Consider the following 57,671-nt stretch of genomic DNA (forward strand, 5'->3'; position numbering starts at 1 on the left):
GCCCCAGCTCTCCGCGTTCTTCAGGTGGAAGTGGACCATCTGGCGCGTGTACCGCTCCCGGTCGCGCAGCTCGTACGAATCCTCGGCTGCGTCCTGGAGGGCTTGGAGCGCCATCCTGTTGTCGGCCTCCAGCAGCTCGAAGCGGTGCGGCCGGCCCTTCTCCATCGCCCGTACCCATTCGGAGTGGCCGACCCCGACGAGCAGGTCCTCGCCGACCTCCGAGCGCAGGAAGTCCAGGTCTTCCGGGCCCTGCACCTTGTTGCCGACCACCCGGAGCGTCACGCCGAAGTCCCGCGCGTACTCCTTGTACTGGCGGTACACCGACACTCCCTTCCGGGTCGGCTCGGCGACCAGGAACGTCATGTCGAACCGGGTGAACATCCCCGAGGCGAACGAGTCGGACCCGGCCGTCATGTCGACCACGACGTACTCGTCCTGGCCGTCGACCATGTGGTTGAGGCAGAGCTCCACCGCACCTACCTTGGAGTGGTAACAGGCCACCCCGAGGTCCGCCTCCGCGAAGGCGCCGGTGGCCATCAACCGGATATCACCGTCGTCGAGCCGGACGGTGCGCGCGCAGGCGTCGTAGACGGGATTGTCCTCGCGGACACGCAGCAGACGCGAACCCTCGCCGGGGGGCGTCGTCTTGATCATCGTCTCGGCGGAGGCGATGCGCGGGTTGCTGCCCCGCAGGTATTCCTTGATCAGCGGCAGCTCGGCACCCATCGAGGGAAGCGCTGCCGCCTCCCGCTCGTCGAGACCGAGGGCGGCTCCAAGGTGCTGGTTGATGTCGGCGTCCACGGCGATGACATGGGCTTCGTTGGCGGCGAGGTGGCGGATGAAGAGAGAGGACAGCGTGGTCTTGCCGCTGCCGCCCTTCCCTACGAAAGCGATCTTCATGTTCACCTAGGGTAGTCGCATCATCGCGGAAAGTCATCGCGCTTCGTGAAGAACAACACGTGGGGGTGGCGAGGGTGTATGGGGCGCGTAGCCTCGCTACTTATGAGTACGACTGCCTCGGACCCGCTTGCCGCCCTTGCCGCCCTGCCGGGGGTCCCCGACTCCGTGGACTCGGTCCGCAAGGCCGTGGACCGGGTCTACGGCCACCGTGTGATGCGGCGCCGGAGCAGCGAGGTGACTTCCGAGGCCGCATTGCGCGGAGCGCGCGGCTCGGCGGCGCTCGCGGGTGCCGACTGGAACCTCGAAGAGGTGCGCCGCCGCACCGACTTCAGCGGTGACCCCGAGGCGCGAACGGTGGGGGCGGCGTTGCGCCTCACGGCCGAAGCCGGCCAACTCCTCTCCATCTGGCGGCAGTCACCGCTGCGGGTGCTGGCCAGGCTCCACCTGGTGGCGGCCGGAGGGGCGACCCCCGACGACGCCGTGGGACGCCCGCGGCTGACCGGCGAGACGGTGGACGAGCCCCTCGTGCAGGCCCCTCTGCCGGATGCCGACGAGGTGGCCGGCCGGCTCGAGGGTTTGTCGCGGCTCATCATCGACGGCAGTGCCGCGCCGGCGCTGGTCACGTCCGCGATCGTGCACGGTGAACTCCTCGCACTCCGTCCCTTCGGCTCGTACAACGGGCTGGTGGCCCGGACCGCCGAACGCATCGTGCTGATCGGCAGCGGCCTCGACCCGAAGTCGATCTGCCCGGCCGAGGTCGGTCACGCGGAGCAGGGGCGGGCCGCGTACGTGGCGGCGTTCGAGGGGTACCTGTCGGGTGCGCCCGAGGGGATGGCGACCTGGATCGCGCACTGTGGGCGCGCCGTCGAACTGGGCGTCCGGGAGTCGACCGCGGTCTGCGAGGCGCTGCAGCGCGGAGCCGCCTGACCGCTTCCGGTGCGGCGGACCGGATGGCCTGGGAGTGGCTCGGCCGGTTCTGCTGGGAGCATGCGCCTGGGCCGGTCCCGCTCGGGCACCTCGGCCGGATGGCGTCGGGGCGGTCCCCGCATCCGGGCGACCGGGGCCCGGGTGATCCCCCGCGTCCGTGCGGGCGGTGCATCGGCCCCTGCGGACGCCCGCGGCGCACGAGTGCGCGCGGGAGGCGTTGGGGACGCTGGGGGCCTGGGGGCAAGAGTTGCGGCGGTACCGGATACCGGTACCGCCGCTGGCACGTCCGCCGGGTTACCAAGCGTCCTCGATAGATGCCCATCAGGTCGGGTTCTTTGCCCGTCACCTGGTGCGGCTGGCCCGTAATCGACGGGTCGACGTCGCGTGGGTGCCCAACTTCCATGCGCGGTCCGTGGGTCCTTACTGCGTGAAAGGTCATCCTCTCGGATGTCCTCGGTCTCGCGGGCCGTTGACTCCTTTGTACTCCTGGAGCCGGGTAAGCGGTACCCCAGCCTCCACTTCTTTACTTTCACGTTCAATCACCCAGCAGCCAACAGGTGTCCACTACCCACCCCATGCGGGGCGGGCTTGGTGCCCGGTGGACACCCTGCCGGTCGGCGGCTGCCGGGGCGGCGGTCACAGTGCTGCCGGACGGTGGTCAGGCGGAGGCGGTGGCTGCCGCGCGTCGTCTCGTGGCGTACCAGACGAGCCCCGCGGTGGCGGCGGCCGCTCCCACCGCGGCCGCGGCGACGAGTGCCGGACGCGGCGGCAGTGAGAAGGAGGGCAACCGCTGCTTGAGCCGGACCGGGCGGTTGAAAACGAGAATCGGCCACTCCCTCGCGCCGGCCTCGCGTCGTAGAGCCCGGTCCGGGTTCACGGCGTGCGGGTGGCCGACGGACTCCAGCATCGGGACGTCGGTGGCGGAGTCGCTGTAGGCGTAGCAGCGGGAGAGGTCGTACCCCTCCGACTCGGCCAGCTCCTTGACCGCCTCGGCCTTGGTCGGGCCGTAAGCGTAGTACTCGACCTCGCCCGTGAAGCAGCCGTCTTCACCGACGACCATCCGGGTCGCCACGACCCGGTCGGCGCCGAGCAGTTCCCCGATGGGCTCCACCACCTCGGCGCCCGACGTGGAGACGATCACCACGTCGCGGCCGGCGGCGTGGTGCTCCTCGATGAGGGTGGCCGCCTCGTCATAGATGATCGGGTCGATCAAGTCGTGCAGGGTCTCGGCGACGATCTCCTTGACCTGCGCGACGTTCCACCCCTTGCAGAGTGCGGAGAGATATTCACGCATCCCTTCCATCTGATCGTGGTCCGCGCCTCCGGCGAGGAAGACGAACTGTGCGTACGCCGTGCGCAGCACCGCGCGGCGGTTGATCAGGCCGCCTTGATAGAAGGACTTGCTGAAGGCCAGTGTCGAAGACTTCGCGATGACCGTCTTGTCGAGGTCGAAGAAGGCGGCGGTGCGCGGCGAGAAGCGGTTTTCCACAAGGCTGAGCATAGGGGGCCTCCATTCGGCTCAAGCCCTGGCGCGTGGGTTTGCCTGACAAGGCGCTCGGGTACACCATGGAAGTCACGGATCGTTCGCGACCGTGCCAACCCGGTCCGGCTCCTCCCCCCCCCGAGTCGGCCGTGGGGACGACCCCCGCTCTCCCCCCCGGCGGGGGTCGTCGCACGTCCGGGTGCGTTTTTCCCCGGAATGGCGCTCGCATCCCCTTTTGCCGACTGGCCGACAGCCTCGATTCAACCGCCTGGGCACAGCCTTGCATGTGACTGAGCGTAGCGAAAGAGGTGCGCTCCGAATGTCCCCGTTTCGAGTGACCGAGTTATTCACAACGTGCGGGTTGTCCACAGTTCTCCACCAAGATCCACATCTTTTCCCCTGAGATCGCATGGTGATTCCGCCCGTGAAGTCCGCGGGTTCCGGAATCACCTGTCCCGGATTGTTCCGGGTTCTGCGTGAACGGCGCTCAAGGTGCTGTGAGAAGGGGTGGAGATCGTGAAGCGATCCCATGCGCGACAAGATTTCGCGATCGCCGAAGGGCGGTGTGGAGCACCGCTGATCGTGACCGAGGACATCGAGCTGCTCGACGATCTGCTGCGACTCTGCGCGGCGGCGGGAGCGGAGCCGGAGGTGCACCACGGCGCACCGGAGGACCGCGAGGTGTGGCGGCAGGCGCCGCTGATCCTGGTGGGCGACGACGCGGTTCAGCGGTGCCGCGGACTCGCGCGGCGCCGTGGGGTGATGGTCGTCGGGCGCGACCAGGACTCGCCCGACGTCTGGCGACAAGCGGTCGAAATCGGCGCCGAGCACGTGCTGAGGCTGCCCGAAGCCGAGGGCTGGCTCATCGAGCAGCTCGCCAACGCGGCGGAAGGGGCGGGGCGTCCCGCGCTCACAGTGGCGGTGGTGGGTGGCAGGGGCGGGGCCGGCGCGTCGACGCTCGCCTGCGCGCTCGCCGTGACCGCCGCCCGGGCGGGAGTGCGGGCCACGCTGATCGACGGTGACCCGCTGGGGGGCGGCATCGACGTCCTGCTCGGCGGGGAGCGCACCGAGGGCCGGAGATGGCCCGACTTCGCGCACACCAGAGGCCGGCTCGGTGGCGGCGTCCTGGAGGACTCGCTGCCCGCCCTCCACGGACTGCGCGTGCTCAGCCGGGGGCGTGAGTGCGGCGTCGTCGTACCGCCACTTGCGGTGCGGTCGGTGCTCGCGGCCGCTCGGCGGCTCGGCGGCGTGGTGGTCGTGGACCTGCCCCGCCAAGTGGACGAGGGAGTGGCGGAAGCGCTGTCCCAGTCGGACCTCGGGCTGCTGGTCGTGCCAGGTGAGCTGCGCGCCGTGGCAGCGGCGAAGTGCGTGGCGTCGGCGGTCGGCACGTCCCTCGACGACCTGCGTGTGGTGGCCCGGGCACCGTTCGCCCCCGGCCTGGACGGTCCGTGGGTGGCCCGTGCGCTCGCTCTGCCCCTGCTGGGAGAACTCCCGGTCGAACCGGCGGTGTCGGTGCATCAGGACGGTTTCCTTCCACCGGGGGCCGGGCCGCGCGGTCCACTCGCCCGCTTCTGCGCCGCCTTCTGGGAGAAGGCATACGTCGGTGGCCTTCCCGTCCCGGTGGGGGGGCCGTCATGACCGAAGGGCTCCTGGACGCCGTGCGGCAGCGGCTGGCGCTCAGCGGGGAGGTGCCGACGCCGGCGGGCGTGGCCGCCGCCGTGCGGGCGCAGAGCCGACTGCTGGGAGATCAGGAAATCCTGGGTGCCGCAGCCGAGTTGCGGGGTGAGCTGGTCGGCACAGGGGTGCTGGAGCCCCTGTTGGCCGACCCGGAGGTGACCGATGTCCTGGTCTCCGCACCCGACCGGGTATGGGTGGACCGCGGCGGCGGTCTGGAGTTGACCGGTGTCACCTTCTCCGACGCCGCGGCAGTGCGGAGGCTCGCGCAGCGTCTCGCGGCGGTGGCCGGCCGGCGACTGGACGACGCCCGGCCCTGGGTGGACGCGCGCCTCCCGGACGGGACGCGGATGCACGCGGTACTGCCCCCGGTCTCCGTCGGCTCGACCTGCCTCTCCCTGCGTGTCGTCCGTCCCCGGGCTTTCACCCTGGAGGAGCTCGTCCGGGCGGGGACGGTGCCACCCGGCGGCGACCGGATGCTGCGGAGTCTGGTGCGCGCCCGGGTCTCCTACCTCATCAGCGGTGGCACTGGCGCGGGGAAGACCACCCTGCTGTCGAGCCTCCTGGGAGAGGTCGGCCCGCACGAACGGATCGTGCTGGCCGAGGACTCGGCGGAATTGCGTCCCGACCACCCGCACGTGGTGCGGCTGGAGTCCCGGGCCGCCAATCAGGAGGGAGCGGGGCAAGTGACGCTCCGGGACCTGGTCCGCCAGGCCCTGCGTATGCGTCCGGACCGGCTGGTCGTCGGCGAGGTGCGGGGTCCCGAAGTGACGGACCTGCTGGCCGCGTTGAACACGGGGCACGAGGGCGGGTGCGGGACCGTGCACGCCAACGCCGCGTCGCACGTACCCGCTCGGCTGGAGGCGCTGGGAACGGCCGCCGGGCTCGACCGGCCCTCGTTGCACAGCCAGTTGGCGGCAGCACTGTCGGTCGTGATCCACCTGGTGCGTGACCGGACGGGACGCCGGCGTCTCGCCGAGGTCCATGTGCTGGAACGCGACTCCCACGGGCTCGTGGTCACCGTACCCGCGCTGACGGGCGGGGCGGACGGCTTCGCACGGGCCCCGGGCTGGCAGCGGCTGGCCGCGCTCGTCGGGGGTGCCTGATGACCGGGGCGACGCCCGCGGCCACGACGTGGGGAGCGATGGCATGCGTGGCTCTCGCCGTCTGGTTGGCCGTACGCCGGGATGCCGGAGGGGTGGCGAGGGCGAGGGGCGCGGAAGCGGTGCGGGGTACCTCGGGCGCCGACGGCGGGGGCCTGGTCCTGCCGGCGAGGGTGGCGCGGAGTGCGGCGCTGCTGCGTACCCGGGCTGCTGGGCTGCTGATCCGACGACGCGAATGGATCTGTGCTCCGGTGGCCGTGGCACTCGCGGTCCTGGGGGAGTCGTGGCTGCCGCTGGTCGCGGGCGCCGCGGCGGTGCCGCTGGTAGGGCGCTGGCTGCGGCGGCGAGCCGGGCGGGCCGCGTACGAGCGGTCGGACGCGGCGGTCGCGGCGCTCTGCGGGGCGGTCGTCGGTGAACTGCGGGCCGGTTGCGAACCGGGGCAGGCTTTGATCCGCGCGGTACGGGAAACGCCCGGGCTGGGTGTCGCCGAGTCGCCAGTACTCGCCGCGGCGCGGTTCGGCGGCGACGTACCTGCCGCACTGAACCGTGCGGCCGGGGCTCCGGGGCTGGCGTCGTTGGCCGGGATCGCGGCGTGCTGGCGGGTGTCGGTGGACGGCGGCGCCGGACTCGCGGCGGGACTGGACCGCCTGGAAGGCGCTCTCCGGGCGGAGCGGCGGCGCAGGGAGGAACTGCGGGCCGGGCTCGCCGGAGCCTGGTCGACGGTGGTCCTGCTGGCTCTGCTGCCGCTGGCGGGGCTGGGCATGGGCGCCGCGCTCGGGGCGGAGCCCCTCCGAGTCCTGCTGCACACTCCGGCGGGACTGGTCTGCCTGGTGGGCGGGCTGCTGCTGGAGACGGCCGGGCTCTGCTGGGCCGACCGGATCGTGCGGGCGGTGGACGCGAGGTGACCGCCGTGTCGAACGCCGTGTCCGGAGAAGTTGTCCACAGCCTGGGGATCGGGTTCACGTTAAGCGCGGCCTCCCTGTGCGCGCTGCTGTCGGCCACCGGGAACCGGCGGGAACGTGCCCGGCGGAAGCGGTTCGCCGTGGTCCTCGGAGATCCGGGCCGCGAGACCGGCTCGTCGGGTGGGAACCGGGCACAGCGGGTGCTGTCCCGTCCGACCGCGGAGGTCCGTGCCGCGGCGACACGATGGGGAGAACCGGTCGGCGCGGGGCTGGTCGTGTGGATTCTCGCGGGCGGGACCACCGGGATGCTGGCCGGCGCCGGGGCGGCCGCTGTGGTGTGGCGATTCCGCCGGACCGCACACGCCCGTCGTCCGGAGGGCTCCGGGGAGCCGGCCGAGGACAAGGTCGCGGCGGCCCGGCAACTTCCGCTGGCGGCCGATCTCCTGGCCGCCTGCATCTCCGCCGGGGCCGGCCCACGGCAGGCCGCCGAGGTCGTGGGGGAGTCGCTCCGGGGTCCGGTCGGAGAGCGGCTGGTCCGCGCCGCCGCCGAGATCCGTCTCGGCGGTGATCCCACCCGGGCGTGGGGCCTCCTCGAGGAGATCCCGGGCGCGGGGCCGCTCGCCCGGTGCCTGGACCGTGCCGGTGAGACCGGGGCTCCGGCGGCGGAGCCGGTCGCCCGGCTGGCCGACGCCATGCGTTCCGCTCGCGCCGATGCCGCCGTGGCGCGGGCCCAGCGCGCGGGCGTGCTGATCACGGCTCCGGTGGGGCTCTGCTTCCTCCCGGCCTTCCTGGCGGTCGGAGTCGCCCCGGTGATCGTCGGCCTGGCAGGAGGAATCCTGCACGCCGGCTGACGGGGCCTCATAAATCGGTAAGTCCCACGGGTGCGCCGCTGGTGCGCCCGGTCATCCCACGATGCCCGGCAAGGGCGGAACGAGGACGGAAAATGAGTGTCGGAACGGGTGTCGGAACGGGCACCGGTGGAGACGTCCCCGACGAGAAGCACGGTCGAAGGGGGCTCGGCCGACGCGGGCGGCATGTCCTGAGCAAAGCGGTTCGGCCTGCACGCTGTCGGTCCCATCCGCTCGCACCGGAGCCCGGGGCACGGGGAGTCGCCCGGCGGGTCCGGTGGTCCCGCCGGTTCGGACGGTCCGACCGCGGGATGACCACGTCCGAGTACGCCATGGGGACGATCGCGGCCTGCGCCTTCGCCGCCGTGCTCTACAAGGTGGTCAACAGCGGAGCGGTACAGGACGCGCTGCAGTCGTTGATCAAGGGTGCACTCGATGGATCGTTCTGAGCGGGCGTACGGAGCGGAGCGCGAGCGGCGGCCGAGGGGCCGGAGCACCGTTCGGTCCCCGTGCGGGGACGGAGGCGGGGACGCGGGCTCGGTCACCGCCGAGGCGGCGATGGTGCTGCCGGTGCTGGTGGCCCTCGCGCTGATGGTGGTCTGGGCCCTGGTGGCGGCTGCCGATCAGATCCGGTGCGTGGACGCGGCCCGGGCCGGGCGCCTTGGCGCTCACCCTGAGCGCCGAAGCGGCAGCCCTGGCCGAAGACACGGTGGGCGGCGGTCCCGGGGGGCCCAGTCTCGCCAGGAGCCCTGGGGAGAACGCCAGGGGTGGCGGGGATGCAGAGGACGCCGTTCGGACCGAGGAGAACGCTGGAGGCGCGCCATGAGGTGCCTCGGTGGCCGAGGAGATGATCCCGGGCCCCGTGATCACCGGTGCCGGGGTCGGAAGGGGCACGGTCGCAGAGGTCACGGCCGCAGGCCGGATTGCAGGCGGCGGGATCGGGGACACCGGGATCGGGGACGCCGCGATCGGGGCGTGGCGACCGTGTGGGTGGCCCTGACGGTGGCCACTCTGTGCTCGGTGTGCGTGGTGATCCTCGCGTTCGGGCAGGCGGTCGCGGCGCGGCACCGTGCCGGTGGGGCGGCGGACCTGGCCGCCCTCGCCGCAGCCGACCGCGCCCTCCAGGGGCCCGGGGCGGCCTGTGCGGCGGCCCGGCGCGTGGCGGACGCACAAGGTGCACTGTTGGTGCGGTGCTGGGTGCGGGGCGATGTCGCCGACGTGACGGCGCGAGCAGCCTTCGGGCCGTACGCGCCGGAGGTCAGGTCCCGCGCGGGGCCTCCGGCGTCTCCGGCGTCTCCGGCGTCCCCGTAGGCGAGGAGGGCGATGGAGGCGCTGAGGGCGCCGGAGGGTCCGCGGGGGCGGCCCTGAGGAGTTCGGTCAGGAGCCGTACCGCACCCCGCTTGTGAAGGGGCTCGTTGCCGTTGCCGCACTTGGGGGACTGGATGCAGGAAGGGCAGCCCGCCTCGCACTCGCAGGAGGCGATGGCTTCGCGGGTCGCGGCGAGCCAGGCGCGGGCGGTGTGGAAGGCGCGTTCGGCGAACCCGGCGCCGCCGGGGTGGCCGTCGTACACGAAGACGGTGGGCAGCAGGGTGTCCGGGTGGAGCGGTACGGAGACCCCGCCGATGTCCCAGCGGTCGCAGGTGGCGAAGAGGGGGAGTATTCCGATCGACGCGTGTTCGGCGGCGTGCAGCGCACCGCCGAGGATCTCCGGATTGATCCGGGCGGCGTCGAGCTGGTCCTCGGTGACGGTCCACCAGACGGCCCGGGTGCGCAGAATGCGGGGCGGCAGTTCGAGCTTGGTTTCGCCCAGCACCTCGCCGGTGATCAGCTTTCGACGCAGGAAGGAGACGACCTGGTTGGTCACTTCCACCGAGCCGTAGCAGAGCCGCCCGTCGCCCCAGGGGAGCGTGGTGTCGGTCTCCAGGACGGTAATGGCGGTGGTGTCGCGGGCGTTCGTCGAGTACGGCGGATTCGCCTCCTCCACGAGTGCGACGGAGTCCTCCAGGTCCAGCTTCCGGACCAGGTAGGTGCGTCCCTGGTGGAGATGGACGGCTCCCTCGTGCACCGCGGTGTGGGAGGCGGCCTCGTCGACGGTACCCAGCAACCTGCCGGTGCCCTCCTCGACGATCTGCACCGGCCGGCCTCCCCCGCCCCGGATGTCGGTGAGGTCGACGGCGCGTTCGCGGCGGGTCCAATGCCAGCCGGCCGCCCGCTTGCGCAGCAGTTTCGCGGCCTCCAGCTGCGGCAGCAGCTCGGGCACGGTGGGACCGAAGAGTTCGAAGTCGGCGGCGGTGAGAGGAAGCTCCGCCGCGGCCGCGCACAGATGAGGGGCGAGTACGTAGGGATTGTCCGGATCCAGCACGGTCGACTCCACCGGCTGGTGGAACAGGGCCTCCGGGTGGTGCACGAGAAAGGTGTCCAGCGGATCGTCCCGCGCCACCAGTACGGCCAGAGCGCCCTGGCCCGAGCGGCCGGCCCGGCCCGCCTGCTGCCAGAGGGAAGCCCGGGTGCCCGGATACCCGGCGATGACGACGGCGTCCAGACCGGAGACATCGATCCCCAGTTCGAGGGCGGTGGTGGCGGCCAGGCCCAGGAGCTCACCGGAGTGCAGGGCGCGCTCCAGGGCGCGGCGCTCCTCCGGCAGGTAGCCGCCCCGGTAGGCGGCGACCCGTCGAGGCAGCGAGCGGTCGACCTCGGCCAGCCGTTCCTTGGCGATCACGGAGATGAGTTCCGCCCCGCGCCGGGAACGGACGAAGGCGACCGTGCGGACACCCTGGAGGGTCAGGTCGGTGAGCAGGTCCGCCGTCTCGGCGGTAGCGGTGCGCCGCACGGGCGCGCCCTTCTCGCCCCGCATGTCGGTGAGCGGCGGTTCCCAGAGGGCGAAGACCAGTTCGCCGCGGGGTGAGGCGTCGTCGGCGATCTCCTTCACCGGCAGGCCGGTGAGGCGGCCGGCCGCGACGGACGGCTCGGCCGCGGTCGCGGAGGCGAGGAGGAAGACCGGATCGGAGCCGTACCGGGCGCACAGTCGCCGCAGTCGGCGCAGGACCTGGGCGACGTGCGAGCCGAAGACGCCCCGGTACGTGTGGCACTCGTCGATGACGACGTAGCGCAGAGCGCGCAGGAAGGAGGCCCAGCGGGGATGGGACGGCAGGATGCCCCGGTGCAGCATGTCGGGGTTGGTGAGGACGTAATTGGCGTACTGGCGCACCCATTCGCGTTCCTCCACGGGCGTGTCGCCGTCGTAGACGGCGGGCCTGACCGCGTTGCCGAGCGGCGAGGCGAGGGCCTTCACCGACCGGCGCTGGTCCGCCGCGAGCGCCTTCGTGGGGGAGAGGTAGAGCGCCGTTGCCGCACGTCCGTTCGGAGCCTCCGAGCCGTCGAGCAGCGCGCTCAGGACCGGGGCGAGGTAGGCAAGCGACTTTCCGGACGCCGTTCCGGTGGCGATCACCACGGATTCACCGTCGAGGGCGCATTCGGCCGCGGCCGCCTGATGGACCCACGGATGGTCGATCCCGGCACGCCCGATCGCCGCGACGACTTCCGGTCGGATGCGATCCGGCCAGATGGCATGGGTTCCCGGTCGCGGGGGCAAGTGCTCCGTATGAGTGATGCGCGCGGCCCGGCCCGCCCCTGCGGCGAGCCGGTCGAGGATCATGTCGGGAGAGGGGCGGGAATCTCCGCTCTCGGCGGGTCCGCTGGGGCGGTGTTTCTTGGCCATCGGCACCGAGTGTGTCACTGGCGTGACGGACAATGGTCCCAAGGCGTCGTGCATGGCTGCTGGTAAGTGATTGAATGCCATCGCGGCTGGCGATCCGTCCCCTGACTCCGTCGGGGAGACCGAGGGGCGACCGCTCGATAGCAAGGTGCTGGAGGATCCGTGGACCTGTCCCTGTCGACTCGCAATGTGTCCGGCCCTGGTGGCGACCGTACGGTCGTCGAGGTCGGTGGCGAGATTGATGTGTATACCGCGCCCAAGCTGCGCGAGCAGTTGGTCGAGTTGGTGAATGACGGTAGTTACCACCTGGTTGTCGACATGGAGGGCGTCGACTTCCTCGACTCCACCGGTCTCGGCGTGCTGGTGGGCGGCCTGAAGCGTGTCCGGGCTCATGAGGGCTCGCTGCGCCTGGTCTGCAACCAGGAGCGCATTCTCAAGATCTTCCGGATCACGGGCCTGACCAAGGTGTTTCCGATTCACACCACGGTCGACGAGGCTGTCGCCGCCACCGACTGACGTCGGAGCGGCCCGCCGGCTCCGGTCGGTGGTCCGTGGACGGCCCGGACGGCAGCAGCCGCGCCGGGCCGCGCTGAGCAGGCGGCCGACCCTGGGTCGGCCGTCCGCTCCGTGGGCTCCGGAAGAGACCAGAGGTACGGGCGCCATGCCCGGGCCTCTGAGAAGCACGCCCTACGTTCGAGGGGGATCTCATGGCCACCGTTGAACTCCGCTTCAGCGCACAGCCTGAACATGTCCGGACGGCCCGCCTGGTGGCAGCCGCTGTGGCACGCCGGGCCGGCGTCGACGAGGCGGTGCTCGACGAGGTCAGACTCGCGGTGGGTGAGGCATGCAGCCGAGCTGTCGGGCTGCACCACGCTCATGGCCTCGACACCCCGGTGGCCGTGGTGCTGAAGGACGAGGAGAAGTCGTTCTCCATCGAGGTCGGCGACGATGTCCCAGGTCCGGGAAGCGATGCCGGAGGCGCCGTTCCCGGCGCACGCCGGGCCTCGCCGGGACCGGTGGGACTCGACGAGCCGGAGCCCGAGCCGGACGGTGAGGGCGAGGACGAAATGGGCCTCGCCGTCATCAAGGGCCTGGTCGACGACGTGGAAGTCCGGTCGGGGGTGAACGGCGGTGTGATCCGTATGACCTGGCCGACCACGCCCGCGGTGATCTTTCCCTGATCGTCTCCCGGCGGCCCAGGCTCCTCAGGGCCCTGTTGAGCCGTCGAGTCGTTGAGCCTGTGAGCCGTCGAGTCGTTCAGCCAGGGCCGGCGCGACAGGATGTGCCCCGGCTCGCTTCCGGTTTCGCGCGCCTTCGCGCCTTCTCTCCTGCGCTCCTGGCGACTGCCGAAGGCGATCAAAAGGTGTCTGCTGCTGCTGTTCGCCGTCCGTCGCACGTAACTCCCCTGTGCGGTCGCATACCCTCGCACGCCGCCTTACCGCGCGCCTCTGTGTGGCCCTGCGCCTCTGCGATGTCGCGCCTACGACCCTTGCCAGTACGGCGACCCCGGCCGGCGACCCCGGCCGGCGACCCCTGCCCGTACCGCGACCCCTGCCAGCCCCTTTCGCCACGGGTGCCTCCTGATGGGCATCACGTCAGTCACACCCCCGCACCGTTGACGAGGCGTCGTCCGTGACGATCGGGCAGGGGGTGCCCGCAGGTCGGGTTCTTCACCCGTTCGGGTGAAGATGGAGTAGCTGCCCGCAGGGTGGTTCGCCTCTTCGGAGCTGGCGCGGAGCGGGCTCGGAGCAGGCGTGGAGGGTGAATTGAATCTCCCCCGTTTCTCTTGATGCAAATGGCTTCAAAAGGGCACGTACCGGGAGACCGGCGCCCGGATGTCGCCCACGTGGCGTGTAAGTTCCGGGGCCGAGAGCCTTGGAAGGGACCGATTCGGTGAACAAGAAGCTTGCGGCCGCACTGTCCGGCGGTGCGGTACTCGTACTGACGCTGACGGGTTGCAGCGACGACAGCAACGACGAGGTCGACGACTGGGCCAAGAAGGTGTGCGACCAGATCCAGCCGCAACTGCAGAAGATCGCGGACGCCAACACCGCCATCCAGCAGCAGACCGCGGACAACAGTCAGCCCGCCGACGTGCAGAGGACCGACTCGGCCGCCTTCCATCAGATCTCGGAGGCGTACAAGGCGCTCGCCTCCGCCGTGGACTCGGCGGGCGCCCCGCCCGTCGACAACGGTGAGGCCACGCAGCAGGAGGCGGTGAAGGGGCTCAACGCCTCCTCCAAGGCGTACGCGAACCTCAAGACCAAGGTGGACGCGCTCGACACCGAGGATCAGGCGAAGTTCGCCGACGGTCTCAAGGACATCGCCGACGAGTTGAAGAACACCAGCAGCAGCGGTGCCGACGCGCTGAACAAGCTGCAATCCGGCGAGGTCGGGAAAGCGATGGCCAAGCAGGACAGCTGCAAGAGTCCTGCGGCCTCCGCGTCCCCCGGATCGGGATCGGGCGCCCCGGCATCCCCGGCCAACGCCTCGTAGCGCCCGTAGCGCCCGTAGCTTCCGCAGCCCGTACCTGTCGCGGCCCCGTCGCTTCCGTACGTCCGCGGGCGGGGCGGCCCGATCACCCCTCGTGGTGGCCGGGCCGCTGCCGTTGTCGGTGGGAGCGGCGACAATGGAGGCGTGAGTACGAAGAGCCCCTCAGCACCGACGAGCCCCTCGGGGCCCCGCCTTCCGCGGTCCGAGCACGTTCCCGCACTCCGTGAGGCGCTGCTCGCGGCCGCGTTCACCGCGGACGGACTCCTGGATCTCCTCGGCGCACCGGCCTACGCGGCCCTCGCGCGCGCCGAGACCGTTCCCGCGCTGCGCGCCACCCGGGGCGAGACCGCGCTCGACACGCTGGTGCGGCTCTTCCTTCTTCAACGGCCCGTTCCGGTGGAGCGGGCCGAAGCGGCTCTTCCGCTCGCCCTCTGCCTGGCGGACGGCTGGGTGCGCGAGGCGGCCGGCGAGGTGCGGGCGACCGTCGACGTCCGCCCGTACGGCGGCCCCGAGGGCGAGGACTGGTTCATCGTCTCCGACCTCGGTTGTGCCGTCGGGGGCGCGGGCGGCATCGGGTCGCACGAGGAAGGCGTCGTCCTCGGGGTCGGCGGCGCGTCCACCACGCTCGCCGGGATCACCGTACGTACCCCCGTGGCCTCCGCCCTCGATCTGGGCACGGGTTCGGGCATCCAGGCGCTCCACGCGGCGCAGCACGCCACGCGCGTCACCGCCACCGACCTCAATCCGCGCGCCCTCGACTTCACGCGGCTCACGCTCGCCCTCTCCGGCGCCGCCCCGGCCGATCTGCGGGAGGGCTCCCTCTTTGAGCCGGTCGCCGACGAGACCTACGACCTGATTGTCTCGAATCCGCCGTTCGTCATCTCCCCGGGTGCTCGCCTCACTTACCGCGACGGCGGCATGGGCGGTGACGACCTCTGCCGCACCCTGGTCCAGCAGTCGGGCGACCGGCTGAACGACGGCGGGTACGCCCAGTTCCTCGCCAACTGGCAGCACGTGGAGGGCGAGGAGTGGCAGGACCGGCTCCGGTCCTGGGTGCCGGCCGACTGCGACGCCTGGATCGTGCAGCGGGAGGTGCAGGACGTCACGCAGTACGCGGAGCTGTGGCTGCGCGACAGCGGCGACCACCGTTCCGATCCGGCCGAGTACACCGCCCGGTACGAAGCCTGGCTCGACGAGTTCGAGGCGCGCGGGACAACGGCGGTCGGATTTGGCTGGATCACGGTGCGCAAGTCGGCCGCGGCCGTCGCCGGGAACCCGTCGATCGTGGTGGAGGAGTGGCCGCACTCGATCGAGCAGCCCCTCGGCCCGGCCGTCCTCGCCCACTTCGCCCGCCAGGACTATCTGCGCGCCCAGGACGACGCCTCGCTGCTCGCGGGCCATTTCGTGCTCGCCGAGGAGGTCGTGCAGGAGCAGGTCGGGCTGCCGGGTGCGGAGGACCCGGAGCACGTGGTGCTCCGTCAGCACCGCGGCATGCGCCGGGCCACCAAGGTCGACTCGGTGGGGGCGGGGTTCGCCGGCGTGTGCGACGGGTCGCTGCCCGCCGGCCGCATTCTGGACGCCATCGCCCAGCTGATGGGTGAGGACCCCGTGCTCCTGCGGGACCGCACCCCCCAGGCGATCCGGCTCCTGGTCGAGGAGGGCTTCCTGGAGCCGGTGACCCCCGGCGCCGGCAGGGCCGAGGGCACGGCCTGACCGGGCGCAGACGCGGCCTGTGCGGGCGCACACACGATGGGCGTCGGCGCGCACGGCCTGAGCGGGCGTGCACTGCCTGAGCAGGGCATGCGCGCCGGTCGCCCGTGCCGATCTCCCGCGCGGTGCGCCCGCTGCGGGACCGACGGCCCTCCGGCGGGCCGTCCCGGGCCTGCTGTTCGCCCAGCGGGCCGTCCCGGGCCTGCTGTTCACCCGGCGGCCGTCCCCGGGCCCGCTGTTCACCCGGGGTTCGCGTGGCCGACGTCCGGGGGTGGCAGCCTCCCCCTGCGCGTCCTGAGGGCGAGCCGGCCCCTCGGGCCCGGCCGCCCTGGGGCGCCGGGCCCGGTCGGCGGGCCAGGACAGGGGGCGGAGACATGGAGAGCGGACCGGCGGGCCTCGGAGGAGCGGTCTTCGCGCTGTTCGGCGCCGCGCTCCTCCTCTGGACGGGGGCGCGCACGGCCCGTCGCGCGCCGGTGGCCCTCGGAGTGAGGCCCGTTCCCGCCGCCGTGCTGTCGACGGTCTTCGGCGTACTTTTCCTCCTCCTCGGCGTGTGGCTTCTCGCCGGCGTCTGAACGAATCCGGTGAACCAATCCGGCGCGTCGGGCGTCCTGAGCCGGGAGCCTGCAGGGCCGCCGGACCGGACGCCCGCCCACCCTCTTCGAACCCGCTTTCACACCCGCTCCGCACCTTTTCCGCACCGCCTCCGCACCCTTGCCCGGACGCCTCGAAACCCACAGGCAGCGGCCGTACCGGGTGCGGAACGGACAGTCCGGGCGGCAGGAATGCCGGAAGTCGGGTTACCGTTCGAGTGGCCGTTGCGGGCTTTTGCCGTTTGACACGGGGGCGGGTTGTACCGTCACACTCCGCAGCGACAGCACCGCCAGTGGCTTTGAGCCGCCGCGTGGATGCGCATCGAGTGCCGACCGGAGAGAAGAGCGAAGTTGTCCCCGACCAGCGAGACCGCACAGGGCGGCCGCCGACTCGTCATCGTCGAGTCGCCTGCCAAGGCGAAGACGATCAAGGGCTATCTCGGCCCCGGATACGTCGTCGAGGCGAGCGTCGGGCACATCCGTGACCTCCCGAGCGGCGCGGCCGAGGTCCCCGACGAGTACACCGGCGAGGTCCGGCGGCTCGGGGTCGACGTCGAAAACGACTTCCAGCCCATCTATGTCGTCAATGCCGACAAGAAGGCCCAGGTCAGGAAGCTCAAGCAGCTGCTGGCCGAGTCCGACGAACTCTTCCTCGCCACCGATGAGGACCGCGAGGGCGAAGCCATCGCGTGGCACCTGCAGGAAGTCCTCAAGCCCAAGGTCCCGGTCCACCGGATGGTCTTCCACGAGATCACCAAGGACGCGATCCGGGCCGCCGTCGCCAACCCGCGCGAGCTCAACCAGCGCATGGTCGACGCCCAGGAGACCCGCCGCATCCTCGACCGCCTCTACGGCTACGAGGTCTCGCCGGTCCTGTGGAAGAAGGTCATGCCCCGGCTGTCGGCGGGCCGTGTCCAGTCCGTCGCCACCCGGCTCGTCGTCGAGCGGGAGCGCGAGCGCATCGCCTTCCGCTCCGCCTCGTACTGGGACCTGACGGGCACCTTCGCCACCGGCCGCACCGGTGACGCCTCGGACCCGTCCACCCTGACCGCCCGTCTCAGCGCGGTCGACGGGCGCCGGGTCGCCCAGGGCCGCGACTTCGGTGCGGACGGGCAGCTGAAGGCCGCCTCCGCCCAGGTCATGCACCTGGACGAGACGAACGCCCGCGCGCTGGCCGCCGCCCTCGCCGACTCCGCCTTCGCGGTCCGCTCGGTCGAGTCGAAGCCGTACCGCCGCTCGCCGTACGCGCCGTTCCGTACGACCACCCTCCAGCAGGAGGCGAGCCGCAAGCTGGGCTTCGGGGCCAAGGCCACCATGCAGGTCGCGCAGAAGCTGTACGAGAACGGCTTCATCACCTACATGCGTACGGACTCCACGACCCTCTCGGAGACGGCGATCACCGCCGCCCGGGCGCAGGTCACCCAGCTCTACGGCGCCAACTACCTGCCGGAGAAGCCGCGTACCTACGCCGGCAAGGTCAAGAACGCGCAGGAGGCGCACGAGGCGATCCGCCCCTCCGGGGACCGCTTCCGTACCCCCGCCGAGACCGGCCTGACCGGCGACCAGTTCCGGCTGTACGAGCTGATCTGGAAGCGGACCGTCGCTTCCCAGATGAAGGACGCGGTCGGCAACTCCGTCACCGTCAAGATCGGTGGCCGGGCGAGCGACGGCCGGGACGCCGAGTTCTCCGCCTCCGGCAAGACGATCACCTTCCACGGCTTCATGAAGGCGTACGTCGAAGGCGCAGACGACCCGAACGCCGAGCTGGACGACCGCGAGCGCCGACTGCCTCAGGTCGCCGAGGGCGACGCCCTCTCCGCCGAGGAGATCACCGCCGACGGCCACTCCACCAAGCCGCCGGCCCGCTACACCGAGGCATCGCTGGTCAAGGAGCTCGAAGAGCGCGAGATCGGCCGCCCGTCGACGTACGCCTCGATCATCGGGACCATCCTCGACCGCGGCTACGTCTTCAAGAAGGGCACCGCGCTCGTCCCGTCCTTCCTCTCCTTCGCCGTCGTCAACCTGCTGGAGAAGCACTTCGGCCGGCTCGTCGACTACGACTTCACCGCGCGGATGGAGGACGACCTCGACCGCATCGCGCGGGGTGAGGCCCAGTCCGTGCCGTGGTTGAAGCGGTTCTACTTCGGTGCGGGCGAGGGCACGGCCGGTGCCGGTGCGGCCTCCGACGCGGGCAACGGCGACGGCGACCACCTCGGCGGCCTCAAGGAACTCGTCACCGACCTCGGAGCCATCGACGCCCGGGAGATCTCCTCGTTCCCCGTCGGCAACGACATCAAGCTCCGGGTCGGCCGGTACGGCCCGTACATCGAGCGCGGCGAGAAGGATTCCGAGGGGCACCAGCGCGCCGACGTCCCCGACGACATGGCGCCGGACGAGCTCACCGTCGAACTCGCCGAGGAGCTGCTCGCCAAGCCGAGCGGAGACTTCGAACTCGGTGCCGACCCGGTCTCGGGCAACCAGATCATCGCCAAGGACGGCCGGTACGGCCCGTACGTCACCGAGGTGCTGCCCGAGGGCACGCCGAAGACCGGCAAGAACGCGGTGAAGCCGCGGACCGCCTCCCTCTTCAAGTCGATGTCGCTCGACACGGTGACGCTCGCCGACGCGCTCAAGCTGATGTCGCTGCCGCGCGTCGTCGGCGAGGACGCGGACGGCGTCGAGATCACCGCGCAGAACGGCCGCTACGGTCCGTACCTGAAGAAGGGGACGGACTCGCGGTCGCTGACCTCCGAGGACCAGCTCTTCGACATCACCCTCGACGAGGCCCTCGCCATCTACGCGCAGCCCAAGCAGCGCGGCCGGGCAGCCGCCAAGCCGCCGCTGAAGGAACTGGGCACCGACCCGGTCAGCGGGGCGCCGGTGGTCGTGAAGGACGGTCGCTTCGGCGCGTACGTCACGGACGGCGAGACGAACGCGACGCTGCGCACCGACGACAGCGTCGAGGAGATCACGCCCGAGCGCGGGTACGAACTCCTCGCCGAGAAGCGTGCCAAGGGACCCGCCAAGAAGAAGACGGCCGCCAAGAAGGCGCCCGCCAAGAAGGCCGCCACGGCGAAGAAGGCCCCGGCCAAGAAGACGGCGACCGCGGCCAAGAAGACCACCGCCGCGAAGAAGACCACGACCGCGAAGACCACGACGGCGAAGAAGACCACGACGGCGAAGAAGACCACGACGGCGAAGAAGGCGACGAGCGCGGCCTCCGCCTCCGCCGCGGCGCCCACCGAGGACTGAGCGGACCCCGCGGAGCCGCATCCCGCGACACGCCGTCCGCCGCCCCCGGTTTCCGACCGGGGGCGGCGGACGTGTGTCCGGGCCTCCTCCCCCACGGGTAATTCCCAAGGGCCCGCGGAGGCGGCGGGAGCGGTTCCGGTCCGGACTCCCGGCACTTCCGGCCGGAGGTTTCCGGGGGGCCACACGGTCGTATGTTCGGCCGGGGCAACGGCGACCGTACGGCTGCCGATAGGCTGGACGGATGACGCGAGCCGAGCAGCCAACGGTCGTGAGCCCCCCCTCCGACACACTTGCCGCAGACTCACGCGAGCGCGCCCTACGAGCCCTGTTGCGCATCCAGCCGCTGAAGCGGTTGTGGAGCGCCCAGCTCGTCGGCGGGATCGGCGATGCACTCGCCGTCCTGGTGCTGGTGCTGCTGTCGCTGCAAGCAGCGGTCCAGGAGGGCTCATTCGGCACCGGATACCGCGGGGCGGCTTTCGCCGTAGCCGCCGTCTTCGGTGTCCGGATCTTTTCCACCTTGCTCTTCGGAGCCGTACTCCTGGGGCCGTTGACATCGCTCACGGCACCGGGCGGAGTACTGGACCGGCGATGGCTGATGATCGGCGTCGACGGGCTGCGGCTCGCGCTGCTGGTCGTCGCGCCGCTCTGGATCGACTGGACGCCCGACCACGCGCTCCTGATGATCCTGATCACCGTCTTCGTGGCCGGGGCCGGGGAACGCCTGTGGGCGGTGGCCAAGGAGAGCGCGGCGCCCGCCCTGCTGCCCGCCCCGCCGATCGAGGGCGCGGCGGTCCGTCCGCTCCCCGACCACCTCGACGCGCTGCGCCGGCTCTCCCTGCGTACGGACTTCCTCGCGGTGCCCGCCGCCGCGGTGGTCCTGCTGGTGGCCACGCTGGTCGGCAACCTCCTGGGCGCGGGCCTGGACTGGTTCTCGCTGCACCAGGCGGCTCTCGCCTCGTACGTCGCGGCCGGGCTGTTCTCCGCCTCGATCTCGACCCTGTACTTCCTCGAACTGCCGGGCCTTCCCACGCCGAGGCCCCGTTCGCCGCTGGAGGGACTGCGCCGACGGACCGTTGCCGCAGCCCCGTCCGCGGACGGGACCAGTGCCGGTGCCAGTGCCGGAAAGGGCCGTACCGGGGCCCTCCCGCTGATCGTCGCCGCCTGCGCGGCCGTCGCCGGGGCGATCGCCGCGGCCGCCGGTGCCGCCGTGCTCCAGGCGGCGGACCTGGGCGGCGGACCCGCCACGTACGCGCTGCTGATCCTCGGTCTGACCGGCGGCACCGCCCTCGGTATCCGTACCGCCGCCAAGGTGCTGCCCGCGCTGTCGCGGCGCCGGCTGCTCGCCCTCGCGCTCGCCCTCACCGGCGTGGCGCTCCTCGCGCTCGGTCTGGTGCCGGACACCGCGACCGGGCTGATGATCGCCCTCTTCGCCGGTTGGACCGCCGGTATCGCCGCGGCCACCGGCCACACCCTCGTCGACCAGGAGACGGAGGAGCCGCGGCGGGCGAAGACCACCGAGCACCTCCAGGCGGTCGTCCGGGTGGCCGTCGCGGTCGGCGCCGTCGGCGGCCCGCTGCTGGCCGCCGCGTTCGGCAGGCACCGCCTCGTCGCCGGCGACTTCGTCTTCGCCCACGGCGGCGCCGCGTTCGCCCTGATGCTTGTCGGCGCCCTGCTGCTGCCCGTCGCCGCGCTCGTCCTCGCCAAGACGGACGACCGTGCGGGAGTCCCGCTCCGGCGCGACCTGCGGGAGGCGCTGCGCGGCGGCGACCCGGCCGTCGCGCCCGCCGCCACCGGCTTCTTCATCGCCATCGAGGGCGGCGACGGCGCCGGGAAGTCCACCCAGGTCGAGGCGCTCGCCTCCTGGATCCGGGCCAAGGGCCACGAGGTCGTGGTGACCCGTGAACCGGGGGCCACCCCGGTCGGCAAGCGGCTCCGTTCGATCCTCCTCGACGTCTCGTCGGCCGGACTCTCCAACCGCGCCGAAGCCCTCCTGTACGCCGCCGACCGCGCCGAGCACGTCGACTCCGTCGTCCGCCCGGCCCTGGAACGCGGCGCCGTCGTCATCTCCGACCGCTACATCGACTCGTCCGTCGCCTACCAGGGCGCGGGACGGGACCTCTCCCCGGTCGAGATCGCCCGTATCTCGCGCTGGGCCACCACCGGACTCGTCCCGCACCTGACGGTGCTCCTCGACGTCGACCCCGCCACCGCGCGGGAGCGGTTCACCGAGGCCCCGGACCGGCTGGAGTCCGAACCGGTGGAGTTCCACACCCGGGTGCGTTCCGGCTTCCTGACGCTCGCGGCGGCCGACCCCGTTCGCTACCTCGTCGTGGACGCGGGCCAGGAGCCCGAGGCCATCACCACCGTCGTACGCCACCGGCTCGACCGGGTCCTGCCGCTCTCCGAGGCCGAGATCAAGGCCCAGGAAGAGGCGCGCAAGGCGGCCGAGGAAGAGGCCCGGCGCAAGGCGGAGGAAGAGGCCGCCCGCAAGGCGGAGGAGGAGCGGCTGGAGCGGGAGCGCCAGGCGCAGCTCGCCAAGCTCCGTGCCGAGGAGGAGGAGCGCAAGCAGCGCGAGCTGGAGGAGGCCCGGCAGGCCGAGGCCGAGCGGCAGGCCGAGGAGGCCCGGCAGCGAGCCGAGGAGCTCCGCCTCCGCGAGGAGGAGGCCCGCCGCCGTCGCGAGGCCGAGGAGAAGGCGCGCGAGGCGGAGCAGGAACGGCTGCGCTTCCAGGCCGTGGAGGAGGCCCGGCTCCGCAAGGAGGCCGAGGAGGCCCGCCTGGAGAAGCAGCGCAAGGCCGAGGAGGCCCTGGTACGCGCGGAGGCCGCCCGCCGCCGTGCCGAGGAGGAGGCCGCCGAGCGTGCGGCGGTCGAGGCCGCCGCACGGGCGAAGGCAGAGGCCGCGGCTCGTGCCGAGGCGGAGCGCGCGGCAGCCCAGCGTGCGGAGGCCGAGCGCGCGGAGGCCGAGCGGGCAGCTGCCGAGAGGGCAGCTGCCGAGCGCGCGGAGGCCGCCCGCAAGGCGGAGACGGCGCGTGCGGAGGCCTCGCGTGTGGAGGCGGCGCGTGCGGACGCCCCGCGTGTGGCCCGGGACCCGTGGACGAAGTCGGGGTCCGTCGGGGCGGGCGGTGCGTCCGGTACGCCTGCTGCTTCCGGTACGCCCCGTACGTCCGGCGCTTCCGGTGCTTCCGGCGACGAGCTGACCGTGCCGACGCCGCTGGTGAACCCGAACGAGGTCACCCAGCAGGTTCCGAAGGTGCGGCCGAAGGGGGAGCCGGACAACGCCTCCTCGGACCGTTCCGCCGGCGCGGACGGATCGCGTGGCGCGAAGGGGCGGGCAGGGGGCGCGGGATCGCCGGAGAACGACGAGACCACCGTGCTTCCCGCCTACCGGGAGACGCAGGGGGCTGACCGGGCCAACCGGGCGGACGAGACAGCCGTCCTTCCGGCGTACCGCCCCGACGCGCCGGCCGACCGCGTCCCCCGGGACATCTTCCGGGACGAGGACCCCGCGCCCTCCGGCGCGGAGAGCGAGGCCGAGCGGACCCGCGAGCTGCCGCAGATCAGCGGCGATCCGGCCGCGGACCGGGCCGCGTACGAGCGGTCGGGCAGGTCGTCGCGCCGACCGCGTCCGGACTGGGCCGAGGAGACCCCGCTGGACGATCTGCCGACGCTCGCCGACGAGCTGCTCGGTGGACATGACGACGACGAGGCGGACGGCCGCGGCAAGGGCCGGCGGCGCCCGCGCCGCTGACGGATCGCCCCGACGTACGCGTACGGCGGAGAACGCACGCCCCCCGGACCGGATCACCGGACCGGGGGGCGTGCGCGTCGCCGGGGAGACGGACGGGATGCCCTGGAATCCGCACGGCGTCGGGATTGTCGGTGGGGTCCCCCACAATGGAAGCGCGCAGTACGCCTCGGGTTCTCGTCACCGCAGGACCGCACGACACCACCGGAAGGGCGGTGACCATGTCCGTATGGGACGACCTGGTCGGTCAGGACCGGGTGCAGGAGCAGCTCGCGGCTGCCGCCCGCGACGCCGACATCCTGGTCACCGCGACGGCCGCCCGGGAGCCCGTGCCTCCGGGCTCGAAGATGACGCACGCCTGGCTGTTCACCGGACCGCCCGGTTCCGGCACGGCCACCGCCGCCCGGGCCTTCGCCGCCGCCCTCCAGTGCACCAGCCCCGACCGGGCCATGGGCGGGGCCCCCGGTTGCGGCTTCTGCGACGGCTGCCACACCAGCCTCATCGGCACCCATGCCGACGTCCAGGTGATCCGCACGGACCTGCTCTCCATCGGTGTGAAGGAGACCCGTGACCTGGTGCGCCGGGCCCAGCTCTCACCGGCCGTGGGCCGCTGGCAGGTCATCGTCCTGGAGGACGCCGACCGCCTGACCGAGGGCGCCGGGAACGTCCTGCTCAAGGCCGTGGAGGAGCCCGCCCCGCGGACGGTGTGGCTGCTCTGCGCGCCCTCGTTGGAGGACGTGCTGCCCACGATCCGCTCCCGCTGCCGCCACCTCACGCTGGGTACGCCCCCGGTGGAGGCGGTGGCGGACGTCCTCATCCGCCGCGACGGCATCGACCCCGAGCGCGCCCACGCCGCGGCCCGTGCCACCCAGGGCCACATCGGGCGTGCCCGTCGGCTGGCGACGGACGAGCGGGCGCGGGCCCGCCGGGCCGCCGTGCTCAAGGTCCCGCTGCGCGTCGCGGACGTGGGCGGTTGCCTCAAGGCGGCGCAGGAGTTGATCGACACGGCTGCCGAGGACGCCAAGGAGGTGGCCGAGGAGGTCGACGTCAAGGAGACCGAGGAGATGAAGGCGGCGCTCGGTGCGTCGGCCGGAGGCCGGATGCCACGCGGCACGGCGGGCGTGATGAAGGACCTGGAGGACAAGCAGAAGCGGCGGAAGACGCGTACCCAGCGCGACAGCCTCGATCTCGCCCTCACCGAGCTCACCGGCTTCTACCGCGATGTGCTGGCCCTCCAGATGGGCTCGCGGATCGCCCTCGCCAACACCGACGTACGGGACGCCCTCGACCGGATCGCCGAGTCCTCCGGGCCGGCGCAGACCCTCCGCCGTATCGAGGCGGTGATCGCCTGCCGCAACGCGCTCGACCGGAACGTCGCGCCGCTGCTGGCGGTGGAGGCGATGACGATGGCGCTGCGCGCCGGCTGAGGGTGCGGTCGCCCGGCTCTGCTCGGCCGGCTCTGCTCATCGGATGCTGTTCTGTTCGTGGGCGATCGCGTCGCGCGTTCACCCGAATGAGGAGGAAATCGGACGACTCGTCACCGGGCGACTACGCTCCGGACATGGACTCCAGGCGCCTGCTCCAGACCCTCGCCATCACGCTCGGCACAGCCGGACTCTTTGTCTCCGGTTGTACGAGCGGCGGCTCGACGCCCAGCGCGTCCGCCGTCGGGTCCTCGGCGACCGTGGCCGCCGAGGACCTCGCCCCCTACTACAAGCAGAAGCTGAAGTGGGGCGCGTGCGGCGTCGAAGGCTTCCAGTGCGCGACGATGAAGGCGCCGAAGAACTACGGGAAGCCCGGTGACGGGGACGTCGATCTGGCGGTCTCGCGGAAGAAGGCGACCGGGCCGGGCGAGCGGATCGGCTCCCTCCTGGTGAACCCCGGCGGCCCCGGCGGCTCGGCCGTCGAGTACCTCCAGGGGTACGCGGCCCTCGGCTACCCGGCGCAGGTCCGCGCCCGGTACGACATGGTGGCCGTGGACCCGCGCGGGGTGGCCCGCAGCGAACCCGTCGAATGCCTGACCGGCAAGGAGATGGACGCGTTCACCCAGGTCGACCTGACGCCGGACGACCAGGCGGAGATCGGGAAGCTGGAGGCCGCCTTCAAGAAGTTCGCCCACGGCTGCAAGAAGCGCTCCGGGAAGATCCTCCCGTACGTCTCCACCGTCGACTCGGCCCGCGACATGGACATCCTGCGCGGCGTCCTGGGCGACGAGAAGCTGCACTACGTCGGCGCCTCGTACGGTACGTACCTGGGTGCGATCTACGCCGACCTGTTCCCGGACCGGGTGGGCCGCCTGGTGCTGGACGGGGCGCTGGACCCGTCGCTGGCCGCCGTCGACGTGAACCGCGACCAGACGGCCGGCTTCGAGGGCGCCTTCAGATCCTTCGCGGCGGACTGCGTGGAGCAGCCGGACTGCCCGCTGGGCACCACGAGCACCGCCGACGCCGCCGCCGAGCTGAAGAAGCTCTTCCAGGACCTGGACGCCGAGCCGGTCCCGACCGGCGAGGACCGGAAGCTGGGCGAGTCCCTCGCGACCACGGGCGTGATCGCCGCCATGTACGACGAGGCCGCCTGGCCCCAGCTCCGCGAGGCGATCGCGGGCGCCCGGCACGGCGACGGCTCCGGCCTGCTCGCCCTCTCCGACAGCTATTACGAGCGCTCGCCCGACGGCTCGTACGCCAACCTCATGTACGCCAACTACGCGGTGAACTGCCTCGACCTGCCCGCCGCCTTCGCCGACAGCTCCGCCGTGGAGAAAGCCGTCCCGAGCTTCGAGAAGGCATCCCCGGTCTTCGGCCGGAACTTCGCGTGGGCGGCCCTGAACTGTGCGTACTGGCCGGTCGACCCCACCGGTACCCCGCACGCGACGCACGCGGAGGGCGCCGGCCCGATCCTCGTCGTCGGCACCACCCGGGACCCGGCCACCCCGTACAAGTGGGCCGTATCCCTCGCCGATCAGCTCACCTCCGGCACCCTGCTCACCTACGTCGGCGACGGCCACACCGCGTACGGGCGGGGCAGCGACTGCATCGACACCGCGATCAACCGGTACCTCCTGGAGGGCACCGTCCCCAGGAAGGGCACGAAGTGCACCTGAGCCGCCGGTGCCCCGGGCCGCCGACCCTGGCCGAGCTGTCCGGGGCGAGCTGTCCGGGCTGCCCGGGCTGCCCGGGTGGGGCTGGCCCCGGCTTGGCTGCCACGGGGCCCGCGTGCGGCCCCATCCCGGCCCTCGGAGCTGCGCTGACCTGCGCGGAGGGCATGTGGGGCCGGTGGTACGGAGCACCACCGGAAACTGTGTAGACTTGGCCCCGCTGCTGATCGCACCATGGTGTGACAGGGCGTGCCGCCTTAGCTCAGTTGGCCAGAGCAACGCACTCGTAATGCGTAGGTCTCGGGTTCGAATCCCGAAGGCGGCTCGGAATTGCCCCAGGACTCACTCGCCGTGACCTGGGGCTTTTTCATGTCCATTACCTTGCTGGCTCGAATCGAGAGCCCGGACTCCTGCTCGCGAAGGGCCCGGTGGCCGACCGGTGGGCACTCGTGTAAAGGGAGCGTAAAGCCTACGGCGATCAATTTTCCGAGCAGCTCTGGAGTCAAGCGCCGAACCGTGAGGGAGTTGGCTGTCCGGCGAAGGAGTGGATAAGTTCTGCGGCACGAACAGATGCGGGTACGCCGGTATCTCCAGGCAGATCGCGCGTTGCCGCGAGAAGCGCGCCGTTCGGGGTGCGTACGAACGGCTCGCTGAGAAGTCTGCCAACTGGAGCCCGACGACGGCCCATGGTGCGAGGAGGGAGACGCCCGCCTGATGAGCAGTTCGCCGACGCCTTCGCTCGAGCCCGCCGCACCCCACTCGGAGACGGGCCGGGTCACCACGACACCGCCCTTGCCACCCCTGACGTACGCACGCGACCTGCCGGGCTGGCAGCACATCGGTATCGCGCTGCGCCGGACCCCCGCCTCGGTGTGGAACGACAACGTGACCGACTTCGCTGCCGCCCTCACCTACTACGCGGTGCTCGCGCTCTTCCCGACCCTTCTGGTCACGGTCTCGCTGTTGGGAATCGTCGGTGCCTCGACCACCGATAACCTGATCAGTAACGTGATCGCTGTCGTGCCGACCGAGTCCCGCCCCGTCATGCAGAGCACGTTGCAGGGCATGGCGGAGCAGCACACGGCCGCGTGGACGCTGGCCGTCTTCGGCATGATCGGTGCTCTGTGGTCCGCCTCCAGCTATCTGGGGGTGTTCCGCCGGGCCCTGCACGTCATGTACGGCGTTGAGGACCTGCGTCCGGCGTGGAGGACGGCACCACGGCTGGTGATGACCGCGCTGGTGCTGCTGGCGCTTCTGGTTTCCAGTGCGCTGGTGCTCATCCTGAGCGGCGAAGCGGCCCACACCATCGGCCGGCTCGTGGGCATGGACAGCATGGCCGGCACCGCCTGGAACGCCCTGAAATGGCCGCTTCTGCTGTGCCTGGTCGCCATCTTGGTGCTGGTGCTGTTCCGCTCGGGCCCGGACGGGACACGTGGGGTGCGGCAGAGACTTGTGGGAGACGCCTTGGCCGTGGCCCTGTGGCTCGCCGCGTCCGCCAGCTTCGCTCTCTACGTTTCGCGCGTCGGCACCTACAACCGGCTGTACGGGTCGCTCGCCGGGATCATCGTCTTCCTGGTGTGGCTGTGGCTGTCCAATCTGGCCCTCCTCACCGGCGCCCAGTTCAACGCCGAACTGGCTAAAATCCGCCGTCGGTGACCAACAGGGCGGCGCCCCGTATGTCAGGCAGCGCGTAGCCAGTGCCTGACGGCCGCTGCCCGTCCCGCCAGGCCGCATGCCCAGAAGATCCACATCGGCACTCGGGAGGTCGGAAAAGGCTGCGAGCATGACACACTCAAGCGGTCCGTCGGTGACCCGTGCCCGCCCCGGTCGCCGCATTCTTCGGACCGGGACGGACCCACGCGTAGCGCCTGCCGCTCCACGTTGCGGACGTCGGAACGTCCAAAAGTAAACCAATGTGGCTAGGAGCTTGTGATGGCGCGAAGGGTCCTGCGTGACAAGACCGCGACGAAGTCCGGGGACCGGGTGTTCGGAAAACCTCCCATGTCTGTGCTTGGCCGGGTACTGGCCATGTTGTTGGCCTTCGGGGCGATGGTGGGGTTCGCTGTGGTGCTGGCCCGGCTGACGCTGGAACCGTCGGCGGCTTCCGTGCCGTTGACGCACAGTAATCTGCGTCCTGGTGACTCCATCCGTGCCTATCTCGGTCAGCCCCTTTCCTTCGACACGGTCAAGCAGCTCGGCGGCAACATCGTGATGGGGGTGCCGTTCGGTGTGCTGCTGCCGGTGTTGGTGCCCCGAACGCGAGGGCTGGTCCGGGTGGCGGTGGTCACCGCCTTCGTGATGCTCCTTGTGGAACTCGTCCAAGGCGCCCTGATCATCGGGCGGACCTTCGACATCGATGACGTTCTGCTCAACACCACAGGTGCCCTTCTGGGTTATCTGCTGCTCGGCCTCTGGTTGGGCCGAGCCGTGCATCCCCGACGCCGCCACTGGTGGCATCGCTCCAGCAGGCACCCGCTGACTGATACGGAACCGGCATAGCTGAGCCTTTTCAGCGGCGGCCCTCTCCCGCAGGTGAGGTGTCGTCGCGCGGTGTTGACGCTGTCGGCGTGCAGGGCGGCTGCGGCTGTGCCGGTCCGCCGCCATGGACGTCAGTGGTGATGCTCGCGCCACCCGGGCCGCCCGACCCGCCGACGTCGATCGATGAAGCGGCCATGGCCCGGACACCGGCTGCGACCGAGACCCGGGTGCGGCGGGGGAAGGTTTCCGGGGTAGTCGGCGCGACGGTGATTCCGTTCGCAGCGCGGGCGCGGGCGCGGGCGCTGGTGTCGGTGGCGTCGACGGGGAGCTGGTACGTCAACGCCATGCGCTGACCGATCCAGAACTCGACGCGCGCGGCGACCACACGCCGCCTGACGTCGGCAGCGGCCACGCGCTCCCCACGGATGGCCCTGCACCCGCTCGGTGGCCAGGGCGGCGACCGTCCCGGACCGGCGGCCGAACCTCGTCGGCGTACCGCCGCGGACACCCCGCTGCGGTCCGCCACAGCGGGCCGAACGGCCCTCCGGGGTACGGGAGATGAACCCGCGGTGTGCAGGGTGCGGCGAGTCGGAGCTGTGCAGGTCAGCGGCGTCCGGGGCGGGGCGGGCTTCATTACGGTGATCCCGTGCGGACACGGCAGCAGTCAGGTGACGGCAGGACCGAGGCCCCCCAGCAGGCGCCCCGGGTGCGGTCGACGGTCGGGCCATCGGCGGCAGGACCGTCCGTGGCAGGGCCGTCCGTGGCCGGGCCTTCCACAACAGGGCCATCGACAGCCGGGCCGGCCACGTCCGGGCCGGCGATCAGCCCGTTGCTCGGCGTTCAGCGCGCCGCGGGGAACGCGGCGGCGGTGGCGATGGTGCGGGGCGCGCGGGCGGGGCGGCCCCGGTCCGCCTCGGCTCCCGCTTCTGCCCCCGCGCCCGTCCCGGCCCCCGTGACGGTGCCCGCCCCGGAGACATCGGGGCAGGCCGGGATGGTTCTGCCGCCGTATCTGATGACGCTGGAGGCGGCCGGGCTGTCGCCGGTGTACGGGCTGACCGGGCACGAGTTCGTCAGACACGCGGTCGCTGCGGTGGTCGGGCACGGAGAGGGCACCGTCGGCGAGATCGCCGAGGAGCTGGCCGGGCGGCCGGAGTCGTTCTTCGGGCAGGGGCGCGCCTTCGCGGTCCAGGGAGCCAAGGGCAAGGAGTGGTTCGACGTCACGATCACCGTCTCCCCGGCTCCCGGTGAACGGCCGCCCGTCTTCCACCCCAAGAAGGACCTGGCCGAGCGGCCGCCCGATCCGAACGGGGCGCCGGTGGCCGAACTGGACGAGGCGGAGGGCAAGGACACCAAGGTCGACGTCCAGCACAACTCGGTCGCCACCGTGGGCAGTACGGCGGGTTCGTCGTCCAGCAAGGGTCTGGGAGGCATGGCCTTCGCGCTCGCGCCCGTCCTGCCGGGCCTGTTCGTCGGCGGTGCCGCCACCGGCAACGCGCAGCCCTGGCAGTCCTCCCGTGAGTCCCGCAGCCAGCGGACCGTGGCGGAGCCGCGCGTCCTGCGCAGCGACAAGGGTTCGGTCGAGGTGGTGCGCAGGGTGCGGTACGGCGTACGGGTGGTACGGAGTGGTACGCAGGAGCAGCAGAGCTTCCAGGGCGCCGGAACGCTCACCCAGCGGGTGCCCACCGAGCATCTGGTGCCGGCCGGCACCGTGGCACCGCGGGCGCCGGAGGCCATCCGGCCGGAGACGGCCCGACGGGTCCGGCTCGCCGACTCCATGGCTCCGGTCGGCGTGGCGGACACGGCGGCCCCGCACCGGGGCGGTGGCGGACTGTTCGACACGGTCGCCTCCGTGCTGCACCCGTCGGTCACCGCCGAGGGTGCGCCCGGCCGTGCGCGGCTGTACGAGGCGACGTCGACGGCGACCGTGCTGGAGGATCTGCCCCGGCTGCTCGGAGACGGTGTCGTCGGCGAGGATCTCCAGGCCAAGGACGGCCAGACGGCGGCCAGTTACCGCATGCGGGCCGAGATCACCGGTGTCTCGCCCGCTTGGAGCACCGGCAAGACCCAGTTGCGGACCCACCAGCAGACCCAGCACGCGGCCGGGGCGAGCGCGGGCAAGGGGCGGGCCTTCGGGGGTGGGCTGGGTCCGGCGATCGGCGTCGGGGTGTCCGGCAACGCGGCTGTCGTACGGGGCACGGCCATGCCGGTGGCGACGGCCCGCAGGGCGCGGTTCACGCAGAACGAACAAACCGTGACGAACCGTCAGGGGGCGGAGGTGCGCGGGGACAAGGCCCTGTACCTGGCGACCGTGCGGTTCACCGCCGAGGGCACGGGGCCCCGGTCGGGCGCGATGGTCCTGGACCCCCGGCTCGCGGCCGCCACCCACTCCATGAGGGTGTGGATGAGCCTGCGGGCCGACGAGGCGCGGGACATCGGGCTGCCGTTGCCGCCGGGCATGGATGCCGGGGAGTTCGTCGAGAAGCCGAGGAAGGCCGACGAGAACGGTGTGGAGCGGGACGTCGAGCGCCACCTCGCGTACGAGACGGGCTCCAGCGTCGTCCTGAGCGGGGTCGACAGCCGTCCGATGGTGCAGGCCGTGACCGAGTTGTTCGGTACCGATCCGCGGCTTGCCGAGTATCTGCCCGCCTTCGGGGAGAGCCGGGCGGCGAAGATCCCCACTGCGGAGGAGTCGGCGCTCCAGCGGGAGAACTACCGCACGCTGGTGGCAGCCCTCTCGGAGACCAACCTCAAGGCCAACAAGGTCCAATTGCTCTCCACCGGCATCCCGGTACGCCTGCGCCGCAAGACCACGATGCACGCCCACGACGTGCTGGTACGGGTCAAGGGCATGCTCAGCGACACCCGCTATCTCGGCGACACCGAGGACTGGATGGTGCGCAGCCACTCGGGGGTCACCAGCAGCGCGCAGAGCGGGCGCAGCAGTGCGCGGTCGATCGGCGGGCTCGTCCTCGGACAGGCCCGGGTGGTCCCCGGCGTGCTGACCGCCTCGGCCCGCTACGAGCGGCACCGGTCCGGTACGCGCCGCAACCAGGCGGGCCCCACCACGCGTACCGACACCCTCACCAACGGTTCCGAGACCGCCGCCGTCTTCGGCGCGGGGCTGCGGCTCGACGTGGACATCTCCATGACATCGAGGCCGCGCAAGCTCGCCCGCGCCCTCGCGCCGGGCTCTCCGGGCCGTCATGTGCCGGAGGCGAGGGTGATCGGCGGGCTGCGTCTGGACGAGCAGGACGTCAGGCTGCTGACACCGGCCGAGTTCACGCTGGACCCCGCCGAGAAGTCCGCGCAGGCCGCGGTCAGGGAGCGGCGTACCGCCCGGCCGTCCAAGCCGGAGCAGCCGTTCGCCCCGACCGGTATCGGCGACCTGGCCGGGCTCGTCCCCGCCCCCTCCACCGGGAAGGCGCTGCGGGACTGGCAGTTGATGGAGACCGTCGGCGACGGTGGTGCCGTCCGCGATCTCGCCTTCGCGCTGTTGGCGAAGGCCGCCGGCCGGAGCAGGGAGGCGCACGAGGACGCCGCCCTGGCGACCGAGGGGCTCGCGCCGAGGCTGGCGATCGAGGAGCGGTTGAGTCCGCAGGCGCTCCACGCGTCGCTGCGGCAGGCGACGTCTTCGGGCTGGGTGGTGAAGGACCTGCGTTACGAGCGCCGCCTGACCGCGCTCAACGGCGCGATCGGCACCAAGCTCACGCTGGCCAATCCGAAGTTCCTGCACAGGGGCGAGGGGCCCGGTACGGAGACCCTCGTGCTGGGCGGCCACCAGAGCTCCGGGCAGCGGGGCCAGGGCACCAGCAGCACGGTGCAGGTCGGGTCCACGGTCTCCGAGAACTTCACGGGCGGGCGGGCCGGTCAGGGGGTCTCGGGTTTCCGCACCACCTCGAGGGGTGGCTCCGAGACCGCCACCGTCTCCGGCACGGTCGAACGCAACGCCCATACCCCGAAGAAGGCCCCGCTCCATCTGGTCCAGTGCGACCTGCTGGTGAGCATGGTGGCCGAGGTGATGGTCGCCACCGGCGGCCCGTACGTGGAGAGTGCCTCCCGGACCCTGCCGGCGGAGGCCGCGGTCTGGCTCACCGAGGCGCAGCTTCCGCCCGCCATCCGGCGGCAGGCGGGGCTGGACGAGGAGCCGGCCGCGGCACCGCCCGGTCCGCGGGCCCCGGAGACCGGGGAGAGCTCCCGGGCGGGCGCCGAGCGGGCGGCCCGGGAAGGGGCGGGCGGGGCAGCGGCGGGCGGCGCTGAACGCACCGCGAACGGGCCCACCGCCGCACCCGCCGCACCATCCCCTGCGGCACCCGCCGCACGACCCACCGCCGCCCCCACCGGGCCCGTCCTCGGCCGCGGGCTCCCTCTCGGGTTCGGCATGATCGAGAACCTGCCGAACTTCGTTCCCCTGCTGGGGCGGTTGCGCGAGAGCCTCGCGTCGGGCCCGCGGAAGGGGCTGGCGGAGGACCTGCTGCCCAGGCAGCAGCTCAAGGACCGCAACGACAACGTGCAGCGGCTGCTGCGGGTACTGGACCGGAGCGGGTCCGCCGCGCTGTTGGCCGGAGCGATGGACGGCGGGGTCACCGTGGAGCTGTTCGACGGGCGCAACACGCCGTACTGGGCGGTGTTCAAGGTCGACCGGGTGCGGGACGCCACGTTCCAGGAGAAGGCGGACGACGGCCGGGACATGGAGTACATCACCCTGGCCTCCGGCCAGCGGGCCACCGCGCGGGACCGGGGCGTGACGAAGGGGGCGGAGGCCGTCGTGGCCGGCTCGGGCAGGCCGGAGGGCACTCTGGGCGGCCTGAAGAGCATGGGTGGCGCGGGCGGGGCCGCCTTCGCGACCGGGTCGTCCCAGCGCGAAGGCGAGGCGAGCAGGGGCCAGTCGGGCGTGAAGATGGTCGCCGAGGCCAAGTCCGCTCCGTCGGCGAGGATGCGGGTGCCGATCACCGCGAGCCTGGAACTCCTCGGCGCCGGGGGCCGTGTGTCGCTGGCCAGGATGGAGAACCTGGCGCTGACCCACCGGGTGCTGGAGAAGGACCTGGAGGCTCTCGGCCGGGTGTCCGCCCCCGTCGTGGCTCCCCCCGTCGCCGCCGGTCCGCGGAACCAGCCGCCGCCCCAGCTGGAGGCCTGGCGGGCGGCGGGGGTGCGGCTGCCCATGGAGGCCCAGGTCAACGGGTTCCACGGTGCGCCGCGCGTACGGGAGTTGGTCAACTCCGCCGTGAAGGCGGCGGGCGGCGGCGACCGGTTCGGAGGCAAGGGGCAGGCGGCCGCGTACGCACTGAACGAGGCGGTCTCCACCGAGTGGATGATCGCGGCGCTGCCGTCCCTGACCTCCGCCGGGGTGGATCTGCCTCCGGTGCACGCCACCGGGGTGGAGGGGCAGGACCTGCGGGCCTCCCTCCACGCCCGTCTGCGGCAGGGGCGGGTCCTCGGCGTCGGTGACCAGATGACCTTCGAGACGGTGGGGCAGAGCCACCTCGGAGCACACCGCCCGGCCCAGGGCGACGGCTCTTCGTCCGCCGAACGGAAGCGGGCGGGCCGGGGGCTGGCGGGCGCGGGCCTGCTCAACGCGGACGAGTTCCGGCTCAACCAGCTGATGGGCAACGCGGACGGTTCGTCCGGCGCGACCGGCGCCGCGGGCAACGCCGCGGGGTCCTGGCCACTGGTCAAGCCGAAGATGTCGTCGGTGCTGGTCCAGTTCACGCTGGACGTCAAGGTGGTGGCCCGGGTGACCGACCGGGGCCGCGCCGCGGCCGACCGGGTGCGACGGAAGGTGACCGACGGGCACGCCCTCACCCACAGCACCACCGCCGTACGCGAGATGACCTTGCCACAGCCGGTGGTGATCCGGATGCCGGAGCCGATGGTCAAGCACATGCTGCGCTCCGCGGGCGCCGAACTCCAGGACCCGGGAGACTACGTGGGTCTCACCGCAGCGGTTGCGCCGCCCCCGCCCGCCTCCTGAGCCCGGCGGCCGAGGGCTGTCCCGCCCTCAGTCCTCGCCCAGCGAGGCGCGCAGCTCGACGCGGCGGCGTATCCCCAACTTCCGGTACGTATGCGTCAGATGGGTCTCGACCGTGCGCCGGGCCAGGTGCAGCAGGTCGGCGATCTCGGTGTTCGTGCGGCCGTCGGCGGCCAGGCGGGCGATGCGTCGCTCGCTGACGGTGAGGGAGCGCGCGCCGGTGCGGGCTGCCGGGGTGCGGCGGGCGCCGCTCTCGCGCAGGGACCGCTCCGCGAGGGTGCGCAGTCGTGCGGCGCCGAGCCGTTCGGCGCGCTCGACCGCCTCGCGCAGGGACCGGCGGGCGTGGGAGCGCTCCCCCGCGGCCGTCAGGGCTTCACCCTGCGCGATCAGCGCGGAGACCAGCTCCGTCTCGACCGCGGCCGGGGCGTCCCGGAGCAGCTGTACGGCCTCCTCGGTCAGCGTGAGGCCCCGGCGACCGCCGGTGACCGTGCCGAGCACCCGCAGTGCGCGGCCCACCGGGCGCGCGGTGCCCCAGACGCGGGCCAGACGCAGTTCCTCCTCGGCCAGCGCGAGCGCCTGTGCGGGGCTGCCCAGCACCAGACAGCACAGGGCGGCCGCCGTGCGCCAGGGGGTGACGACCGGGCTGACCACCTGGCGTTCGCTCTGGCGGCGTCCGCACTCCAGGAAGTCGTGCAGTGCCCCCGCCGGATCTCCGTCCGAGGCGCGCAGGAACCCTCGCGCGTAGAGGAGCCGGTTGCGGCCCCAGGAGTCGGGCGCCTCCCGCAGGTCGAAGGCGTCCGAGAGCCGTCGTGCCTCAGCCGTGCGGCCTGCCTCCACGAGCCCGGTCAGCACGTGGGCGTACGCGGGGGTGAGCCCGGTGGCGTCGAAGGCGGGCGGCTCTTCCGGCAGCCCGGTGAAGTCACCCCGGGCGGCCGCGATGTCGGCGCGGACGTGGAGCAGCGCCACGTGCATGGGGTGCGGCAGGTGGGGGTGGTGGCCGGCCAGGCCGCGGTCGACCAGCTCCTCGGCCTCGTCGAGTTCGTCGGCCCACTGGGCCACGGTGGCCGCCGCGCCCAGCAGGAACGGTTCGGCAAGCGGGTCGGACGGCTCGGCGAGCAGGACGCGCACCTTCCTCATCGCCTCTTCCGCCGAGGTCAGCCCGGCGGTGGCCGCGTACCGAACGAGCAGGGCCTGGGCGGCCGGGCTGACCAGCTCCGGGGTGCGTTCGGCGGCGTCGCGCAGCCACCGGTAGACCTCGCGGCGGACCGTCTTGTCCTGGTCGGACAGGAGCACGGTCGCACTCTGCAGGGTGCTCGCCAGGCCGGGGTGGCCGGCGAGCTGACCGTCGGCGTTGCGCAGCACCTCCAGGGCGGCGCGGGTGCTGCCCCGGTCGGCGAGCGCGGTGCCCAGGGCGACGGCCGCGCTGACCCGGTCGCGCGGCGTGCCCGCCAGCGCGAGCGCCTCGGCGAACCGGGGTATCGCGGCCGAGGACTGGGAGCCCGCGTACTCCAGGGAGCCCAGCTCGGTGAGCAGCCGCTGCCGGTCCTCGGGAGGGAGCGGTTCGTCCAGGGCGCGACGGAGGTACGCGACGGCGTCACCGGTCCGTCCGGCGCCCAGGGCCAGCGAGGTGGCGCCGTGCAGCACGACCGGGACCCAGGGTTCGCCCACCGGACCGGAGAGCATCAGGTGCCCGGCGACCGTCTCGGCGGGCGCGCCCCAGCGCAGGCTGGCCGCGGCCGCCGCCCCGCGGACCGCGTACCGCCGGGTCGCGGGGACGCAGGCGAGGACCGCGTCCCGCAGCAACGGGTGGGCGTAGCGGGGCCGGGCGTCGTTGCCGGCGCGCAGTAAGCCCAGTCCGGTCATCGCGGTGAGCCACCCCGCCACCCGGGCCGGGTCGGCGCCCGACAGCTCGGCGAGCAGCCGGGCGCCGACCCGGCCCGGATCGTGGGCGGCCCGGTCCCCGCCGGACGGTTCGGGGCGTACGGAGGGTCCCCGGTCCGGTTCTTCGTCCAGGGCCGCCAGGATGCGCGCCACCTCAGCGGTGCCCGCCCCGGCGTTCTCCAGCCACCACGACACGGCCGCCGCGTACGCCCCCGGGTAGAGCGCGGCGGCACTCTCGGGGAAGGCGGGGAGGTCCCCGGAGGCGTCCAGGTCGTCCAGGAGGGCGTGCAGCAGCAGCGGGCTCGCCGCACCGGCCCGGGTACACGCCTCGACCCACGGCCCGGGGGCAGAGGGGAAGAGCGCGCGCACCACGTCGGCCGCCGACTCCGCGGTGGGCGGGGCGAGGGTGTGGGCGCGGACGAGGGCGGGGGAGAGGCCGCGGGCGAAGCCCGGTGCGGGCGGGTCCACGTCGTACTGGACGCGTTCGGTGACGGCCAGCAGCACCGGCAGCCGGAGCCGGTCCACGTGCCGGGCGGTCTCCACCAGCCACCGGTGGGAGGGCGCGTCGGCGAGGTGCACGTCGTCCACGGCCACGAGGAGCGGGGACTCCCGGGCGTGGGCCAGCAGCGACCGCCGCAGCCGGTCGCCGTGTTCGCGCTCGTCGGTGGAGCCGCCTTCCGCCCCGCACGGCGCCCGCGTCTCCGCCCCGGACCGCAGGAGCTGGAGGACGGCGGCGAAGGGGACGGAGGCGTCATCGGGCGAGCAACGGGCCCGCAGCACCCGCATCCCGTGCCCGGTGGCGGCCTCGACGGCGGCCTCCAGGACGGTGGTCCGGCCCGTGCCGGTGGCCCCGCGCAGCAGCACCAGACCGCCGTGCCCCGCACGGGCGCGCGCGGCACCGGTCGCGAGAAGTTCGGTCGCACCCCTGTGCTCGCGCGGTTGCTCACTGTAGGGTCCGGACATTCTGTCCCCTCCTTGTGACGGTGGAGTAGGCGGCGCCGTGCCCGCGAAGGGCACCGCGAGGAGTGCCCTCACGGCCCTCGACGACCGCCGATCTCGTGGTGCCGCTCGTGGTGTTCCACGATTGCCGGCCCTCCGGCCCTTCCACGAATGTGGAGAACGCGGACCCGCCACCTGCCGGACCCCGGTGGCACGCACGCGTACATGGGGGAAGTCGGTTGCTCAGCGCCACGCGCACCACACAGCCCGGCCCGGCCGAGCCCGTGGACCGGATACGGGTCGCGGTGCACGCCCGGGACCCGATCTCGATCGAGGGAGTACGCAGCCAGCTGCGCCGGTACCCGGAGATCGACCTCCGCGACGAGGGCGAATCCGGCCCCGGCATGGTGCTCTTGCTCATCGAGGACGCACTCGACGAGGCGGTGCTGACCCGGCTCCGCCGCCTGGTGCGCGGTGAGGGCGCGCGGGCGGCGCTCGTCGTGGGCGCGCTGCGGGAGGCCGAGCTGCTCGACGTGATCGAGTGCGGCGTCGGCGCCATCGTGTGGCGCCACGAGGCCACCGCCACCCGGCTCGTACAGGCGGTCCGCGCGGCCGACCGCGGCGACGGCGACCTGCCGTCGGACCTGCTCGGACGGCTGATCACCCAGGTCGGTTCGCTGCACCGCCACGCGGCGGGCCGATCGGGCACGCCCGCCCCGGGACTGACGTCGCGTGAGGTCGATGTGCTGCGGCTCGTGGCCGAGGGGTTCGACACCGGAGAGATCGCCAAGAAGCTGTCCTACTCCGAACGCACGGTCAAGAACGTCCTGCACGGGTTGACCACCCGACTGCACCTCCGCAACCGGGCGCACGCCGTGGCTCAGGCCTTGAGGGAAGGCTACATCTGACCGGAAGGGCAAATCGAGCCGCCCCTCCGGGCGGTGCGGCCTGCCCGATCGTCGTCCCGGCGCGACTGCGGGGACGGGCGGTGGGGGAGGCAGGATCGTCCGCGGCGGCCGGGGCGACCACGGTGGCGAGCACGGCGGCATGGACGACACGCGGGGCCGGGAACGGCAGGGCGGGAGCACGACGGTGATCCACGAAGTGGACGAGGTCCTCAAGAACCTGCTCAGCGGAGGGGCGTTGAGCGGATCGGGCATCGACATCGCCTTCGACGCACCCACCCGGGACTGGGCCGCCCGCCGCAACGCGCCCACCATCAACGCCTATCTGTACGACATCCGCGAGGACATCAACCGCCGCCAACGGGGACAGGTACCCGTCTTCGACGAGCGGGACGTGGTCGTCAAGCGCCGCCAACCGCCGCGCTGGTTCCGGCTGTCGTACCTGGTGACGGCCTGGACGAAGCAGCCCCAGGACGAACACCGGCTGCTCTCCGCCGCGCTGGCCACCCTCATCCCGCGCGAACTCATCGCGCCGTCGGAACTTCCGGGTTCGCTGGGCGCGTTGGGCATGACCGTGCCGCTCTCGGTGGCGGGCATCCAGACCGAGGCCCGCTCGCTCGCGGAGATCTGGTCCGCGCTCGGCGGCGAACTCAAGCCCTCCCTCGACCTGGTGATCACCGCCCCCTTCCCGGCCTACCCCGAGTACGACGCCGGCCCGCCCGTCACCGAGGGCGCCGCCGTCCGCGTGGGCTCCCTGGACGGCACCATGGGCGGCACCCCGGCCGAGGCGCCGGAACGCGCCCACCGGGACCACCAGGTGGCGGCCGCCCAGGAGGCCAGGAAAGTGGCCCGGCGCAACCGGACCACGGGCAAGCGGACATGACCGTACGGACCCCGCCCCACCCGGCGGCCGACCCAGTCCACGCCGAGTCCCTCCTCGCCCGCCTCGCCGAACTGCGCGAGCGCGCGGCGCTGCTGGTCGAGTACCGCTCCGCCGACGACCCCACGGCGTCCGACCCGCTGCGCGGCCTGTACATCTCACAGGACGCGGTACGGCGCCTGCTGCGCCCCACGGAGCCCGTACGGCTCGACGTGGCCGAGCCGGCCGACCTCTACGACGACCGCCTGAGCGACCTCGCCGGCCGGTTCGGCCTGACCGGACTCGACGCCCTCGTCCTCCTCGTCGCGCTCGCCCCCGACCTGGACCGGAGCTTCGAGTCGCTCTACGGCTACCTGAACGACGACGTCGGACGGCGCCGGGCCACCGTCGCGCTCGCCTTCGACCTGTGCGGCATCCCCGTACACCTCGCCTCCGCGCGCGCCCGGATGCACCCGGCGGCGCCGCTGCGCGCGCTCGGGCTGCTCGACGTGGAGGAGCCCGAACGCCCCTTCCTGAGCCGCTCGTTGCGCGTGCCGGACCGGCTGGTGGCGCATCTCCTCGGCGACGACTCCCCGGACGCGTCCCTCACCGGACACCTCCACCCGCTGGACGAGGCCGCCGAACCGTACGAGGAGCACGTGGCGTTCGGCGGGCACGGCGCGTTCGGCGGCGACGGCGCGTTCGGCGGGCACGGGGCCTACGACGGACACGAGCCCCTCCCGGACGACGGGCCCGGCCGCTTCGTGCACCGGCTGGCCGCCCGGCTCGCCGCCGGTCCGCCGGTCACCGCCTACGTCCGCGAACGGCGTGAGGGCGACGGCCTGTCCTCCGTCGCCGCCGCGCTGCGCGCCGCGGGCCGCCCGGCCCTGCGGTTCACCGGACCCGAGGACCGTGTCCCCGGCCTGCTGCGCGAGGCCCGGCTGACCGGGCGCGCGGTGGTCGTGCAAGGGCTGCCCGACAAACCCGAGTCGCTGGTACGGCAGTTGGCCGAGGCCCGCGACATCACCGTGCTGATCACCGGGCCGCGTCCGTACGACCCCGAGTGGTGCGACACGGACCCGCTCGTCCTGGAGGCACCGCGTCGGGGCGTCGGCGCGGTCGGCGCCTGGTCGGCGGCGCTCGGCGAGGAGCCCGGCTTCGACCTGGCCGCGACCGTCGCCCCCTACCACCTGGCCGGTGAGCACATCGTCCGCGCCGCCCGCGCGGCCCAGGGCCTGGCGGCCTTCGACGGGGTCCCGCTCGCCCCCGCCCACCTGCGGCTCGCCGCACGCCAGCAGTCCGCCTCCGGTCTCGAACAGCACGCCCGCCGCATCCGGCCCGACGTCGACTGGCGGGACCTGGTGCTGCCCCCCGGCCCGCTCGGCGAACTGCGGGAACTCGCCCTGCGCGCGCGCCACCGCGACCGGGTCCTCGGTGAGTGGCGGCTGAGCGCGGGCGGCGGCCGCGGCCGGGGTGTCCTCGGGCTGTTCGCCGGCGCCTCGGGCACCGGAAAGACCCTGGCGGCCGAGGTCGTCGCGGCCGAACTCGGCCTCGACCTCTACACGGTCCAGCTGTCGTCGGTGGTCGACAAATACGTCGGTGAGACCGAGAAGAACCTCGAACGCATCTTCACCGAGGCGGACCGCACCGACGCCGTGCTCCTCTTCGACGAGGCCGACGCCGTCTTCGGCAAGCGGTCCGAGGTCAAGGACGCCCACGACAAGTACGCCAACATGGAGAGCTCCTACCTGCTCCAGCGCCTGGAGTCCTTCGACGGCATCGCGCTCCTCACCACCAATCTGCGCGCCAACATCGACGAGGCGTTCACCCGGCGCCTGGACCTGGTCGTGGACTTCCCCTTCCCCGACGTCGAGCAGCGCCTCGCCCTGTGGCGGCACAGCCTGTCCCACGTGCCCTGCGCGGACGGCATCGACGTGAAGCAGGTGGCGGTGGTCTTCGAGCTGGCGGGCGGCTCGATCCGCAGCGCCGTGATGACCGCCGCCTACCTCGCAGCCGGCCGGGACGACACGGTCACCGCCGCCGACCTGCTGGAGGGCGCCCGGCGCGAGTACCGCAAGGCCGGGCGGCTGGTACCGGGCGAGGGGACCTGGTAGTCCGGTGCCCTCACCGGCACCGGCCCACCGCACACCGGCCCACCGCACACCGGCTCACCGCACACCGGCTCGGCCGGTGGCCCGATGACGCTCCCGGCAGGGCGTCGCCCTGCCGGGAGGCACGACGAGGTCACTCGGCGGCCGGTGGCACCGTGAACTGAACAGCTTCCAGAGCGCGGTTGTTGTCGGTCGTCCCGCCGAAGTTGTACGCCGGTCGCGGACCCGTGCAGGTGTTGGTCTTCGCCCACTCCGAGCCGGTGAAGCGGATGTACTGGCAGATCTGCCCGCTGCCCACGTTGATGGCGTACCCCGCCATCAGAGGGGCGTCCTTCTCCGCGCTGCCGATGTAGTTGTCCTTGCCGTCCTCGACGACGGGCGTCCACTTCTTCAACCACTTGCCCAGTCCGTTGGTCGACTCGGGATCGTGGACGAGGGCGTTGCCGGACGAGCCGTCGACTCCGTACACCGCGATGTTGAGGGCCGTGATCGGCACGCTCCGGGTGTTGCCGGCCATGGTTCCGTCGCAGACCGGATGCTGCCAGCCCTCGCCCTTGATGAAGGCGCGGTAGCAGATGTGCCGGCCCATGGGGTCGTCCTCGGCCAGGCGGTTGACCGCGGTCGCCGCCGTGTCCTCAGGCGGCTTCGGGGTGGCTTTCTTCTCGTCGCTGGATCCGCCGGATCCGCCGGAGTCTTTGGTTGTGGGTTGTTCGGTGGGTTGGGTGGGGGTTTGGGTGGTGGGTGCGGGGGCTGGTGGTGGGGCGAGGGCGGTTGTGGGTGTGGGGGTGGGTGCGAGGGTGGCGCCGGCTTCGACGAGTTTTTCGGTGGTGCCGGTGGCGATGGTGGGTTTGTGGCCGAACCAGAGGGCGATGAAGGTGATGGTGAGGGCGAGGAGTATGCCGAGGAGGGTGGCGAGCCAGCGGGGGAGGAAGCCGCGTTGGATGAAGGTTCCGTCGACGGGGAGGGGTGTGGTTCCGGAGCGTTGGACGGTGAGGGTGTAGGGGCGTTGTTCTTTGGGGCCGAACCAGATGATGGTGCGGGGTTTGAGGGTGGTGGTGATGAAGGCGGCTCGGCCGGGTTCTATCTGGATGTTGCTGGGGCGGAGGTCGTAGGTGAGTTGGTCGCCGTTGTCGGTGCCGTTGAGTGATGCGGTGAGTTTGGTGTTGCCGAGGTTGTCGATGGCGAGGCGGGGGCGTCCGCGGAATCGGCCTTTGACGGTGGGGGGGACGAGTTCGGTGCGGAGTTCGGTGAAGGGGGTGATGGTGAGGTTGCCCTCGGGGACGGTGGTTGCTTCGGGGTGTTCGGTGGGGGTGATGCGGATGGCGTAGGGGTTGGGGCCTGCGGTGGCGTCGGGGGTGCGTGGGGGTGCGAACCTGAGCTCGACGGTGCCGGTGGTTCCGGGGAAGAGGCGCAGGGTGGGTGGGTCGAGGGTGGTCCAGGGGGCGATGTCGCCGACCGCTTCAAAGCGGTACTCGTCCACCACGTCGCCGGTGTTGCGCAGGCGCAGTCGTACGGTGGTGGTGCTGCCGGGATCGACCGTGGCCGACGCGGGTTCCAGGGAGGTCCAAAGGCTCACGCGGCCACGTTAGATCAGTGGGGACGTGGCCTGATGTGGCTTTTGGGCGTGGGTAGTTGGTCGGCCCGCCGAACGTGCCTGTCCGATCGTCCCCCGAGTCTCCCCCGGGCAGAGCGCTCTGCCCGGGGTGATGCCCTGCTGGACCTTCCCCTTCCCCGGTGGAGGGCCATGGCGGGCCCCCGATACCGACTCTGGGTCAGTGCACGGCCTCGATCTGGGCGCGGGTGAGCGCCTGGTCCCACACCGAGACGTCGTTGATCTTCCCGTCGAATTTGTCGGCATCGGCGTCGGCGTACCTGGCCCGCCCGATGATGAAGGCGCCGGTCGTCTCGAACGGGTAGAGGTCCTGGGCGGAGCCCTGGGGCGCACCGTTGACGTAGAGCGTCTGGGTGCCGGTGGTTCCGTCGAAGACGCCGACCAGATGGGTCCAGGTGCGCAGCTCCGACGGGGCGAGGGAGAGCGCGCGGTAGCCCGTCCCGGCGTACGTACCACCGTCCGAGCGTGTCCGGGCGAACGACCAGCGGTTCTCCCCCGGGGAGTACTGGAGGTAGAAAGCGCTGTTGTGCTCCCCGCTCTGGCTGACCGCGGTGCGGAAGTCGCCGGTGCTGTTCAGGTACACCCATGCCGAGACGGTGAAGCTGCTGCCGGGCCCGGTGGGCACCACCGGGCTCGTCGAGATCATCTGGCTGCTCGAACCGTTGAAGGCGCCGGCGCCGCCGTGCCCGTCGGTGCCGTCCACGTCGGTCACGGTGAGCGGGTGGGCGCCGGTCTCGTCCTTGCCCGGCGCGCCGGGCCTGATCAGCCAGTGGCCGATCGGCTTCGGTACCTCGGTGGCTTTCTTCTCGTCGCTGGATCCGCCGGATCCGCCGGAGTCTTTGGTTGTGGGTTGTTCGGTGGGTTGGGTGGGGGTTTGGGTGGTGGGTGCGGGGGCTGGTGGTGGGGCGAGGGCGGTTGTGGGTGTGGGGGTGGGTGCGAGGGTGGCGCCGGCTTCGACGAGTTTTTCGGTGGTGCCGGTGGCGATGGTGGGTTTGTGGCCGAACCAGAGGGCGATGAAGGTGATGGTGAGGGCGAGGAGTATGCCGAGGAGGGTGGCGAGCCAGCGGGGGAGGAAGCCGCGTTGGATGAAGGTTCCGTCGACGGGGAGGGGTGTGGTTCCGGAGCGTTGGACGGTGAGGGTGTAGGGGCGTTGTTCTTTGGGGCCGAACCAGATGATGGTGCGGGGTTTGAGGGTGGTGGTGATGAAGGCGGCTCGGCCGGGTTCTATCTGGATGTTGCTGGGGCGGAGGTCGTAGGTGAGTTGGTCGCCGTTGTCGGTGCCGTTGAGTGATGCGGTGAGTTTGGTGTTGCCGAGGTTGTCGATGGCGAGGCGGGGGCGTCCGCGGAATCGGCCTTTGACGGTGGGGGGGACGAGTTCGGTGCGGAGTTCGGTGAAGGGGGTGATGGTGAGGTTGCCCTCGGGGACGGTGGTTGCTTCGGGGTGTTCGGTGGGGGTGATGCGGATGGCGTAGGGGTTGGGGCCTGCGGTGGCGTCGGGGGTGCGTGGGGGTGCGAACCTGAGCTCGACGGTGCCGGTGGTTCCGGGGAAGAGGCGCAGGGTGGGTGGGTCGAGGGTGGTCCAGGGGGCGATGTCGCCGACCGCTTCAAAGCGGTACTCGTCCACCACGTCGCCGGTGTTGCGCAGGCGCAGTCGTACGGTGGTGGTGCTGCCGGGATCGACCGTGGCCGACGCGGGTTCGAGAGAAGTCCATAGGCTCACGCGGCCACGCTAGGCGGCGAGGACGGGCCGTTCATGGGGCTTCGGGACAAAAGGATTCGACCGCACGGATGCGCGTGCCTGCCCGATCGGCCGCCCACTCCCACCGGGGCAGCACTGCTTGCCCGCACGAGTGCCCTCGTGGCCCTTTCGGTACGGGGCGGAGCGTGGTAATTCTGACGGATCGGAGCCCCGGTCCGCCGCACACCGTATGCGGCCACCCCTCCACCCGGCCGAGGCGGACGCGGGGCGGGTGCCCGACCGGGAAGACGAGGACGGACGCCGGATCTCCACCGGGCGCCCGCTCGCCCCGCGCGGCCCGGTGCGGCCCATGGCGGGCTCCCGGCTGCCCTTGAGGGCAGAGATGGTGCCCCCGGACAGGACCCGGAGGACGTTTCGGCGGTGCTCCCGCACGGGTGAGAGTAAGGCGGTTCCTGTCTCGTACCCCGAGGAGAGCAGAACATGCCGTCCTATTTGTCGCCCGGCGTCTACGTCGAGGAGGTGGCCAGCGGCTCGCGTCCCATCGAGGGAGTGGGCACGTCGGTCGCCGCCTTCGTGGGACTCGCGCCGAGCGGTCCGCTGAACGAGCCGACCCTGGTCACCAACTGGAGCCAGTACGTGGCCTCGTTCGGTGAGTTCACCGACGGGTACTACCTGGCGCACTCCGTCTACGGCTTCTTCAACAACGGCGGCTCCGCGGCCTACGTGGTCCGGGTGGGCGGCTCCGCCGAGGGTGCCCCCCTCGACGGCGCGGCCGGCCCCGGCCGTACCGCCGTGAAGTCCTCCGCCGCCCCGGCCGCGCTGGAGGCCGGGGAGTTCCGGCCGCTCGGCGGGTTCTCGGTCGCGGCCATCGCCCCCGGCACCAACGGCGCGCTCAGCGTCGAGGTGACGCTGCCGGAGGAGGAGGGACCGGCCGACCGGTTCAAGCTGACGGTCAAGGACGGCGACAAGGCCGTCGAGACCTTCGACGTGTCCGCCAAGAAGGGCGGCCGTACCTACGTCGTCACGCAGGTGAAGGAGCGCTCCAAGCTCATCACCGTCGCCGAGGCCGCGCCCGCCGGACAGCTGGTCCGGCCGGACGCCCAGACGGTGGCCCTCGCGGCCCCCGCCTCGGCCGCTCCCGCCGAGCCGGCCGAGGGCGCCTACCCCGGCCCGGCCCGCTACCTGGGCGACTCCGCGGACCGTACCGGCTTCGGTGGTCTGGAGGCCGTGGACGAGATCTCCATGGTCGCGGTGCCCGACCTGATGGCCGCCTACCAGCGCGGCGCGATCGACCTGGAGGCCGTCAAGGCAGTCCAGTTGGGCATGATCGCGCACTGTGAGCTCATGGGCGACCGCGTCGCGGTCATCGACCCGCCGCCCGGCCTGAACGCCCGTCAGATTCGGGTGTGGCGCCAGGAGACGGCCGGCTACGACTCCAAGTACGCCGCGCTGTACTACCCGTGGATCAAGTCCTTCGACCCGGCCGCCGGGCAGTCGGTGCTGGTTCCGCCGAGCGGCCACGTCGCCGGCATCTGGGCCCGCAACGACGCCGAGCGCGGTGTGCACAAGGCGCCCGCCAACGAGGTCGTGCGCGGCGCGGTGGACCTGGAGACCCAGATCACCCGCGGCGAGCAGGACCTGCTCAACCCGATCGGCGTCAACTGCATCCGCGCCTTCCCCGGCCGCGGCATCCGCGTCTGGGGAGCCCGTACGGTCTCCTCCGACCCGGCCTGGCGCTACCTGAACATCCGCCGGTACTTCAACTACCTGGAGGAGTCGATCCTCCTCGGTACCCAGTGGGTGGTGTTCGAGCCGAACGACCACGCCCTGTGGGCGCGTATCCGGCGCAACATCTCGGCGTTCCTGGTCAACGAGTGGCGCAGCGGCGCCCTCTTCGGCCAGCGCCCCGAGGAGGCCTTCTACGTCAAGTGTGACGAGGAGACCAACCCGCCGGAGTCGGTCGACGTCGGCCGGGTGGTGTGCGAGATCGGCATCGCGCCGGTCAAGCCCGCCGAGTTCGTGATCTTCCGACTGGCTCAGTTCTCCAGCGGCAGCGGAGAGCTGGAGGAGTAGCCGGTTTCCCGGGTGGTGTCCGGCCGATCGCCGTCAGACACCACCCGGGTCCCGGGCAGCCTCCACCGCCGTAACGCCGCCACCCCACAGACCTCCTTCACAAGGACAGCGAACACATGAGTCTCCAGCCGGGTGACGCCCTTACCTCACACAATTTCGGCCTGCAGATCGACGGTGTCATGGTCGAGTACCTCGCCGAGGTCAGTGGCATGAGCATCGAGCAGGACGTCATCACCTATCAGCAGAACACCCCGAACGGCCAGAACGTGGTCAAAAACATGCCGGGTGTGAAGAAGAACGGGACCTGCACGGTCATCCGCGGTATGACCCAGTCGGCGTCGTTCACCCAGTGGATCAACGAGTCGATCGCCGGCCAGATGACCACGGCCCGCAAGAACGCCTCCATCATCATGATGGACTTCCAGAACAACCCGGTGAAGCGCTACCACCTGCGCAACGCCTGGTGCAGCAAGATCGATGCGAGCACGGTGAAGGCGGGCGAGGCCTCCGCGCTCACCGAGACGGTGACCATCGTGTTCGAAGAACTGGTCATCGAGTAATGCGCCGTTCGGCCGCCAGGGCCGGCGATTTCGCCCAGACTCCCGGTGCGGAGACGGCGCAGCCCGCGCCCGCCGCCGCACCGGACGCGCAGGTCGCACACGCCGCACAGGCCGCACCGAGCCCGCCGCAGCAGCAGCAGCAACGGTACGAACTGCGCACCGAGTTCGCGTTCCAGCTGCCGCGTGGTTACGTCGACGAGGCGGGCACCGTCCACCGGGACGGGGTGATGCGGCTGTCGACGGCGCGCGACGAACTCGTCCCGCTGCGCGACGTACGTGTCCAGGAGAACCCGGCGTTCCTCTCGGTGGTGCTGCTCGGCCGGGTGATCACCCGGCTCGGCACGCTCCCGATGATCCACGACGGCATCGTGGAGAACATGTTCGCCTCCGACCTGGCCTTCCTGCAGGACTTCTACCGACAGATCAACGCGGAGGGCCACACCCGCGCTTCGGTGGAGTGCCCGCACTGTTCCGAGCCCTTCGAGGTCGAACTCGGCGGGAGCCGCCTGGGGGAATCGTGACGTACGCGAACGACCGGCTGCACGAGGAGATCGCGTACGTCGCCTACCACTTCCACTGGAGCCTGGAGCAGATCCTGGACCTGGAACACCAGGACCGCCGTCGTTACACCGATCAGATCGCGTCCTTCGTGACGCGTGCCGGCGCGGAGGGCTGAGCGGTGGGGTTCCTGGAGAGGTTCCGGAGTGGCCGGACGGGCGAGACTCCGACGAGTGCGGCGGCCGTACCCTCCGACGGTACGGCCGCCATGCCCTCCGGCGGCGCGGCGGAGTCCTCGGACAACGGCGCCCGCACCGGCGGGGCGGCCGAACCCGCGAACTTCCGTGCACCGGTCGTCGCCGCCTGGACCGGGCTGCCGCCGATCCAGCGCGCCGTGGCGGGCGGACCCGCGGGAGTCGCGGACTCCGCGTTCGGTGGTCGGCTGCCGACCTGGCAGAACCCGTCGTTCATGGGCACCGCCTCCCACGCCGTACTGGACGGGCGGCCGGCCTCGGTACTCGGCGGAGCGTCGAACCCGGTGTCGGCCCGGCCCGTACCCGGTCTCGAACGCCGGGCGGGGGCACTGCCGTTGGCGGGTAACGACGCCACGGTGCAGCGCGCCCCCGCGGTACCGCTGCGGGCGCTCCCGGCGAGTCTCCCGGCGGCCCCCGGAGCGTCCGGGGGACCCGCGTCCGCCCGGGGCTCCGGCTCCACGCAGGCGCGCACGGTCCGTCCGGTGACGGCGGCTACTCCCGGCGGATCGGCATCCCGGGGAGAGGCATCCCGGGGTCAGGCGTCCCGGGGGCAGGCACCCATGGGGCAGTCGTCCATCGGCCGGGCGTCCACCGGTCAGGCCGGCGCGTCCGGCGGTGCCGGTTCGAGTCCGGCTCCGGTTTCCACTCCGGCTCCGGCTCCGGTGCCGGTACGGTCCGGGGCTCCTGCCGGGCCTGTCTCCTCCTCGCCCGCGTCGTCCGCGCGCGCGGGCCTGCGGGTGACGCCGGTCCCGGCGGGTCCGTCGCTCCGGCCGGTCACCCTGACCCGGGCGCACCCCGGGGCGGCGGTGCAGCGGCGGGTACTGCCCACCGCGCGGCGGAGTGCCGCCCCCGCGAACGCGGCAGCCCGTACGTCTGCCGGGGCCGGGCCCCAGGCACGCCCCGCCGGTGCCGCTTCCGGCGCCGAACCGCCCGCCGCCCCCCGTGAAGGCGGGCGGGCCCGGGAAGTGCCGTCGGGCGGTGAGCCCGGATCTGCGGGTGCCGGATCTGCGGGTTCCGGCCCGGCCGGTGCGGAAGCTTCTGTTCCGGTGGGTCCCGTCGCGGCGGGTCCTGCCGCGGCGCCTTCCGGTCCGGCCGTCGTACAGCGGGCGGTCGTGCAGCCGCCGGCGGTGCGGGGTACCGCCGTGGGACGGGTTCCTCAGGCGGCGGGCCCGGCAACCGCCGGGAGCGCCTCTGCCAGGTCCGCCGGCCCCGGCAGCAGTACTCCGGCAAGCGGGAGTCCGGGGCGGGGCGGCCCTCGCGGTGGTGTGGGGGCTCCAGCACGTGGGGATTCCGGCCCTACCGGGGCCCCCGCAGCGCCGAGTCCTGCGCCGAGTCCTGCGCTTGGCCCTGCCACGGGCGGTGATACCGGGGCAGTGCGCGGCGCTGCTCCGGTGCAGCGCTCGGCGACCGGTGCCGCTCCGGGGCAGCCGTCGGCGACCGGTGACGCTCCGGGGCAGACTTCGGCGACCGGTGCCGCTCCCGCCGTCCGGGCCGGAAGCCACGACCAGCCCGCGCGGAGCATCCCTTCCCCGCCGTCACGCGGGGCCGCCCCCGGAGCAGCTCTGCCCTCGGCCTCGCCTGCGGTCCCCGTCGCGGGTACCGCAGGAGAGGCGCCGACCGTCCAGCGCCGGGCGGCGTCCGCATCCGCTCAGCAGCGGCCCGCGTCGCCGGGGAACGCGCCTCACCAGCCCACACACTCAGCCCCGGTCCGACCGCAAGGCGCCGGCCCCGCCGCGCCGCTGCCGCAGTCCGGCAGCGGCCGTACGACATCGTCCGGGCCCGGTCCTGCGGCCTCCGGATCGGCGGCACCTACGGCTTCGCCGGCCCCTGGGACCGCCGTCCAACGAGCCTCCGCCCCGCCGAGCACTCCGGCCCCGGCCCCGGCCCCGGCACCCGTTCCTCCACCGGCCACCCGTGCCCGTCCGGTGGGGGAGACCACCGCCCCGGCCCCTTCCACAGGGCCCGCGCCCGCCCTCCCGGACCAGCCCGGCGCCCCCGTCCAGCCCGGCACCCCCGCCCCGGCGGGCACCCCTGTCCAGCGGGCGACGTCGGCGCGCTCGGGCGACACTCCGGGACAGCGGACGGCGGCCTCGGGTCCGCCCGCCCCGGGCACCCCGGGCCGGTCGGACGACTCCGCGCGGCCGTCCACCGGAGTCCGCCCGTCCGCCGCCTCCACCGGCGTGCCCCCCGTCCGAGGGAGCGTCGCCCGTCCGCAGCACCGCCCGGGCCTGGGTGCGCCGATCGCCTCGGCACCCTCGGCGCCTGCGACCCCGCCGGCTCCCGGCATCCAGCGGGCGGTGTCCCCCCAGGGGCAGGGCCTCCAGGGTCCGAACACCCCCGCCCCACGCACCCCCGCCCCGCACACCCCGGCCCCGGGCGCCCAGGCCCCGGCTGTCCAGCGCGCCGTGTCCGCCCCGGTTCCCGGCGTCCAGCGGGCGGCGTCCCCACCCGCCCCGGCCGCCCCCGCCCTGTCCGCAGGTGCCGTCCCGTCCGCAGGCCCCGTCCCGTCCCCGGCACCCGTCCCGTCCCCGACACCCGGCCCGTCCCCGGCACCCGGCCCGTTCCCGGCACCCGGCCCCGCCGCCTCCTCAACACCCGGCCCGTCCCTGCCCGTGCCATTCCGGGGGACCCCGCGACGCTCGCCCCTCGGTGCCCCGATGCGCGCGGTTCCCACCCCCGCCGCCCCGCTGCCCGTACAGCTCGCGCGTACAGAAACGGTTCCGGCACCCGCTTCGGTGCCAACTCCCGTACTGCCGACGACGGCCCCGGCGCCAACTCCCGTACCGACGCCGGATTGGGCTTCGGTACCGGCACCGGCCGACGTGCACGGCGCACCTGCATCCCGCACCCTCCCGCCGGTCCCCGTCGTACAGCGGGCGCCGGTGCGGACACAGCCGCGGACGTCCCTGCCGCCGTCGCCCCTGCCCAGGACGTCCCTGCCCCCGTCGCCCCTGCCGGCAGCCGCACCTCGTTCCGTACAGCCGTCCGTACACACCCACCCCGTGGCCCCGGCCTACCCGGCCCCCGCGGTCACAGCCCCGATGACGGCCTCCCCGGCTCCGGCGTTCCCGACGACGGCGGCGCCCCCCGGGTCGACCGCGCTCCGGGCGGCACCGGCCATGCTCCAGCCGCCCCCCACCGCGCTTCAGCCGTCCCCGACCACGCTCCGGCAGCCGCCCACCACGCTCCCGTCGCTCCCGCCGCTGCCGACCGCGCTCCAGCGCAGCGTCGCGGCGTCCGCGAAGGTGGTGCCGACGCGCCGTCCGGTGGTGCCGGTCCGGTCTGCGGGTGGGGGGATCGCGGCCGTGGCTCCCCTTTCGGCTCCTGCCGCTCCGGCCACCCCGATGCCGGTCGTGCAGCGGCTCTGGGGGAGGCCCCACCGGGCCGACGGCCGATCCACTTCGTCCGCGATCGGTGCTCTCGCCGCCGCCGCCGCGACCACGGTGGCCGGCAGCCTCACCGCGCGTCACGGGCGCCCGGCCGGACCTCCGCCGCCGTACACCCCGGCACCGCCAGCGTACGCACCGCCGCCGAACGACCCGCCGCCCAGTTACTCCCCGCCTCCTCCGCCGGAGTACACCGAGGTACCCGACGGTGGCTTCGATCCCCGGGCGCTCACCGATTTCCAGCTGGACGAGCTCGCGCACCGGCTCGTCGGCCGGATCACGCGGTTGATCCGCACCGAACTCCGGCTGGACCGCGAACGGATCGGCAAGCTCCGCGACCCCCGCCGCTGACCGCCTCCCGCCCGCAACGACCGCAGGCCACCCGACCCGCACGCACCCCGGACCGCAACGACCACAGGCCACCCGACCCGCACGAACACCACCGGCACGAACCCCGACCGGCACGAACCCCGACCGGCACGAACCCCCGACAGAAAGGTCCGCCGAGATGCCCTCCAGCCAAGATCCGGGCTCAACCATCTGGTTCTCCCTCAGCATCGACGGCGAGAGCCTCGGCTACTTCAACGGGTGCGAGGGGCTGGCGTCCGAGGTGGAGGTCGAGCACCACCAGGAGGGTGGCAACAACGGCTTCGTGTGGGCGCTGCCGACCCGGGTCACCTTCTCCACGATCCGGCTGACCCGTCCGCTCACCCCGGACACGGCGAAGGTCGCCAAGTGGATCTCGTCCGTGCAGACCGGGATCAAGCGGCCCACCGCGCAGATCGCGGCGCTGCGCGCGGACGGTTCGGAGGTCGCCAGTTGGGGGCTCATCGACGTGCTGCCGGTGCGCTGGACCGGGCCCACCCTCGACCCGGCGAGTCCGGCCGTGGCGACCGAGGTCCTGGAGATCGCCCACCACGGATTCACGGGCTGAGGGGCGGCGGCACGGTGAGCAAGGGCAGCAAGGGCGCGGGCAAGAGCCTCGTACGCGCCAATCTGGCGATCCACGAACCTCCGGTGGGTGACAGCACCTCCCCCGGCGGGATCATGGAGACGTTCGCCTTCGACTTCAACCCGGCGCAGCTGTCGCTGAGCCGCCGCGCGCAGTGGAAGGCGACACCGGCGCAGATCGAACGCAGCGGCGCGAAGCCGGAGTTCATGGGCGTCGAGGCGATGCAGATGGGCCTGGACGTCTTTCTCGACTCCTCCGACGAGCCGACCGGCAACACCGTGCTGAAGAAGGTGGAGTCGCTCCTCGAATGCTGCGAGGTGACCCTGAAGAGCATCGGTACCAAGCAGCCCTCACCGCCGTGGGTCGTCTTCCAGTGGGGGTCGTTCTCGACGGCGCGGTTCACCGCCTACATCAGCTCCGTCGACGTCTCGTACACGGTCTTCGGCACCACGGGCGTCCCCATCCGGGCCACCTGCAAACTGCAGTTGCACGAGATCCCGAGCAAGACCCGCGGCCAGAACCCGACATCGGGCGCGCTGACCGCGCAGCGCGTCCACCGGGTCGTGGCGGGCGACTCGTTGCAGTCGCTGGCCTGGCGGGAGTACGGCAACGCCGCGGCCTGGCGGTCGATCGCCGAGGCCAACGGCATCGACGATCCGCGGCACCTGCCGTCCGGTACGGAACTGGTCATGCCGTCCGCAGAGGAGGTGCGTGGCTGATGGTGCGGGCCGCGTTCTCCAATGTCGTCGACGTCAAGATCGGTGGCGCCAAGATCCCGTCCGATCTCACCAGCGCGCTGGTCGACAGCCATGTCGATCAGGGGATGGGCGTTCCGGCGGCGTTCCGGCTCACCTTCCGGGACCCGTACCGGAAGATCCTCGGGAAGCTCGGGGTCACCTTCGGCACCAGTGTGGTCATCACGCCGGTGGCCGACGGGCAGGGTGCAGGCGACCCGCTGCTGACCGGTGAGGTGACCGGGCTGGAGGTCGACTACGACGGCACCGGCACCTTCGCCGTCGTCCGGGGGTACGACCTCGGGCACCGCCTGCTCCGCCGGCGCCGGGTGACCGCCTTCCGCAACCAGACAGCGTCCGACATCGCCAGGAAGCTGGCCGCCCAGGACGGCGTGCCCATCGGGCGGATCCAGTCGACGAAGACGGTCTACGAGTTCATCAGCCAGTCCAACGTCACCGACTGGGACTTCCTCGCGCGGCTCGCCGACGAGAACGAGATGGTGATGTCCGTCGACGCGAAGGGGAAGTTCCAGTTCGTGCGGCCCAAGCCGTCCTCGGGCGCGCCCTCGCCGAGCACCGACGGGGACAAGAGTCCCTTCGTGCTGCAGGCGGGCCACGACATCCTGCGGCTGCGGGCCGCCGTCACCGCCGCCGACCAGATCGGCAAGGTCGAGGCGCGCGGCTGGGACGTCACGACGAAGAGGGAACTCACCGCCGTCTCGCCCGCCGTCTCCAACCCGGGCATCGGGATCGGCACCACGCCGGGCGACGCCGCCGGGAAGTTCGGTACGGCTCCGCTGGTGGACACGGCGACCCCGTACGACAAGCAGGCCGAGGTGAAGTTCGCCGCCGACGCGCTCGCCGACGACATCACCTCCTCGTTCGCCGAGGTGGAGGTCGTCGCGCGCGGGAACCCCAAGCTGCGCCCGGGCGTTCCGGTGGCCCTGGCCGACGTGGGCAAGCCCTTCGAGGGCAAGTACACCGCCACCTCGGTACGGCACGTCTTCGGCGACGGCAAGCACTACGAGACCTGGGTGACGGTCAGCGGCCGCCAGTGGCGTTCGCTGTACGGGCTCACCTCCGGCGGCTCGGAGACCGCTCCCCGTCTGCCGAGCGTGGCCAACGCCCTGGTCACCGACGTGAACGACCCGCTCAAGCAGGGGCGGGTCCGGCTGCGCTTCCCGTGGCTGGACGACACCTACGTCAGCGACTGGACGCGCACCGTGCAGATGGGCGGCCTCTCCGGCGGCGGGATCTTCCCGCTGGACGTCAACGACGAGGTGCTCGTCGGGTTCGACCGGGGCGCTCTGGACCACCCGTTCGTGATCGGCGGGCTCTACAACGGCAAGGACGTGCCGACCCCCGTCAGGGACGTACCGCTGCATGACGCCATGCGGAAGAAGGCGAGCCGGCACACCGTCTCCGACCGGGACGGCAACCGCATGGACCTCCTCAGCCAGAAGACCGGCGGCCGCAAGCAGGGGGTCCGGCTCGCCTCCGGGGACCAGCAGTTGATCATCCACCTGGACCGGACCAACACCGAGATCATCGTGGACAGCAAGGGCTCGGTGCAGATCAAGGGCAGCCGGTCGGTGTCGGTGGAAGCGGGCACCGATCTGACGCTCAGCGCCCGGCGTGCCCTGACCATCAAGAGCGGCGGCCCGCTCAGCATCAGCGGCGGCGGCGCGGTCAACGTCCGGGCCACGGGCACGCTGGGGCTGAACGCGGTCGGCGCCCTGAACATGAACGCCGTGGGTGCCGCGATGCTCACCGGTGGGGGAACCGTGCAGATCACCTCGGCCGTCAACACCACCATCAAGGCCCCCACGACGCTGGTCACGTCCCCGGCGTTCCTGGCCAACGGAATCCCGGTGATATGAGCGAGAACCGCAGCGGAAGGCAGGTGGAGGTCTGATGGCCGAGCAGTTCGTCGGGTCCGGCTGGTCGTTCCCCCTGCGCATCGGGCCCACCGGCGGGATCGCCCTGGTCAGCGGGGAGCGGGAGATCGAGGAGGCGATCCGGCTGGTCCTGTCGACGTCGCCGGGGGAGCGGCCGATGCGGCCGGACTTCGGCTGCGCCATCCAGGACCTGGTGTTCGCTCCGGTCAACGAGCAGACCGCGGGGCGCATCCAGCACGAGGTGTACGTCAGCCTGGACCGCTGGGAGCCGCGCATCGAGGTGGACGACATCGAGGTCACCGTGGGCACCGACCAGAGCGTCCTCTACATCGACGTCCGCTACTCGATCCGCGGCACCAACAACCCCCGCAGCCTCGTCTTCCCCTTCTACGTCATTCCGTCCCACGAGGAGCCCGACGCCGGCCCCCCATTGGGCAACTCTTCCGAAAGCGACCGTTGATGGCCCTCCCCTCCCCGAACCTCGACGACCGCCGTTTCCAGCAGTTCGTGGACGACGCCAAGCGCTACATCCAGCAGCGCGCCCCGGAGTGGACCGACCACAACGTCTCCGATCCGGGCATCACCCTCGTCGAGACGGTCGCGCACATGGCCGACGAGATCGTCTACCGGCTCAACCGGGTGCCGGAGAAGAACCACTTGGCCTTCCTGGACCTGGTCGGCATCACCCTGTTCCCGCCCTCCGCGGCCCGTACCGAGGTGACCTTCTGGCTCTCGGCGCCGCAGGAGGAGCCGGTGACCGTGCCGCTCGGTACCGAGGTGGCCACCTCGCGCACCAGCGACGAGGAAGCGGTCGTCTTCGCCACCGAGCGGGAACTCGTGCTCTGGAACTGCGGGTTGAGTCATCTGCTGGTGCAGCGGCGGGGCGAGCCGGCCCTGGACCGCACGCACGACCTCGCCGACGACGGCAAGGACGTGCTCTGCTTCTCCGAGTCGCCCTCCCCGGGCGACTCCATGCTGCTGGGCCTGACCAGCGCGGTGCCGCACTGCGCGGTCACCCTGGAGCTGGACAGCCGGGTCGACGGTGTCGGTGTGGACCCGCGCCAGCCTCCCCTGGTGTGGGAGGCGTGGACCGAGGACGGCTGGCAGCTCTGCGAGGTCGACCGGGACGGCACCGGCGGCCTCAACCGGCCCGGCGAGGTGGTCCTGCACGTCCCCGGCGGCCACGTCCTCTCCCGCAACGCCGGTCAGGAAGCGGGCTGGCTGCGGTGCCGGGTCACCGAACCCCACTCCGGCCAGCCCTTCTACACCACCTCGCCCACCGTCCGCGCCGCCGACGGCTTCACCATCGGCGGCACCGCCCCCGTCGTCCACGCCGAGACCGTCTACGACGAGGCGCTCGGCGAGTCCACCGGCCTCCCGGGACAGCGGCTGCGGCTCGCGCACGGCCCCGTGGTCGGCGACACCCCGCCGGTCCTGCTCCAGACCGCCGAGCACGAGGGGTGGACGGACTGGCAGGTGGTCCCGCACTTCGCGGCCTCCGGTCCGTACGACCGCCACGTCACCGTGGACGCCACCACCGGCGAGATCGCCTTCGGACCGGCGGTGCGCGAACCCGACGGCACCCTGCGCCAGTACGGTATGGCCGCTCCCAAGGGCTCGCCCGTACGCGCCCGCCGTTACCGCACCGGCGGCGGCCGGGCGGGCAACGTGGCCCGTGGTGCCGTGCAGGTCCTGCGCACCTCCATCCCGTACGTCTCCGAGGTCGTCAACCGGGAGGCCGCACGGGGCGGCGTGGACGGAGAGACGGTCGAGGAGGCGAAGGTCCGCGCCCCGATCACGCTCCGCGCCCAGGAGCGCGCGGTGACCCTGCGCGACTACGAGGAGCTCGCCCGCCGCGCCGCCCCCGAGACCGCGCGCATCACCTGCCTGGAGGGCGAGGAGACGGAGTACGGGGCTTATGCGGTACGGGTGTTGGTGGTTCCGCAGGCTGTACCCGACCCCGGCGGCCGGCTGCGCTTCGAGCAACTGGTCCCCGGCGACGCCCTGCTGGAGCGCATCACCCGCCACCTGGACGAACGCCGCCTGATCGGGACCCGGTTGGCGGTCGGCCCGCCGTTCTACCAGGGCGTCACCGTCGTCGCCACCGTGCACGCCTTCCGCGGCGTCGACACCGACCTCGTACGCCGGCGGGTCCACGACGCCCTCTACCGGCACCTCGACCCGCTGACCGGCGGCGCGGACGGCAAGGGATGGCCCTTCGGACGGCCCGTGCAGGCCGGCGAGGCGTTCGCGGTGCTCCAGCGGATACCCGGCGTCGAGCTGGTGGACGAGGTCGTCCTCTACCCCGCCGACCCACTGACCGGAAAGCGCGGCGAGGCGACGAACCGCATCGACCTGTCGGCACCGTCCCTGGTGTTCTCCTTCGACCACCGTGTCCGGGTGATCGGCGACAACTCCCCGACGGAGAACGACC

The 57,671-nt window shown here is 72.4% G+C and carries 39 protein-coding genes and 2 tRNA genes (2 of these 41 only partly in view); 34 read left to right on the forward strand and 7 right to left on the reverse strand.

The features are described 5' to 3' along the window. A protein-coding gene (locus ACFYPN_RS18190; RefSeq protein ID WP_358762995.1) for an ATP-binding protein crosses the window boundary here: on the reverse strand, positions 1 to 900 show its 5' portion. It extends 93 nt beyond the left edge of the window; 900 of the gene's 993 nt are visible here — the first part of the coding sequence; the start codon lies at positions 898 to 900; its stop codon lies beyond the left edge, outside the window. Between the two features lie 102 nt (positions 901 to 1,002). On the opposite strand from ACFYPN_RS18190, the gene ACFYPN_RS18195 reads away from it, so the two are divergent. Next, entirely contained in the window at positions 1,003 to 1,827 is an 825-nt protein-coding gene (locus ACFYPN_RS18195; RefSeq protein WP_358762997.1) for an oxidoreductase, read from the forward strand. 658 nt (positions 1,828 to 2,485) lie between these two features. Here the strand turns inward: ACFYPN_RS18195 and ACFYPN_RS18200 are convergent. Then, entirely contained in the window at positions 2,486 to 3,328 is an 843-nt protein-coding gene (locus tag ACFYPN_RS18200; protein ID WP_389299258.1) for an HAD family hydrolase, read from the reverse strand. Positions 3,329 to 3,892: 564 nt separating this feature from the next. Between ACFYPN_RS18200 and ssd the strand changes: the two genes are divergently transcribed. The 6 genes from ssd (at position 3,893) to ACFYPN_RS18230 (ending at position 9,148) form a co-directional block, all read left to right on the forward strand. After that, complete coding sequence (gene ssd, locus ACFYPN_RS18205) at positions 3,893 to 4,948, forward strand: septum site-determining protein Ssd (RefSeq protein WP_389299260.1); 1,056 nt, start codon at positions 3,893 to 3,895, stop codon at positions 4,946 to 4,948. Next, positions 4,945 to 6,090, forward strand: coding sequence for a TadA family conjugal transfer-associated ATPase (locus tag ACFYPN_RS18210; RefSeq protein ID WP_358763003.1), 1,146 nt, complete (start codon positions 4,945 to 4,947; stop codon positions 6,088 to 6,090). Before ssd ends, ACFYPN_RS18210 begins: the two co-directional genes overlap by 4 nt. Further along, on the forward strand, positions 6,090 to 6,992 hold the full coding sequence (locus tag ACFYPN_RS18215) for a type II secretion system F family protein (protein WP_389299263.1): 903 nt from the start codon (positions 6,090 to 6,092) through the stop codon (positions 6,990 to 6,992). The genes ACFYPN_RS18210 and ACFYPN_RS18215 overlap by 1 nt, the downstream gene beginning before the upstream one ends. A 5-nt stretch (positions 6,993 to 6,997) precedes the next feature. After that, positions 6,998 to 7,840 carry a type II secretion system F family protein gene (locus tag ACFYPN_RS18220; RefSeq protein ID WP_389299266.1) on the forward strand — a complete coding sequence of 281 codons (843 nt, stop codon included), beginning with the start codon at positions 6,998 to 7,000 and terminating at the stop codon, positions 7,838 to 7,840. A gap of 188 nt (positions 7,841 to 8,028) precedes the next feature. Beyond that, positions 8,029 to 8,286: a DUF4244 domain-containing protein gene (locus ACFYPN_RS18225; RefSeq protein ID WP_358763035.1), complete on the forward strand. Its 258-nt coding sequence runs from the start codon at positions 8,029 to 8,031 to the stop codon at positions 8,284 to 8,286. Positions 8,287 to 8,428: 142 nt separating this feature from the next. Further along, positions 8,429 to 9,148 carry an Rv3654c family TadE-like protein gene (locus tag ACFYPN_RS18230; RefSeq protein WP_389299443.1) on the forward strand — a complete coding sequence of 240 codons (720 nt, stop codon included), beginning with the start codon at positions 8,429 to 8,431 and terminating at the stop codon, positions 9,146 to 9,148. Here the strand turns inward: ACFYPN_RS18230 and ACFYPN_RS18235 are convergent. After that, positions 9,096 to 11,636 (reverse strand): DEAD/DEAH box helicase, encoded by a 2,541-nt coding sequence (locus ACFYPN_RS18235; RefSeq protein ID WP_389299269.1) that lies wholly within the window; start codon positions 11,634 to 11,636, stop codon positions 9,096 to 9,098. The two genes, ACFYPN_RS18230 and ACFYPN_RS18235, sit on opposite strands and share 53 nt — an antisense overlap. 78 nt (positions 11,637 to 11,714) lie before the next feature. On the opposite strand from ACFYPN_RS18235, the gene ACFYPN_RS18240 reads away from it, so the two are divergent. The 12 genes from ACFYPN_RS18240 to ACFYPN_RS18295 all read left to right on the forward strand — a co-directional run bounded on the left by ACFYPN_RS18240 (position 11,715) and on the right by ACFYPN_RS18295 (position 28,932). Further along, positions 11,715 to 12,068 carry an STAS domain-containing protein gene (locus ACFYPN_RS18240; RefSeq protein ID WP_003967428.1) on the forward strand — a complete coding sequence of 118 codons (354 nt, stop codon included), beginning with the start codon at positions 11,715 to 11,717 and terminating at the stop codon, positions 12,066 to 12,068. A 191-nt stretch (positions 12,069 to 12,259) separates the two neighbouring features. Beyond that, positions 12,260 to 12,733: an ATP-binding protein gene (locus ACFYPN_RS18245; RefSeq protein WP_358763014.1), complete on the forward strand. Its 474-nt coding sequence runs from the start codon at positions 12,260 to 12,262 to the stop codon at positions 12,731 to 12,733. A gap of 712 nt (positions 12,734 to 13,445) precedes the next feature. Continuing rightward, the gene (locus ACFYPN_RS18250; RefSeq protein ID WP_358763015.1) at positions 13,446 to 14,048 is read left to right on the forward strand and encodes a small secreted protein; all 603 of its coding nucleotides are present in this window, start codon (positions 13,446 to 13,448) and stop codon (positions 14,046 to 14,048) included. Positions 14,049 to 14,276: 228 nt separating this feature from the next. Continuing rightward, positions 14,277 to 15,758 (forward strand): methyltransferase, encoded by a 1,482-nt coding sequence (locus ACFYPN_RS18255; RefSeq protein WP_389299446.1) that lies wholly within the window; start codon positions 14,277 to 14,279, stop codon positions 15,756 to 15,758. Positions 15,759 to 16,129: 371 nt separating this feature from the next. Further along, the gene (locus tag ACFYPN_RS18260) at positions 16,130 to 16,327 is read left to right on the forward strand and encodes a hypothetical protein (RefSeq protein WP_389299273.1); all 198 of its coding nucleotides are present in this window, start codon (positions 16,130 to 16,132) and stop codon (positions 16,325 to 16,327) included. A 369-nt stretch (positions 16,328 to 16,696) separates the two neighbouring features. After that, on the forward strand, positions 16,697 to 19,597 hold the full coding sequence (gene topA, locus ACFYPN_RS18265; RefSeq protein WP_389299275.1) for a type I DNA topoisomerase: 2,901 nt from the start codon (positions 16,697 to 16,699) through the stop codon (positions 19,595 to 19,597). 241 nt (positions 19,598 to 19,838) lie between these two features. Next, on the forward strand, positions 19,839 to 23,342 hold the full coding sequence (gene tmk / locus ACFYPN_RS18270) for a dTMP kinase (protein ID WP_389299278.1): 3,504 nt from the start codon (positions 19,839 to 19,841) through the stop codon (positions 23,340 to 23,342). Between the two features lie 218 nt (positions 23,343 to 23,560). After that, complete coding sequence (locus ACFYPN_RS18275; RefSeq protein ID WP_389299280.1) at positions 23,561 to 24,766, forward strand: DNA polymerase III subunit delta'; 1,206 nt, start codon at positions 23,561 to 23,563, stop codon at positions 24,764 to 24,766. Between the two features lie 134 nt (positions 24,767 to 24,900). After that, positions 24,901 to 26,439: an alpha/beta hydrolase gene (locus ACFYPN_RS18280; RefSeq protein ID WP_389299283.1), complete on the forward strand. Its 1,539-nt coding sequence runs from the start codon at positions 24,901 to 24,903 to the stop codon at positions 26,437 to 26,439. Between the two features lie 245 nt (positions 26,440 to 26,684). Further along, positions 26,685 to 26,758: transfer RNA gene (locus ACFYPN_RS18285), tRNA-Thr, on the forward strand. A 389-nt stretch (positions 26,759 to 27,147) separates the two neighbouring features. Then, positions 27,148 to 28,089, forward strand: coding sequence for a YihY/virulence factor BrkB family protein (locus tag ACFYPN_RS18290; RefSeq protein WP_389299285.1), 942 nt, complete (start codon positions 27,148 to 27,150; stop codon positions 28,087 to 28,089). 276 nt (positions 28,090 to 28,365) lie between these two features. Further along, on the forward strand, positions 28,366 to 28,932 hold the full coding sequence (locus ACFYPN_RS18295) for a VanZ family protein (protein ID WP_358763026.1): 567 nt from the start codon (positions 28,366 to 28,368) through the stop codon (positions 28,930 to 28,932). A gap of 10 nt (positions 28,933 to 28,942) precedes the next feature. On the opposite strand, the gene ACFYPN_RS18300 is transcribed toward ACFYPN_RS18295, so the two are convergent. Next, a complete protein-coding gene (locus ACFYPN_RS18300; protein WP_389299288.1) occupies positions 28,943 to 29,323 on the reverse strand; it encodes a hypothetical protein in 381 nt (126 codons plus the stop codon). A 579-nt stretch (positions 29,324 to 29,902) separates the two neighbouring features. Here ACFYPN_RS18300 and ACFYPN_RS18305 point away from each other — a divergent pair. Continuing rightward, positions 29,903 to 34,879, forward strand: a complete 4,977-nt coding sequence (locus ACFYPN_RS18305; RefSeq protein ID WP_389299291.1) for a hypothetical protein — start codon at positions 29,903 to 29,905, stop codon at positions 34,877 to 34,879. Positions 34,880 to 34,906: 27 nt separating this feature from the next. On the opposite strand, the gene ACFYPN_RS18310 is transcribed toward ACFYPN_RS18305, so the two are convergent. Next, positions 34,907 to 37,720 (reverse strand): LuxR C-terminal-related transcriptional regulator, encoded by a 2,814-nt coding sequence (locus ACFYPN_RS18310; protein ID WP_389299293.1) that lies wholly within the window; start codon positions 37,718 to 37,720, stop codon positions 34,907 to 34,909. A gap of 215 nt (positions 37,721 to 37,935) precedes the next feature. Here ACFYPN_RS18310 and ACFYPN_RS18315 point away from each other — a divergent pair, with 215 nt between their 5' ends. From ACFYPN_RS18315 to ACFYPN_RS18325, 3 genes are all read left to right on the forward strand, one after another. Further along, positions 37,936 to 38,604 carry a response regulator transcription factor gene (locus ACFYPN_RS18315; protein ID WP_358761175.1) on the forward strand — a complete coding sequence of 223 codons (669 nt, stop codon included), beginning with the start codon at positions 37,936 to 37,938 and terminating at the stop codon, positions 38,602 to 38,604. A 184-nt stretch (positions 38,605 to 38,788) separates the two neighbouring features. Continuing rightward, positions 38,789 to 39,484, forward strand: coding sequence for a DUF4255 domain-containing protein (locus ACFYPN_RS18320; protein WP_358761184.1), 696 nt, complete (start codon positions 38,789 to 38,791; stop codon positions 39,482 to 39,484). Then, positions 39,481 to 41,574 carry an ATP-binding protein gene (locus ACFYPN_RS18325; protein ID WP_389299296.1) on the forward strand — a complete coding sequence of 698 codons (2,094 nt, stop codon included), beginning with the start codon at positions 39,481 to 39,483 and terminating at the stop codon, positions 41,572 to 41,574. Before ACFYPN_RS18320 ends, ACFYPN_RS18325 begins: the two co-directional genes overlap by 4 nt. Before the next feature lie 130 nt (positions 41,575 to 41,704). Here ACFYPN_RS18325 and ACFYPN_RS18330 read toward each other — a convergent pair whose 3' ends face one another. Together ACFYPN_RS18330 and ACFYPN_RS18335 are read right to left on the reverse strand one after the other, a co-directional pair. Beyond that, the gene (locus tag ACFYPN_RS18330; protein WP_389299299.1) at positions 41,705 to 43,147 is read right to left on the reverse strand and encodes a hydrolase; all 1,443 of its coding nucleotides are present in this window, start codon (positions 43,145 to 43,147) and stop codon (positions 41,705 to 41,707) included. 196 nt (positions 43,148 to 43,343) lie between these two features. Further along, positions 43,344 to 44,903: a LamG-like jellyroll fold domain-containing protein gene (locus ACFYPN_RS18335; RefSeq protein WP_389299301.1), complete on the reverse strand. Its 1,560-nt coding sequence runs from the start codon at positions 44,901 to 44,903 to the stop codon at positions 43,344 to 43,346. Between the two features lie 459 nt (positions 44,904 to 45,362). On the opposite strand from ACFYPN_RS18335, the gene ACFYPN_RS18340 reads away from it, so the two are divergent. The 11 genes from ACFYPN_RS18340 to ACFYPN_RS18390 form a co-directional block, all read left to right on the forward strand. Continuing rightward, positions 45,363 to 46,955 carry a phage tail sheath subtilisin-like domain-containing protein gene (locus tag ACFYPN_RS18340; protein ID WP_358761173.1) on the forward strand — a complete coding sequence of 531 codons (1,593 nt, stop codon included), beginning with the start codon at positions 45,363 to 45,365 and terminating at the stop codon, positions 46,953 to 46,955. Positions 46,956 to 47,071: 116 nt separating this feature from the next. Further along, positions 47,072 to 47,515, forward strand: a complete 444-nt coding sequence (locus ACFYPN_RS18345; RefSeq protein WP_266707264.1) for a phage tail protein — start codon at positions 47,072 to 47,074, stop codon at positions 47,513 to 47,515. Further along, a complete protein-coding gene (locus ACFYPN_RS18350; RefSeq protein ID WP_389299304.1) occupies positions 47,515 to 48,036 on the forward strand; it encodes a hypothetical protein in 522 nt (173 codons plus the stop codon). Before ACFYPN_RS18345 ends, ACFYPN_RS18350 begins: the two co-directional genes overlap by 1 nt. After that, entirely contained in the window at positions 48,033 to 48,191 is a 159-nt protein-coding gene (locus tag ACFYPN_RS18355; RefSeq protein ID WP_266707268.1) for a DUF6760 family protein, read from the forward strand. The genes ACFYPN_RS18350 and ACFYPN_RS18355 overlap by 4 nt, the downstream gene beginning before the upstream one ends. 654 nt (positions 48,192 to 48,845) lie before the next feature. After that, positions 48,846 to 48,912 (forward strand) — tRNA-OTHER (locus ACFYPN_RS18360). 2,357 nt (positions 48,913 to 51,269) lie between these two features. Beyond that, positions 51,270 to 52,004, forward strand: coding sequence for a hypothetical protein (locus ACFYPN_RS18365; RefSeq protein ID WP_389299307.1), 735 nt, complete (start codon positions 51,270 to 51,272; stop codon positions 52,002 to 52,004). A 157-nt stretch (positions 52,005 to 52,161) separates the two neighbouring features. Next, positions 52,162 to 52,587 carry a phage tail protein gene (locus ACFYPN_RS18370; protein ID WP_358761169.1) on the forward strand — a complete coding sequence of 142 codons (426 nt, stop codon included), beginning with the start codon at positions 52,162 to 52,164 and terminating at the stop codon, positions 52,585 to 52,587. Between the two features lie 14 nt (positions 52,588 to 52,601). Continuing rightward, positions 52,602 to 53,324, forward strand: a complete 723-nt coding sequence (locus ACFYPN_RS18375) for a LysM peptidoglycan-binding domain-containing protein (RefSeq protein ID WP_358761168.1) — start codon at positions 52,602 to 52,604, stop codon at positions 53,322 to 53,324. Then, positions 53,324 to 55,219: a VgrG-related protein gene (locus ACFYPN_RS18380; protein ID WP_389299310.1), complete on the forward strand. Its 1,896-nt coding sequence runs from the start codon at positions 53,324 to 53,326 to the stop codon at positions 55,217 to 55,219. The genes ACFYPN_RS18375 and ACFYPN_RS18380 overlap by 1 nt, the downstream gene beginning before the upstream one ends. A gap of 34 nt (positions 55,220 to 55,253) precedes the next feature. Next, positions 55,254 to 55,697, forward strand: a complete 444-nt coding sequence (locus ACFYPN_RS18385) for a GPW/gp25 family protein (protein WP_358761166.1) — start codon at positions 55,254 to 55,256, stop codon at positions 55,695 to 55,697. Beyond that, positions 55,697 to 57,671 carry the 5' portion of a putative baseplate assembly protein gene (locus tag ACFYPN_RS18390; protein ID WP_389299312.1) on the forward strand. Its footprint extends 23 nt past the window's final position, so the window shows 1,975 of its 1,998 coding nt (coding positions 1-1,975); its start codon is at positions 55,697 to 55,699; its stop codon lies off the right edge, out of view. The genes ACFYPN_RS18385 and ACFYPN_RS18390 overlap by 1 nt, the downstream gene beginning before the upstream one ends.

The organism is Streptomyces sp. NPDC005576 (genome assembly GCF_042871745.1).
Classification (GTDB): Bacteria; Actinomycetota; Actinomycetes; order Streptomycetales; family Streptomycetaceae; genus Streptomyces.

Excerpts from the sequence above, each read along its gene's own strand:
- ACFYPN_RS18195 (WP_358762997.1), top strand. The coding sequence starts at position 1,003 with ATGAGTACGACTGCCTCGGACCCGCTTGCCGCCCTTGCCGCCCTGCCG.
- ACFYPN_RS18200 (WP_389299258.1), bottom strand. The coding sequence starts at position 3,328 with ATGCTCAGCCTTGTGGAAAACCGCTTCTCGCCGCGCACCGCCGCCTTC.
- ACFYPN_RS18370 (WP_358761169.1), top strand. The coding sequence starts at position 52,162 with ATGCCCTCCAGCCAAGATCCGGGCTCAACCATCTGGTTCTCCCTCAGC.
- ACFYPN_RS18290 (WP_389299285.1), top strand. The coding sequence starts at position 27,148 with ATGAGCAGTTCGCCGACGCCTTCGCTCGAGCCCGCCGCACCCCACTCG.
- ACFYPN_RS18380 (WP_389299310.1), top strand. The coding sequence starts at position 53,324 with ATGGTGCGGGCCGCGTTCTCCAATGTCGTCGACGTCAAGATCGGTGGC.
- ACFYPN_RS18245 (WP_358763014.1), top strand. The coding sequence starts at position 12,260 with ATGGCCACCGTTGAACTCCGCTTCAGCGCACAGCCTGAACATGTCCGG.
- ACFYPN_RS18345 (WP_266707264.1), top strand. The coding sequence starts at position 47,072 with ATGAGTCTCCAGCCGGGTGACGCCCTTACCTCACACAATTTCGGCCTG.
- ACFYPN_RS18260 (WP_389299273.1), top strand. The coding sequence starts at position 16,130 with ATGGAGAGCGGACCGGCGGGCCTCGGAGGAGCGGTCTTCGCGCTGTTC.
- ACFYPN_RS18280 (WP_389299283.1), top strand. The coding sequence starts at position 24,901 with ATGGACTCCAGGCGCCTGCTCCAGACCCTCGCCATCACGCTCGGCACA.
- ACFYPN_RS18350 (WP_389299304.1), top strand. The coding sequence starts at position 47,515 with ATGCGCCGTTCGGCCGCCAGGGCCGGCGATTTCGCCCAGACTCCCGGT.
- tmk (WP_389299278.1), top strand. The coding sequence starts at position 19,839 with ATGACGCGAGCCGAGCAGCCAACGGTCGTGAGCCCCCCCTCCGACACA.
- ACFYPN_RS18385 (WP_358761166.1), top strand. The coding sequence starts at position 55,254 with ATGGCCGAGCAGTTCGTCGGGTCCGGCTGGTCGTTCCCCCTGCGCATC.
- ACFYPN_RS18275 (WP_389299280.1), top strand. The coding sequence starts at position 23,561 with ATGTCCGTATGGGACGACCTGGTCGGTCAGGACCGGGTGCAGGAGCAG.
- ACFYPN_RS18230 (WP_389299443.1), top strand. The coding sequence starts at position 8,429 with ATGGTGGTCTGGGCCCTGGTGGCGGCTGCCGATCAGATCCGGTGCGTG.
- ACFYPN_RS18215 (WP_389299263.1), top strand. The coding sequence starts at position 6,090 with ATGACCGGGGCGACGCCCGCGGCCACGACGTGGGGAGCGATGGCATGC.
- ACFYPN_RS18310 (WP_389299293.1), bottom strand. The coding sequence starts at position 37,720 with ATGTCCGGACCCTACAGTGAGCAACCGCGCGAGCACAGGGGTGCGACC.
- ACFYPN_RS18235 (WP_389299269.1), bottom strand. The coding sequence starts at position 11,636 with ATGGCATTCAATCACTTACCAGCAGCCATGCACGACGCCTTGGGACCA.
- ACFYPN_RS18305 (WP_389299291.1), top strand. The coding sequence starts at position 29,903 with ATGGTTCTGCCGCCGTATCTGATGACGCTGGAGGCGGCCGGGCTGTCG.
- ACFYPN_RS18340 (WP_358761173.1), top strand. The coding sequence starts at position 45,363 with ATGCCGTCCTATTTGTCGCCCGGCGTCTACGTCGAGGAGGTGGCCAGC.
- ACFYPN_RS18210 (WP_358763003.1), top strand. The coding sequence starts at position 4,945 with ATGACCGAAGGGCTCCTGGACGCCGTGCGGCAGCGGCTGGCGCTCAGC.
- ACFYPN_RS18295 (WP_358763026.1), top strand. The coding sequence starts at position 28,366 with ATGGCGCGAAGGGTCCTGCGTGACAAGACCGCGACGAAGTCCGGGGAC.
- ACFYPN_RS18325 (WP_389299296.1), top strand. The coding sequence starts at position 39,481 with ATGACCGTACGGACCCCGCCCCACCCGGCGGCCGACCCAGTCCACGCC.